The sequence below is a fragment of the Burkholderia sp. PvR073 genome (genome assembly GCF_054055695.1).
Window position 1 is genome coordinate 230,687 of the sequence record NZ_JBSRXO010000006.1, and the last position, 56,513, is coordinate 287,199.

The 56,513-nt window shown below is 67.4% G+C and carries 53 protein-coding genes and 1 other RNA gene (2 of these 54 running past the window's edge); 32 read left to right on the top strand and 22 right to left on the bottom strand.

The window, feature by feature from the left end; all coding sequences use genetic code 11:
• Positions 1–271, bottom strand: partial view of an ATP-dependent DNA helicase RecG gene (gene recG / locus ACVK00_RS19940; protein WP_284894848.1) — the 5' end (the start) only. Its footprint begins 2,084 nt before the window's first position; 271 of the gene's 2,355 nt are visible here — the first part of the coding sequence; its start codon is at positions 269–271; the stop codon falls past the left edge of the window.
• Positions 272–437: 166 nt separating this feature from the next.
• Here recG and queA point away from each other — a divergent pair, with 166 nt between their 5' ends.
• The 6 genes from queA (at position 438) to ACVK00_RS19970 (ending at position 8,231) form a co-directional block, all read left to right on the top strand.
• Entirely contained in the window at positions 438–1,505 is a 1,068-nt protein-coding gene (queA, locus tag ACVK00_RS19945; RefSeq protein WP_284894849.1) for a tRNA preQ1(34) S-adenosylmethionine ribosyltransferase-isomerase QueA, read from the top strand.
• A 168-nt stretch (positions 1,506–1,673) separates the two neighbouring features.
• On the top strand, positions 1,674–2,861 hold the full coding sequence (gene tgt / locus ACVK00_RS19950) for a tRNA guanosine(34) transglycosylase Tgt (RefSeq protein ID WP_284894850.1): 1,188 nt from the start codon (positions 1,674–1,676) through the stop codon (positions 2,859–2,861).
• A 245-nt stretch (positions 2,862–3,106) separates the two neighbouring features.
• Positions 3,107–3,430, top strand: a complete 324-nt coding sequence (gene yajC, locus ACVK00_RS19955; RefSeq protein WP_006476868.1) for a preprotein translocase subunit YajC — start codon at positions 3,107–3,109, stop codon at positions 3,428–3,430.
• 106 nt (positions 3,431–3,536) lie between these two features.
• Positions 3,537–5,558 (top strand): protein translocase subunit SecD, encoded by a 2,022-nt coding sequence (secD, locus tag ACVK00_RS19960; protein ID WP_284894851.1) that lies wholly within the window; start codon positions 3,537–3,539, stop codon positions 5,556–5,558.
• Between the two features lie 18 nt (positions 5,559–5,576).
• On the top strand, positions 5,577–6,527 hold the full coding sequence (secF, locus tag ACVK00_RS19965) for a protein translocase subunit SecF (protein WP_011656006.1): 951 nt from the start codon (positions 5,577–5,579) through the stop codon (positions 6,525–6,527).
• A gap of 156 nt (positions 6,528–6,683) precedes the next feature.
• Positions 6,684–8,231, top strand: coding sequence for a S41 family peptidase (locus ACVK00_RS19970; RefSeq protein WP_284894852.1), 1,548 nt, complete (start codon positions 6,684–6,686; stop codon positions 8,229–8,231).
• A 19-nt stretch (positions 8,232–8,250) separates the two neighbouring features.
• Here the strand turns inward: ACVK00_RS19970 and ACVK00_RS19975 are convergent, their stop codons facing one another.
• The 6 genes from ACVK00_RS19975 to ACVK00_RS20000 form a co-directional block, all read right to left on the bottom strand.
• Positions 8,251–8,670: a hypothetical protein gene (locus ACVK00_RS19975; RefSeq protein ID WP_284894853.1), complete on the bottom strand. Its 420-nt coding sequence runs from the start codon at positions 8,668–8,670 to the stop codon at positions 8,251–8,253.
• Entirely contained in the window at positions 8,658–9,443 is a 786-nt protein-coding gene (locus ACVK00_RS19980) for a LysM peptidoglycan-binding domain-containing protein (RefSeq protein ID WP_350227441.1), read from the bottom strand. The genes ACVK00_RS19975 and ACVK00_RS19980 overlap by 13 nt, the downstream gene beginning before the upstream one ends.
• Before the next feature lie 197 nt (positions 9,444–9,640).
• Positions 9,641–10,918 carry an MFS transporter gene (locus tag ACVK00_RS19985; RefSeq protein ID WP_228906893.1) on the bottom strand — a complete coding sequence of 426 codons (1,278 nt, stop codon included), beginning with the start codon at positions 10,916–10,918 and terminating at the stop codon, positions 9,641–9,643.
• Between the two features lie 153 nt (positions 10,919–11,071).
• A complete protein-coding gene (locus ACVK00_RS19990) occupies positions 11,072–11,653 on the bottom strand; it encodes a YceI family protein (protein WP_006755693.1) in 582 nt (193 codons plus the stop codon).
• Positions 11,654–11,718: 65 nt separating this feature from the next.
• Entirely contained in the window at positions 11,719–12,279 is a 561-nt protein-coding gene (locus ACVK00_RS19995) for a YceI family protein (protein ID WP_284894854.1), read from the bottom strand.
• Between the two features lie 8 nt (positions 12,280–12,287).
• Entirely contained in the window at positions 12,288–12,848 is a 561-nt protein-coding gene (locus ACVK00_RS20000) for a cytochrome b (RefSeq protein WP_228906891.1), read from the bottom strand.
• Positions 12,849–13,106: 258 nt separating this feature from the next.
• Between ACVK00_RS20000 and ACVK00_RS20005 the strand changes: the two genes are divergently transcribed.
• The 8 genes from ACVK00_RS20005 to ACVK00_RS20040 all read left to right on the top strand — a co-directional run bounded on the left by ACVK00_RS20005 (position 13,107) and on the right by ACVK00_RS20040 (position 22,287).
• On the top strand, positions 13,107–13,772 hold the full coding sequence (locus ACVK00_RS20005) for a paraquat-inducible protein A (protein WP_284894855.1): 666 nt from the start codon (positions 13,107–13,109) through the stop codon (positions 13,770–13,772).
• Positions 13,769–14,398: a paraquat-inducible protein A gene (locus ACVK00_RS20010; RefSeq protein WP_166724016.1), complete on the top strand. Its 630-nt coding sequence runs from the start codon at positions 13,769–13,771 to the stop codon at positions 14,396–14,398. The genes ACVK00_RS20005 and ACVK00_RS20010 overlap by 4 nt, the downstream gene beginning before the upstream one ends.
• Positions 14,391–16,010 (top strand): PqiB family protein, encoded by a 1,620-nt coding sequence (locus ACVK00_RS20015; RefSeq protein WP_228906888.1) that lies wholly within the window; start codon positions 14,391–14,393, stop codon positions 16,008–16,010. The genes ACVK00_RS20010 and ACVK00_RS20015 overlap by 8 nt, the downstream gene beginning before the upstream one ends.
• Positions 16,007–16,729, top strand: coding sequence for a PqiC family protein (locus tag ACVK00_RS20020; RefSeq protein WP_284894856.1), 723 nt, complete (start codon positions 16,007–16,009; stop codon positions 16,727–16,729). Before ACVK00_RS20015 ends, ACVK00_RS20020 begins: the two co-directional genes overlap by 4 nt.
• Before the next feature lie 510 nt (positions 16,730–17,239).
• Positions 17,240–19,363 carry a site-specific recombinase gene (locus tag ACVK00_RS20025; RefSeq protein ID WP_284894857.1) on the top strand — a complete coding sequence of 708 codons (2,124 nt, stop codon included), beginning with the start codon at positions 17,240–17,242 and terminating at the stop codon, positions 19,361–19,363.
• 165 nt (positions 19,364–19,528) lie between these two features.
• The gene (locus tag ACVK00_RS20030; protein ID WP_166724775.1) at positions 19,529–20,827 is read left to right on the top strand and encodes a THUMP domain-containing class I SAM-dependent RNA methyltransferase; all 1,299 of its coding nucleotides are present in this window, start codon (positions 19,529–19,531) and stop codon (positions 20,825–20,827) included.
• A 295-nt stretch (positions 20,828–21,122) separates the two neighbouring features.
• Complete coding sequence (locus ACVK00_RS20035) at positions 21,123–21,527, top strand: VOC family protein (protein ID WP_284894858.1); 405 nt, start codon at positions 21,123–21,125, stop codon at positions 21,525–21,527.
• A 73-nt stretch (positions 21,528–21,600) separates the two neighbouring features.
• A complete protein-coding gene (locus ACVK00_RS20040) occupies positions 21,601–22,287 on the top strand; it encodes a helix-turn-helix transcriptional regulator (RefSeq protein ID WP_166724773.1) in 687 nt (228 codons plus the stop codon).
• Positions 22,288–22,372: 85 nt separating this feature from the next.
• On the opposite strand, the gene ACVK00_RS20045 is transcribed toward ACVK00_RS20040, so the two are convergent.
• Positions 22,373–23,296, bottom strand: coding sequence for a carbon-nitrogen hydrolase family protein (locus tag ACVK00_RS20045; protein ID WP_228906884.1), 924 nt, complete (start codon positions 23,294–23,296; stop codon positions 22,373–22,375).
• An 81-nt stretch (positions 23,297–23,377) separates the two neighbouring features.
• Between ACVK00_RS20045 and ACVK00_RS20050 the strand changes: the two genes are divergently transcribed.
• From ACVK00_RS20050 to ACVK00_RS20065, 4 genes are all read left to right on the top strand, one after another.
• Positions 23,378–24,298, top strand: a complete 921-nt coding sequence (locus ACVK00_RS20050; protein WP_284894859.1) for a LysR family transcriptional regulator — start codon at positions 23,378–23,380, stop codon at positions 24,296–24,298.
• Positions 24,299–24,490: 192 nt separating this feature from the next.
• Entirely contained in the window at positions 24,491–25,000 is a 510-nt protein-coding gene (locus ACVK00_RS20055) for an NUDIX hydrolase (RefSeq protein WP_175668759.1), read from the top strand.
• Complete coding sequence (gene mnmA, locus ACVK00_RS20060) at positions 24,997–26,151, top strand: tRNA 2-thiouridine(34) synthase MnmA (RefSeq protein WP_175726779.1); 1,155 nt, start codon at positions 24,997–24,999, stop codon at positions 26,149–26,151. Before ACVK00_RS20055 ends, mnmA begins: the two co-directional genes overlap by 4 nt.
• Before the next feature lie 118 nt (positions 26,152–26,269).
• Positions 26,270–27,889: an FMN-binding glutamate synthase family protein gene (locus ACVK00_RS20065; RefSeq protein ID WP_284894860.1), complete on the top strand. Its 1,620-nt coding sequence runs from the start codon at positions 26,270–26,272 to the stop codon at positions 27,887–27,889.
• Positions 27,890–27,993: 104 nt separating this feature from the next.
• Here ACVK00_RS20065 and ACVK00_RS20070 read toward each other — a convergent pair whose 3' ends face one another.
• On the bottom strand, positions 27,994–28,608 hold the full coding sequence (locus ACVK00_RS20070; protein WP_284894861.1) for a glutathione S-transferase family protein: 615 nt from the start codon (positions 28,606–28,608) through the stop codon (positions 27,994–27,996).
• A 185-nt stretch (positions 28,609–28,793) separates the two neighbouring features.
• Between ACVK00_RS20070 and ACVK00_RS20075 the strand changes: the two genes are divergently transcribed.
• The 9 genes from ACVK00_RS20075 to ACVK00_RS20115 all read left to right on the top strand — a co-directional run bounded on the left by ACVK00_RS20075 (position 28,794) and on the right by ACVK00_RS20115 (position 38,068).
• Positions 28,794–30,188 (top strand): aminopeptidase P N-terminal domain-containing protein, encoded by a 1,395-nt coding sequence (locus tag ACVK00_RS20075; protein ID WP_284894862.1) that lies wholly within the window; start codon positions 28,794–28,796, stop codon positions 30,186–30,188.
• A 68-nt stretch (positions 30,189–30,256) separates the two neighbouring features.
• Positions 30,257–31,435, top strand: a complete 1,179-nt coding sequence (locus tag ACVK00_RS20080; RefSeq protein WP_284894863.1) for a UbiH/UbiF/VisC/COQ6 family ubiquinone biosynthesis hydroxylase — start codon at positions 30,257–30,259, stop codon at positions 31,433–31,435.
• A 146-nt stretch (positions 31,436–31,581) separates the two neighbouring features.
• Positions 31,582–32,649: a tRNA dihydrouridine synthase DusB gene (gene dusB / locus ACVK00_RS20085; RefSeq protein ID WP_006751898.1), complete on the top strand. Its 1,068-nt coding sequence runs from the start codon at positions 31,582–31,584 to the stop codon at positions 32,647–32,649.
• Entirely contained in the window at positions 32,646–32,879 is a 234-nt protein-coding gene (locus ACVK00_RS20090; RefSeq protein ID WP_006476892.1) for a Fis family transcriptional regulator, read from the top strand. The genes dusB and ACVK00_RS20090 overlap by 4 nt, the downstream gene beginning before the upstream one ends.
• 45 nt (positions 32,880–32,924) lie before the next feature.
• Positions 32,925–34,490 (top strand): bifunctional phosphoribosylaminoimidazolecarboxamide formyltransferase/IMP cyclohydrolase, encoded by a 1,566-nt coding sequence (purH, locus tag ACVK00_RS20095; protein WP_228906878.1) that lies wholly within the window; start codon positions 32,925–32,927, stop codon positions 34,488–34,490.
• 151 nt (positions 34,491–34,641) lie between these two features.
• The gene (gene ruvC / locus ACVK00_RS20100) at positions 34,642–35,184 is read left to right on the top strand and encodes a crossover junction endodeoxyribonuclease RuvC (protein ID WP_165750882.1); all 543 of its coding nucleotides are present in this window, start codon (positions 34,642–34,644) and stop codon (positions 35,182–35,184) included.
• A gap of 145 nt (positions 35,185–35,329) precedes the next feature.
• Complete coding sequence (gene ruvA / locus ACVK00_RS20105; RefSeq protein WP_011655984.1) at positions 35,330–35,911, top strand: Holliday junction branch migration protein RuvA; 582 nt, start codon at positions 35,330–35,332, stop codon at positions 35,909–35,911.
• Between the two features lie 120 nt (positions 35,912–36,031).
• The gene (ruvB, locus tag ACVK00_RS20110) at positions 36,032–37,099 is read left to right on the top strand and encodes a Holliday junction branch migration DNA helicase RuvB (RefSeq protein WP_166724764.1); all 1,068 of its coding nucleotides are present in this window, start codon (positions 36,032–36,034) and stop codon (positions 37,097–37,099) included.
• 24 nt (positions 37,100–37,123) lie between these two features.
• Entirely contained in the window at positions 37,124–38,068 is a 945-nt protein-coding gene (locus ACVK00_RS20115) for an oxygenase MpaB family protein (RefSeq protein WP_228906877.1), read from the top strand.
• Positions 38,069–38,191: 123 nt separating this feature from the next.
• On the opposite strand, the gene ACVK00_RS20120 is transcribed toward ACVK00_RS20115, so the two are convergent.
• From ACVK00_RS20120 to tyrS, 3 genes are read right to left on the bottom strand one after another with little or no spacing between them, the layout of a single operon-like run.
• Positions 38,192–38,854: a histidine phosphatase family protein gene (locus ACVK00_RS20120; RefSeq protein ID WP_284894864.1), complete on the bottom strand. Its 663-nt coding sequence runs from the start codon at positions 38,852–38,854 to the stop codon at positions 38,192–38,194.
• A gap of 23 nt (positions 38,855–38,877) precedes the next feature.
• Positions 38,878–39,336, bottom strand: a complete 459-nt coding sequence (gene dtd, locus ACVK00_RS20125; RefSeq protein WP_006751891.1) for a D-aminoacyl-tRNA deacylase — start codon at positions 39,334–39,336, stop codon at positions 38,878–38,880.
• Positions 39,333–40,574, bottom strand: coding sequence for a tyrosine--tRNA ligase (gene tyrS / locus ACVK00_RS20130; RefSeq protein ID WP_006759920.1), 1,242 nt, complete (start codon positions 40,572–40,574; stop codon positions 39,333–39,335). The genes dtd and tyrS overlap by 4 nt, the downstream gene beginning before the upstream one ends.
• 142 nt (positions 40,575–40,716) lie before the next feature.
• Between tyrS and ACVK00_RS20135 the strand changes: the two genes are divergently transcribed.
• Complete coding sequence (locus tag ACVK00_RS20135) at positions 40,717–41,865, top strand: anhydro-N-acetylmuramic acid kinase (RefSeq protein ID WP_354122916.1); 1,149 nt, start codon at positions 40,717–40,719, stop codon at positions 41,863–41,865.
• Positions 41,866–41,972: 107 nt separating this feature from the next.
• On the opposite strand, the gene erpA is transcribed toward ACVK00_RS20135, so the two are convergent.
• Genes erpA through rplM form a run of 4 tightly spaced genes read right to left on the bottom strand, consistent with a single transcriptional unit; the run spans position 41,973 to position 43,382 of the window.
• Positions 41,973–42,344 (bottom strand): iron-sulfur cluster insertion protein ErpA, encoded by a 372-nt coding sequence (erpA, locus tag ACVK00_RS20140; RefSeq protein ID WP_006751888.1) that lies wholly within the window; start codon positions 42,342–42,344, stop codon positions 41,973–41,975.
• 19 nt (positions 42,345–42,363) lie between these two features.
• Positions 42,364–42,540 carry a hypothetical protein gene (locus ACVK00_RS20145; protein WP_284894866.1) on the bottom strand — a complete coding sequence of 59 codons (177 nt, stop codon included), beginning with the start codon at positions 42,538–42,540 and terminating at the stop codon, positions 42,364–42,366.
• A 9-nt stretch (positions 42,541–42,549) separates the two neighbouring features.
• On the bottom strand, positions 42,550–42,942 hold the full coding sequence (gene rpsI / locus ACVK00_RS20150) for a 30S ribosomal protein S9 (protein WP_006751887.1): 393 nt from the start codon (positions 42,940–42,942) through the stop codon (positions 42,550–42,552).
• An 11-nt stretch (positions 42,943–42,953) separates the two neighbouring features.
• Positions 42,954–43,382, bottom strand: a complete 429-nt coding sequence (gene rplM, locus ACVK00_RS20155) for a 50S ribosomal protein L13 (protein WP_009687896.1) — start codon at positions 43,380–43,382, stop codon at positions 42,954–42,956.
• A 313-nt stretch (positions 43,383–43,695) separates the two neighbouring features.
• Between rplM and ACVK00_RS20160 the strand changes: the two genes are divergently transcribed.
• Positions 43,696–44,001 carry a DUF1090 family protein gene (locus ACVK00_RS20160; RefSeq protein WP_228906873.1) on the top strand — a complete coding sequence of 102 codons (306 nt, stop codon included), beginning with the start codon at positions 43,696–43,698 and terminating at the stop codon, positions 43,999–44,001.
• A gap of 436 nt (positions 44,002–44,437) precedes the next feature.
• A complete protein-coding gene (locus ACVK00_RS20165) occupies positions 44,438–44,902 on the top strand; it encodes an OsmC family protein (RefSeq protein WP_072465471.1) in 465 nt (154 codons plus the stop codon).
• Positions 44,903–44,972: 70 nt separating this feature from the next.
• Here the strand turns inward: ACVK00_RS20165 and rnpB are convergent.
• Together rnpB and pyrC are read right to left on the bottom strand one after the other, a co-directional pair.
• Positions 44,973–45,384, bottom strand: an RNA gene (gene rnpB / locus ACVK00_RS20170) — RNase P RNA component class A.
• Between the two features lie 65 nt (positions 45,385–45,449).
• Entirely contained in the window at positions 45,450–46,514 is a 1,065-nt protein-coding gene (pyrC, locus tag ACVK00_RS20175; protein ID WP_284894867.1) for a dihydroorotase, read from the bottom strand.
• Between the two features lie 205 nt (positions 46,515–46,719).
• Between pyrC and ACVK00_RS20180 the strand changes: the two genes are divergently transcribed.
• Positions 46,720–47,637 carry a class II glutamine amidotransferase gene (locus ACVK00_RS20180; RefSeq protein WP_043173545.1) on the top strand — a complete coding sequence of 306 codons (918 nt, stop codon included), beginning with the start codon at positions 46,720–46,722 and terminating at the stop codon, positions 47,635–47,637.
• A 654-nt stretch (positions 47,638–48,291) separates the two neighbouring features.
• The gene (locus ACVK00_RS20185; RefSeq protein ID WP_284894869.1) at positions 48,292–53,550 is read left to right on the top strand and encodes an autotransporter outer membrane beta-barrel domain-containing protein; all 5,259 of its coding nucleotides are present in this window, start codon (positions 48,292–48,294) and stop codon (positions 53,548–53,550) included.
• Positions 53,551–53,681: 131 nt separating this feature from the next.
• Here ACVK00_RS20185 and ACVK00_RS20190 read toward each other — a convergent pair whose 3' ends face one another.
• The 4 genes from ACVK00_RS20190 to ACVK00_RS20205 all read right to left on the bottom strand — a co-directional run.
• Positions 53,682–54,407 (bottom strand): amino acid ABC transporter ATP-binding protein, encoded by a 726-nt coding sequence (locus tag ACVK00_RS20190; RefSeq protein WP_006761144.1) that lies wholly within the window; start codon positions 54,405–54,407, stop codon positions 53,682–53,684.
• On the bottom strand, positions 54,404–55,081 hold the full coding sequence (gltK, locus tag ACVK00_RS20195) for a glutamate/aspartate ABC transporter permease GltK (protein ID WP_006755149.1): 678 nt from the start codon (positions 55,079–55,081) through the stop codon (positions 54,404–54,406). The genes ACVK00_RS20190 and gltK overlap by 4 nt, the downstream gene beginning before the upstream one ends.
• Positions 55,081–55,821: an amino acid ABC transporter permease gene (locus ACVK00_RS20200; protein WP_228906869.1), complete on the bottom strand. Its 741-nt coding sequence runs from the start codon at positions 55,819–55,821 to the stop codon at positions 55,081–55,083. The genes gltK and ACVK00_RS20200 overlap by 1 nt, the downstream gene beginning before the upstream one ends.
• Positions 55,822–55,905: 84 nt before the next feature.
• A protein-coding gene (locus ACVK00_RS20205) for a glutamate/aspartate ABC transporter substrate-binding protein (RefSeq protein WP_228906868.1) crosses the window boundary here: on the bottom strand, positions 55,906–56,513 show its 3' portion. Its footprint extends 286 nt past the window's final position; 608 of the gene's 894 nt are visible here — the last part of the coding sequence; its start codon lies off the right edge, out of view; its stop codon occupies positions 55,906–55,908.

Sequence of the window (56,513 nt, forward strand, 5' to 3'; positions counted from 1 at the left end):
TCTTGCGCTTCGCGCCGGGTGCATCGGATGCGCCCGATGCCGCCGCACCCGCTTCGTCGCTACCGGCGCCCGGTTCGACGTCGGGCGCGGCAGCGGCGGGCTGCGCGAGACGCCCGTCGGCGCCGCGCTTCGGCCCCGCGCGCTTCGGCGCCGCGCGCGCGTCGGAACCGCGCTCCCCCGCGCTTCGCGCGGGTAACGCGGCATCGTCCGCGTCGAACGGATCGGCGGAATCGGCAACGGCAGCGGAGGAACGGCGTGGTGACACAGGCATCGGATCGTCTGGGTGCTTCGCAAGGCAAGTACAATAGCGGCTTTCACGTCGCCGAACGAACGACGCCGGCCAGGCCGCGCATCCCGCCATCATAGCGGCTCGCGCGCCCCATTTATGCGTTTCCGCCCTGTCGGCGGCGCCCGCCGGCCGTTTCGAACCAGCCCGCATGTTCACGCTTTCCGATTTCGATTTCAATCTGCCGCCCGAGCTGATTGCTCAAACCGCGCTGCCCGAGCGCACCGCGAGCCGCCTGCTCGAGGTCGACCACACCGTCGAGCCCGCGCGCCTCGTCCACCGCAACTTCGCCGAGCTGCCGTCGTGCATCGCGCCCGGCGACCTGCTCGTGTTCAACGATACCAGGGTGCTGAAGGCGCGTTTCTTCGGCCAGAAGGCCAGCGGCGGCAAGATCGAGGTGCTGATCGAGCGCGTGACCGGCACGCATACGGCGCTCGCGCAGATCCGCGCGAGCAAGTCGCCGGGCGCCGGCACGACGCTGCGCCTCGCCGACGCGTTCGACGTGACGGTCGGCGAACGCGTCGAACCGTTCTTCACGCTGCACTTCCCGCAGCCGTGCCTCACGCTGATCGAGCAGCACGGTCGCCTGCCGCTGCCGCCGTACATCGAGCACGACGCCGACGCGAACGACGAGACGCGCTACCAGACCGTCTACGCGAGCAACCCGGGCGCGGTCGCCGCGCCGACGGCCGGGCTCCATTTCGACCTGCCGCTGCTCGAGAAGCTCGACGCGATGGGCGTCGAGCGCGCCACGCTGACGCTGCACGTGGGCGCCGGCACGTTCCAGCCGGTGCGCGTCGAGAACATCGCCGAGCACCGGATGCACAGCGAGTGGTACGACCTGCCGCAGTCGCTCGTCGACAAGATCGCCGCGACCCGCGCGCGCGGCGGCAACGTGATCGCGGTCGGCACGACGTCGATGCGCGCGCTCGAAGCCGCGGCGCGCAGCGCCGACGAAGCGGGCCGCCCGCTCGCGGCGACGCAGGCCGAGACCGACATCTTCATCACGCCCGGCTACCGCTTCCGGGTCGTCGATCGGCTCGTCACGAACTTCCACCTGCCGAAGTCGACGCTGCTGATGCTGGTGTCCGCGTTCGCGGGCGTCGAGACGATCCGCGCCGCCTACCGGCACGCGATCGACGAACGCTACCGCTTCTTCAGCTACGGCGACGCGATGCTGCTCACGCGGCGCGACACGCCGGAGGCACCGCGCGCGTAAGCGCGGCAGGTGCGAAGACGCACCTGCCCGCGACCGCGCAGCCGCCGTTGCACCCGTTTTCCCGCTGCGCGCGCCGATGACGCGCGCCCGCTTTTCCCCGCCGCCGGCTCGCCGGCAGCGTTTCCAACATGCGCCGGACTGTTTTCCGGTGGCAAGGAGAATGACGCGATGACCGAAGGTTCATCCCACGATACGCACGCGCCCGTGCAGGCGCGCCCGGCCAACGGGCTCGAATTCGAACTGCTGACGACCGACGGCCATGCACGCCGCGGCCGCGTGAAGCTCAACCACGGCGTGGTCGAGACGCCGATCTTCATGCCGGTCGGCACGTACGGCACCGTGAAGGCGATCCAGCCGCGCGAGCTGCACGAGATCAAGGCCCAGATCATCCTCGGCAACACGTTCCACCTGTGGCTGCGCCCGGGCCTCGACACGATCGATGCGCACGGCGGCCTGCACGGCTTCATGGGCTGGAACAAGCCGATCCTGACCGACTCGGGCGGCTTCCAGGTGTTCTCGCTCGGCGACCTGCGCAAGATCACCGAGGACGGCGTCACGTTCGCGTCGCCGATCAACGGCGACAAGCTGTTCCTGTCGCCAGAAGTGTCGATGCAGATCCAGAAGGTGCTGAACTCCGACATCGTGATGCAGTTCGACGAATGCACGCCGTACGCGACCAACGGCGTGCCGACGACGCACAAGGAAGCGGCCGACTCGATGCGCATGTCGCTGCGCTGGGCGAAGCGCTCGCTCGACGAGTTCGACCGGCTCGGCAACCCGAACGCCCTCTTCGGGATCGTCCAGGGCGGGATGTTCGAAGACCTGCGCGACGAATCGCTCGCGGGGCTGTCCGAGCTCGGCTTCCACGGCCTCGCGATCGGCGGGCTGTCGGTCGGCGAGCCGAAGGAAGACATGATGCGCGTGCTGCGGCACGTCGGCCCGAAGCTGCCGGCCCACAAGCCGCACTACCTGATGGGCGTCGGCACGCCGGAAGACCTGGTCGAGGGTGTCGCGAACGGCATCGACATGTTCGACTGCGTGATGCCGACCCGCAACGCGCGCAATGGCTGGCTCTTTACGCGCTTCGGCGACGTGAAGATCCGCAACGCGACGCACAAGAACTCGCTGAAGCCGCTCGATGCGAGCTGCGCCTGCTACACGTGCCAGAACTTCTCGCGCGGCTACCTGCATCACCTGCACCGTGTCGGCGAAATCCTCGGCGCGCAGCTCAACACGATCCACAACCTGCACTACTACCTGCAGCTGATGGGCGAGATCCGCGACGCGATCGAAACCCATACGTTCGACGCGTTCCGCCAGCGCTTCGCGGAGGATCGTGCGAGAGGGGTCGACTGACGGGCCGGCTGCCCGCGCCGCTGCCCGCACCACGGCCTGCCACATCAGACGCGTACTAAATATCGCGTTCCAAGTGCCGGTCGTGACCGCCAAACATTACAATTGCCTTTCCAAACAAGTCGCAACGGTGCCGGTTCATGCTTTAACAGCTTGATCCGACAGCGCATTTGCTGCGCCGTTTGCGCATGGGGCCGGTGGTAGAATAACCGGCTTATTTTTCGATCTTCCCCTACGGAGAGACCAACGTGCCGTTCATTTCCAATGCCTTCGCGCAAGGCGCCGGTGGCGCCGAATCGAGCCTGATGAGCTTCCTGCCGCTCATCCTGATGTTCGCGGTGCTGTACTTCATCATGATCCGTCCGCAGATGAAGCGTCAGAAGGAACACCGCAACATGCTCGCGGCCATGGCGAAGGGCGACGAAGTCGTCACGAGCGGCGGCCTCGTCGGCAAGGTGACGAAGGTCACCGAAGGCTACATCGGCGTCGAAATCGCCGAAGGCACCGAAATCACCGTGCAGAAGGCCGCCGTCACGACCATTCTGCCGAAGGGCACGATCAAGTCGCTGTAAGGCTTTTACCGAGCGTCCGGCTCCCCGCGCCGTGCCCGCCTGAGAGAGCGGGCCGCCGCGGCGCCGGACGCGACGCTTTCACGCCAACCACCCGTTCGGCCCCCTCATGAATCGTTATCCACTCTGGAAATATGTCGTGATGGTCGTGGCGCTCGCCATCGGCTTTCTGTACACATTGCCCAACTTCTTCGGCGAAGCGCCGGCGGTGCAGGTGTCGAGCGGCAAGGCCACGGTCAAGCTCGACTCGAACACGCTGACCCAGGTCGAATCCGCGCTCGCGTCCGCGCAGATCAAGCCGGACGACATCACCTTCGAGAACACGGCGTCCAACGCGAACATCCGCGTGCGCCTGAAGGACACCGATACGCAGCTGCGCGTCAAGGACCTGCTGCAGAAATCGCTGAACGCCGACCCGAACGATCCGCAGTACGTCGTCGCACTGAACCTGCAGAGCGCGTCGCCGCGCTGGCTGACCGCATTGCACGCACTGCCGATGTATCTCGGCCTCGACCTGCGCGGCGGTGTCCACTTCCTGCTCCAGGTCGACATGACGGGCGCGCTGACGAAGAAGCTCGACTCCGACGCATCCGACGCGCGCGCGCTGCTGCGCGACAGGAACATCCGCGACGGCGGCGTGAGCCGCGTCGACCAGTCCGTCGTCGTCAACTTCAGCGATGCGCAAACGGCCGAAGACGCCCGCAAGGTGCTCGCCGCGTCGGTCACCGAACTGCAATGGGCGACCCAGCCCGGCGGCGGCGGCACGCAGGTCGTCGGCACGTTCACGCCGGCCGTGCAGAAGTCCGTCGAGGACGCCGCGCTCAAGCAGAACCTGACGACGCTCCACAACCGCGTGAACGAACTCGGCGTGTCCGAGCCGATCCTGCAGCAGCAGGGCAGCGACCGTATCGTCGTCGAACTGCCGGGCGTGCAGGACACCGCGAAGGCGAAGGACATCATCGGCCGCACCGCGACGCTCGAGGCGCGCCTCGCCGATCCGATCAACACGCACCCGAACCCGAACGACCCCGTGCCGCCGGGCGAGGAGCTGTTCACGCAGGGCAACCAGGCGCCCGTGCTGCTGAAGAAGGAAGTGATCTTCACCGGCGACCGCATCATCGATGCGTCGGCCGGCTTCGACGAACACCAGCGTCCGTCGGTCAACATCCGCCTCGACTCCGCGGGCGGCCGCTCGGTGCGCGCGGTGTCGCGCGACAACATCGGCAAGCCGATGGCGATGGTGCTGTTCGAGAAGGGCAAGGGCGAGGTGCTGACGGTCGCGACGATCCAGTCCGAACTCGGCGACCGCTTCCAGATCACGGGCCAGCCGACGCCGCAGGCAGCGGCCGACCTCGCGCTGCTGCTGCGCGCCGGTTCGCTCGCCGCACCGATGGACATCATCGAGGAACGCACGATCGGCCCGAGCCTCGGCGCGGACAACATCAAGATGGGCGTCCACTCGGTGATCTGGGGCTTCTGCGCGATCGCCGTGTTCATGGTCGCGTACTACATGCTGTTCGGCGTGATCTCGGTGATCGGCCTGTCGGTGAACCTGCTGCTGCTCGTCGCGGTGCTGTCGCTGATGCAGGCGACGCTGACGCTGCCCGGTATCGCGGCAATCGCGCTCGCGCTCGGCATGGCGATCGACTCGAACGTGCTGATCAACGAGCGCGTGCGTGAAGAACTGCGCGCCGGCCAGCCGCCGCAGCTCGCGATCCAGTCCGGCTACGCGCATGCGTGGGCGACGATTCTCGACTCGAACGTCACGACGCTGATCGCCGGCCTCGCGCTGCTCGCGTTCGGCTCGGGCCCGGTTCGCGCGTTCGCGATCGTGCACTGCCTCGGCATCCTGACGTCGATGTTCTCCGCGGTGTTCTTCTCGCGCGGGCTCGTCAACCTCTGGTACGGCGGCCGCAAGAAACTGAAGTCGCTCGCGATCGGCCAGGTGTGGAGGCCGGAAGGCGCCACGGCCGGCGCATCGTTCACCGCGGCCGACGAATCGACCGACACCGCGCGCGCCGCGAAGCTCGCCGCCCCCGCGAAGGGCAACGCCCCGCGCGCCGGCAAGCCGCAGCTGCGCAACCGCGCGCAGCAAGGCGTGTCGCCGAAGAAACCGGGCTCGACCCAATAAGGCCCCGGAGACGAAGCCATGGAATTTTTCCGCATCCGTAAAGACATTCCGTTCATGCGGCACGCGCTGGTGTTCAACGTGATCTCGCTGGTCACGTTCCTCGCCGCCGTGTTCTTCCTGTTCCACCGCGGGCTGCACCTGTCCGTCGAATTCACCGGCGGTACGGTGATCGAGGTCCAGTACCAGCAGGCCGCGCAGCTCGAGCCCGTGCGCGCCACGCTCGGCAAGCTCGGCTACGCCGATGCACAGGTGCAGAACTTCGGCACGTCGCGCAACGTGCTGATCCGCCTGCAGCTGAAGGAAGGCCTCACGTCGGCGCAGCAGAGCGATCAGGTGATGACCGCACTGAAGGCGCAGAGCCCCGACGTGTCGCTGCAGCGCGTCGAGTTCGTCGGCCCGCAGGTCGGCCGCGAGCTCGCGACCGACGGTCTCCTCGCGCTCGCGTGCGTCGTGATCGGCATCGTGATCTACCTGTCGATCCGCTTCGAATGGAAGTACGCGGTCGCCGGCATCATCGCGAACCTGCACGACGTCGTGATCATTCTCGGCTTCTTCGCGTTCTTCCAGTGGGAGTTCTCGCTGGCGGTGCTCGCGGCGATCCTCGCGGTGCTCGGCTACTCGGTCAACGAGTCGGTCGTCATCTTCGACCGGATCCGCGAAACGTTCCGCCGCGAACGCAGGATGAGCGTGTCGGAAGTGATCAACCACGCGATCACGACGACGATGTCGCGCACGATCATCACGCACACGTCGACGGAAATGATGGTGCTGTCGATGTTCTTCTTCGGCGGCCCGACGCTGCACTACTTCGCGCTCGCGCTGACGGTCGGCATCATGTTCGGCATCTACTCGTCGGTGTTCGTCGCGGGCTCGCTCGCGATGTGGCTCGGCATCAAGCGCGAAGACCTGATCAAGGAAAAGAAGGGCGCACACGATCCGGACGATCCGAACGCAGGCGCGCAGGTTTGAGCCCGCGCCGTTTCGGCTGAAACCAGAAGGCCGGTCCCTCGTGGACCGGCCTTTTTTCATGCGCGCCGCCGCCCTCTTGCGCCGACGCGACGGCACGGGGCGTCGGCTACAATCGCGTCACCATCCCGCCCCGCCCCCGTCGAAGCCGCGGTCCTCATGATGCCTGCCACGCGTGTCGTTCGTCGCCTCGTCGCCTGGAGTACCGGTGCAGCCGCCGCGGCCGCGTTGGTTGCATGCGCATCGGCCGCCCGCGCGCAATCCGTGTCCGCGTCCGCGCCGACCGCGTCCGCCACCGCGCCTGCCGCCGCGTCGCAACCGTCACCCTGCCCGCCCGACTGGGAACCGCAACTGTGCGAACTGAAGGCCGCCGTCGACGTGCTGAAGAAACAGCACCTGACCGACGTCGACATCGGCGCGCTGCTCGACGCCACCGTGCACGACGGGATCAAGACGCTGCCGTACGCGCGCTTCTTCAACGCGAAGGAGCGCCAGCAGCAGCTCGACGACGAGCGCCGCGCGCGGGACGGCACGCCGGGCATCGGCATCGTGTTCGAGACGCGGCCCGACGGGCTGCACATCATCGACGTGATTCCCGACGCACCCGCCGAGCAGGCCGGCGTGCGGCCCGACGATCTCGTCGTCGCGATGAACGACACGAGCGTCGTTGGCCTCGACAGCAGCGAGGTCGTGAAACTCGCGAAAGGCGACACGGGCGTGCCGCTGAAACTCACGGTCCGGCGCGGTCCGAATCATGCGACGCTGACCTTCGCGCCCGTGCGCGCGATCGTCCGGCCGCATCCGGCGACCGCGAAGCGGCTCCCCGGCGACATCCTGTACACGCGCCTGTCGAGCTTCCCGGAGCCCGCGGTCGGCAACTACATCGACGCGGTGCAGGCCGCGCGCCGCGCGGGGCCGCCCGTGCAAGGCGTGATCCTCGACCTGCGCATCAACGGCGGCGGCGCGCTCAATGCGGCGATCGGGATCGTCGCGCTGTTCGCCGGGCGCGACCGCACCGCGATGGTCACGCTCGAGCGCGACGGCACGAAGCGCCGCCGCTTCACGACCAACTGGCCCGACTACGAACTGCCGGTCATGCACGGCCAGGATCCGCTCGCGCCGCTGCAGGCCGACGACTGGTGGCGCACCGTGCCGCTCGTCGTGCTCGTCGACGGACAGAGCGCGTCGGCCGCCGAAGCGAGCGCGGCAGCACTCAAGGATCTCGGCCGCGCGCGGCTGCTCGGGATGCCGACCTACGGGAAAGGGCTCGCGCAGACCGGCGTCGACCTGATCGACGGCACGCGGCTCAACTTCACGTTCGCGCGCAATCTGCGGCCGAACGGCTGCCCGATGGACGGCTACGGCGTGGTGCCGGACTGGCTCGTGGCGCCGCGCCGCGACTCGGACGTCGACGGCGTGCTGCTGTGGTATCGCGAAGTCGATCTCCCCCGCGCGCCCTATGCGGACCGGCTGGCGCCCGATCCGTTCGCGCAGGTGCGCAAGGCGCGGCAGACACTGCGCGAGCAGCGCGTGCGCGCGAAGGTCGATATGTCGAAGAGCGCGGCGCTGCCGCAGCGCGAATTCGACACGGCTGCCGACTGGCAGCTCCGGCAGGCGCTCAATGCGCTCGCCGAGCGCGCGATTGCGACGGTTGAGGCGAAACCATGGTTGATGCCCGCGAAGCCGGTGTGCAAACCCGAAGACTAACTGTCAGTACGACTCCAACTCAATCCGTCTTGGTCATCAAGCACGACAATACTTGCCTTTCTGGTAATGGCGAATTGTCCCATTCCGGCAAATCCCTTTTCTGAAATCCCTCCAAAGATTGGTAGCCGGTCACATTCCAGCTGTAGCCACTTGCGTGCTCAACTTCGACAACGGAATAACGACATCGATTGCCGCGTTTTTCCAAAAAAAAGACAATTCGTTCTCGGTCAAGCTTTTTTTCCAGGATTTCGTAGTGCGTCGCCTTGCAGACACTGTAGGCCGAATCCCATTCGATTGTCTTGGCACGTACATGGAGTGCGCCGGAACAGGCCCGGCCTGTTCCCTGGAATGTGCCTGTGAAAGCCTGATCAGAAGCGAGCGCCACACTCGACATGCTTCCGACAGACATGGACAACACCCAGGCCATCAGTACGCGCATATCGCCCGTTCTCCTTTCCGGATCAATGCCAGAGCATGGTCGAGCTTCCTAGCATACATTGGATCACCAACGTTATAGCACGCTGCAATGTTCGATGTCGTGATCAACTTCCAGCCAACGATGACCTTCCTCAACGATGCCTTCCGATACTTCAATACCTGGCCTGGCCTCAATATATGTCCCGTCGGGTTGAGTTTTTGAATGGTTTCCACAGTGCTGCCTTTGGTTCTGGCAATTTTGGCGATGCTGTCCCCGGCCTGCACGTTCACTTCATAGACCGTGTCATCGGAATCCGGAACGCTCTTGATCGCATAATTCGCCATACGCATCAACAGGTAGCCGATTCCGGCACGGATGTTATATGCGGGAATGGTCGTTGCAGCACCTATGGTCAATCGCTCCTTCCATGCGACAGGAATAATCAAATCCCCTCCCTCGTTCCCCGCTAGCAAAGACCTCAATCCGGGATCTCCCGGGTTTCCTATCTGGATCGGATTCGATCTCCACTTCTTGCTTTCTGCCCCGGTCTCCACCCATATCATCGCCTTGATAAGCAGCCAATCCAATGGCCGGTACCCGGACGTGCCCGAGAGATGACGGTTGTACTCATCCACTGCCATTCGGATTTCACAATCCCAGGCATTCCATTTGGTATCGCCAACGGCTCTATTGATGCCGTCCTGCCATTTCTCGAAACCTGTGTTCGGTTGTGCGAGGCGCACCATATCAGTCCTTTCCAGCCCAATCGCCGGGGTATTTTGGGAAATACCCACGAGACTCTACAAAGCGAGGGACGAAATCGCCATAAGACGTGACTGAATTTGGCGAGGCTCATATAGAGCCAGAGCCGGAGGCAATCGCTGATATATCCCGAACCGCGAGCGAGCAGCTACATGACAGCATGCTTGCCACCACGAGAATCGCCGCGCCCCCACGCGGCGGTCCACGCTCCGCCCGCGGCACCGCGACTTCACCGGAACCCGAACCGCCGCCGTAGCACGAACAGCGCCACGAGGCTCAGCACGGCCGCGAACATCAGGTAGAAGCTCGGCGCGGTCTTCATCCCGGTCGCGCGGATCAGCCACGCGATGATGAACGGCCCGAAGCCGCCGAAGATCGTCACCGCGACGTTATACGCGAGCGACATCCCGGTCGTGCGCGTCTGCACCGGAAACACTTCCGACAGCAGGCCCGGCAGCGCCGCGAAATAGCCGGTCATCAGGAACGCGAGCAGCACCTGCAGCGCGATCAGCGTGCCGAAGCCCGGATGCGCGACCAGGTACGCGAACGCCGGATAGATCAGCACGAGAATGCCGAGCGCCGGCGCGATCATCACGCGCACGCGGCCGTAGCGATCCGACCAGTGGCCGACGAGCGGCGCGAACGCCATCTGGATCACGCCGACGACGAGGATCGCCGCGAACGCGGCCGACGGCGCGAGGCCGAGCTGCTTCACGCCGTAGGTCGGCATGAACAGCACGAGATAGGTCGCGACGGTGCCGAGCACGACCACGCCCATCGCGGCGACGAGCCGCGCCTTGTGCGACGCGAACGTGTCGCGCAACGGGCTCGCGGTGCTTTCGGCCGCGAGGAATTCGGGCGTCTCGTCGACCTTGGAGCGGATGTAGTACGCGACGGGCCCGAGCAGCAGCCCGAAGAAGAATGGAATGCGCCAGCCCCACGCGGCCATCTGGTCGGCCGTGAGCTGCGCGTTCAGCACGGTGCCGAAACCGGCGGCAAGCAGGGTCGTGAGGCCCTGGCTCGCGACCTGCCAGCTCGCGAAGAAGCCGCGCCGGCCCGGCACGTGCTCGGCCAGGAACGCGGTCGCGCTGCCGAATTCGCCGCCCGCCGAGAAACCCTGCATCAGCCGTGCGGCGACGAGGATCAGCGGCGCCGCGACGCCGATCGTCCGGTAGGTCGGCAGCACCGCGATGACGAGCGTGCCGGCCATCATCAGCAGGATCGACAGCGTGAGTGCGGCCTTGCGGCCCGCGCGGTCGGCGTACGCGCCGAGCACGATCGCGCCGAGCGGACGCATGAAGAACGACACGCCGAACGTGCCGAGCGTGAGCAGCAGCGACACGGTGTCGTTGCCGGCCGGAAAGAACAGCTTCGAGATCGTCACCGCGAAGAAGCCGTAGACGACGAGGTCGAACCACTCGAGCGCGTTGCCGATCGACGCGGCGACCACCGCGCGCCACACGCGCGGCGACGAGGCAATGGAGCGGGACTGCGTGACGGCGTGCATCGGCGATCTCCTTGTCGTTGTACGTTCTGTCGGACGCGTCCGTTCTCGCGCCGCGAGCTGTGCCGACGATTATAGGCGCGCAAAAAAAACCGCCGCGACCCCGGAAGCGGGGGCGCGGCGGCGGGCACGCGGCGGCCAGTGCGGCCGGGCGCGTTACTGCTGCTTGACGGCTTCGGCCGTGATCAGCAGCTTCGTCTTCATCTTGAAGCCGTATTGCTTGCCGTAGTCGAGGCCGAAATCGTCGCGGCTGAATTCGCCGACCGCGTCGACACCGCACACTTCACGCTTGAGCATCGGGTGCGGCATGCACTTGAACGAGTCGATCTTCAGCGTGACCGGCTTCGTGACGCCATGCAGCGTCAGGTTGCCGACCACCGACACGGGCTTGTCGCCGTCGAACTTGATCGTGCCCTTGTAGTTCGCCTGCGGGAACTTGGAAGCGTCGAAGAATTCGCCCGTCTGCAGGTGCTCGTCGAGCTTCGTGCTGCCCGTGTGGATCGACGCGATGTCGGTCGTCACGTCGACCGTACCCGTCTTCGCCGCGCGGTCGAGCGTCACGGTGCCGCTCGACTTGTCGAACTTGCCGCGCCAGACCGACAGGCCGCCGAAGTGGTCGGCCTCGAAGCTCGGGTACGTGTGGCTCGGGTCGAACTGGTACGTCGCGGTGTCGGCGAATGCCGAGAACGACAGCGAAGCGGCCAGCGCGCCGGCGGCGATGATCAGATGCTTTTTCAAACTCATTCTCCTTTGAACAGCGCCGCGCCCTCGCGCGGCATTCGGGTAATGCAACAGCGCGCCGCTTACTTCGTGGCGACGAGATGGAACTTGATCTGCACTTCGTCGGCGACGATCGACGTGTCCTTCCACTCGCCGGTGCCGACGTTGAACGCCGAACGCTTGATCGGCAGCACGCCGTCGAAGGTCTGCGTCGCGCCGCTCTGCGTGACCGTGACGGGCACCGTGACGGTCTCGGACTTGCCCTTGATCGTCAGCTTGCCGGTCACGTTGTACTTGTTGCCGCCCGCCGGCGCGATCGCCGACGACGCGAAGGTCGCCTGCGGATACGTCTTCGCGTCGAACCAGTCCTTGCCCGCGACCTGGTCGTTGTACATCTTGTCGCCCAGGTCGAAGCTCGCGATGTCGATCGACATCTGCGCGCTGCCCTGCGCGGCCTTCGCCGGGTCGAACTTCACCTGCGCGGAAAACTTCTTGAATGCGCCTTCGGTCGGCACGTTCATCTGCTTGGACACGGCGGACACCTTGCTCTTCGCGAGATCGACGTCGGCGTGCGCCGCGGCCGACGCGACAAGTGCCACCGCGGCGAACGCGGTCAGCATGGAGCGGGAGAAAGACACTTTCATGGGATCCTTCATTTGGCAAAGGGAAGCATCCGCGACAGCAGGCCGTCGCGGTCCAACAGCTGGTGCTTGAGCGCCGCGAGCACGTGCAGCGAAACGAGCGCAAGCAAAATGTAATTCAAAGACACGTGAAGCGTCTTGAACGTTTCCTTCAGCACCGGATCGGGATCGATCAGGCGCGGCAACGGCACGATGCCGAGGTAGACGACCGGGATGTTCGACGCCGAGCTGTACAGGTAGCCGGTTACCGGGATCACCAGCATCAGCACGTACAGCAGGATGTGCACGCCGTGCGACGCCGCCCGCTGCCATGCCGGCGTATTGCCCGGCAATGCCGGCGACGCGTGGGTCGCACGCCACAGCACGCGCACGACGGCCAGCGCGAACGCCGTCACGCCGATCCACTTGTGCCACGAGAAGTACTTCAGCTTGGTCGGCGTGAAACCGGGGATGTCCGTCATCACCCAGCCGAGCGCGAAGCCGCAGATGATCAGCAGCGCGATCAACCAGTGCAGCGCGATCGCGGTCTGCGTGTAACGTACCGGCCGGGCCGGCAGCGATTTCGATGCCATCTTGGTTTCCTCAGTTGAGCGAACGGCCGCGCCGGTAAATCCGTCCGACGCTTGCCACGGGCGCCATGCTACCGCAACCTTTTGTCCTGCGCGGACTCTGAGGACAGGCGCGCCAGCCGGCCGCCATGTCTACGCCATGTTACCGATCGGTCACCAGAAAGCGGAACGTTGACGCGCCGAAAAGGCCGTTTTGGTAAGATTGGCGCGGGTTCCGGCCCCGTCGGCGCACGTCTCTGCCGTCACGCAACCGCCTCCTCCATGCAACGATACGACCTGATTGCCTGCCACGAATGCGACGCACTGTTGCATAAACCGCGCCTGAGCGGTCGCGAAATCGCGCGCTGCCCGCGCTGCGACGCGCTGCTCTACCGCAACAGCACCAAGCAGATCGAGCGCATCAGCGCGCTCGCGGTCGCGGCGCTGGTGACGTTCGTCATCGCGCAGACCTTCCCGATCCTGGAAATGGACCTGAACGGCACCCGAGTGCAGACGACGTTGATCGGCGCGATCGATTCGCTGTGGCACCAGGGCATGGAAGTCGTGGGTGTCATGGTGTTCTGCTCGACCGTGCTGTTCCCGCTCGTCGAGATGGCCGCGCTGCTTTACGTGCTGCTGCCGATCCGCCGCGGCGTCGTGCCGCCGGGCCTCAACCTGGTGCTGCGCACGATCCAGCTCGTGCGGCCGTGGGGAATGATCGAGGTGTTCATGCTCGGCATCGTCGTGACGATCGTGAAGATGGTGAGCCTCGCGCGCGTCGTGCCCGACGCCGCGCTGTTCGCGTTCGGCGCGCTCACGCTGATGACTGCCGTCGTGTTGATGTTCGATCCGCGCACGCTGTGGGACATCGCCGACGACCTGCGCGCCGGCCGTCCGCCCGGTCGGCCCGACGGCGCCGCACCGCTGCCGCAAGGCCCCCGCCGATGACGACGCCGACCGCGGCCCGCGAGGGCTACGCCAGCTGCCACGCATGCGGGCTGGTGCAGACGATCGATCATCCGCATGCGCGTTGCGCGCGCTGCGGCAGCACGCTCCATTTCCGTACGCCGAACAGCATCATGCGCACCTGGGCGCTGCTGCTCGCCGCCGCGATCCTCTATATCCCGGCGAACCTGCTGCCGATCATGCGCACCTCGTCGATCGTCGGCTCGCAGGAAGACACGATCATGAGCGGCGTCATCTATTTCTGGACGTCGGGCGACTGGCCGCTCGCCCTCGTCGTGTTCGTCGCCAGTATCCTCGTGCCGATGCTCAAGCTCGGCGTGCTGCTGATCCTCGTGATCAGTTCGCAGCGCCGCACCACGTGGCGGCCGCTTCAGCGCACGCGGCTGTACCGGATCGTCGAGCGCATCGGCCGCTGGTCGATGCTCGACATCTTCGTCGTGACGCTCACTGTCGCGCTCGTCCATTTCCGTTCGCTCGCCGTCATCACGGCCGGCCCCGGCGCACTCGCGTTCGGCTCGGTCGTGATCCTGACGATGCTCGCGTCGATGCAGTTCGATCCCCGCCTGATCTGGGATCCAGTCGAAACCTCAGGGAAACACCATGAATAGTCCGCAAGGCCCGCAGCACGACGCGTCCCGGCCGCCCGACCCGTCGATCTCGACGAAAAGCGGCTGGCTGCCGTCGCTCGTCTGGCTCGTGCCGCTGATCGCCGCGCTGATCGGCATCGGCCTCGTGATCAAGTCCGTGCGCGAGCGCGGCCCGGAAATCTCGATCAGCTTCCACAGCGCGGAAGGCCTCGAGCCGGGCAAGACGCAGGTCAAGTACAAGGACGTCGAGATCGGCATGGTCAAGACGATCAAGCTGTCGAAAGACCTGTCGCGCGTGCTCGTCCAGGTGCAATTGAAGAAGGAAGCCGAGGACTTCGCGGTCAAGGGCTCGCGCTTCTGGATCGTGCGTCCGCGCGTCGGCGCGACCGGCGTGTCGGGGCTCGGCACGCTGCTGTCGGGCGCGTATATCGGCGTCGACGGCGGCCACGGGCAGGACACGCAGACCGACTTCACCGGGCTCGAATCCCCGCCGGCCGTGACCGGCGACCAGAAGGGCACGCAGTACGTGCTGCGCGGCGATTCGCTCGGCTCCGTCGACATCGGCTCGCCCGTCTACTACCGCCGCGTGCAGGTCGGGCAAGTGGTCGGCTTCTCCCTCGACAAGGACGGCACGGGCGTCACCTTCAACGTGTTCGTCAATGCACCGTACGACCAGTACGTCGGCGTGAACTCGCGCTGGTGGCAGGCGAGCGGCGTCGACTTGCGGCTCGATTCGAGCGGCCTGAAGCTGAACACGCAGTCGCTCGCGACGGTGATCCTCGGCGGCATTGCGTTCCAGACGCCGCCGAACCAGGGCACCGGTGCGAGCGCGCCGAACAACACGACCTTCCGCTTGGGCTCCGACGAGGCCGACGCGATGCGCGATCCGGACGGCCAGCCGCTGCAGGTCGTGATGAACTTCAACCAGTCGCTGCGCGGGCTCGGCGTGGGCGCGCCGGTCGACTTCCGCGGCATCGTGCTCGGCGAAGTGACGAACATCGGCATCGACTACGATCCGAAGACCAAGAACTTCCTGATGCCGGTCACGATGAACGTGTATCCGGAGCGGCTCGGCCGGCGGTTCCGCGAAACGATCGAGAGCCAGGGCGAACCGGCCCGCCGCGACATCGTCGAGCGCCTCGTCAAGCACGGGCTGCGCGGCCAGCTGCGCACCGGCAACCTGCTGACGAGCCAGCTGTACGTCGCGCTCGACTTCTTCCCGAAGGCGCCGCCCGCGAAGATCGACACCACCCGCCAGCCGCTCGAGCTGCCGACGGTGCCGAACACGCTCGACGAGCTGCAGCTGCAGGTCGCCGACATCGCGAAGAAGCTCGACAAGGTGCCGTTCGACCAGATCGGCGCGAACCTGAACAGCGCGCTGTCGAACGCCGACAAGCTGTTCAAGCAGCTCGACACGCAGATCGCGCCGCAAGCGCGCGACACGCTGTCGGCCGCGCAGCAGACCTTCTCCACCGCCGAGGCGACGCTGCAGCAGGATTCGCCGCTGCAGTCCGACGTGCGCGGCGCGCTGAAGGAGCTCACGCGCACGCTGCAATCCCTGAACGCGCTCGCCGACTATCTGGAGCGCCACCCCGAATCGCTGCTCAAGGGCAAGCCAGGAGATCAACAATGACGACACGCGTGAACGGTTTCGCGAGCGGCGCGGCGGCGGCTTTCGCCGTGCTCGCGCTCGCCGCGTGCAGCTCGCCGCCCGCGCGGTTCTACACGCTCAGCCCGGCCGGCGCCACGGCAACCATGCGCACCGCGCCGGCCAACCCGCCATTCCTGATCGAGGTGCCGTCCGTCGGCGTGCCCGAACAGGTCGCGAAGAACCAGCTCGTCGTGCAGAAGAACGCCGCGCAGGTCGACGTGCTCGAACAGGAGCGCTGGGCCGCGCCGCCCGCCGACGAGATTCGCCGCGCGCTGTCCGACGATCTCGCCGCGCAGCTCGATACGATCGACGTCGCGAATTCCGCGTACCCGGTCGGCGTGCCCGTCTATCGGATCAGCGTGAACCTGCAGCGCTTCGATTCGTGGCCCGGCAAGCGTGCGGCGATCGATGCGGTGTGGAGCGTGCGCGCGCTCGGCACGCAGGCGGTGATGACGTGCCGCACGAGCGTCGCGGAACCGGTCGGGGATGGCTACGACGCGCTCGTCGCCGGCCACCGGCGCGCGCTCGACGTGATTGCGTCGCAGGCGGCGTCCGGCGTGCGCGCGATGGCCGCGCAGCGCAATGCGACGGCGACGCGGACCACGTCCGGCAAGGCAACGGCCACCGCGCCCGTGCTGCCCTGCCCGGCCAATCCGACGCCCGGCGACGACGCGGGCGCGAGCGGCAAGTCCGGCGCGTAAGCGTGCGGCGCGCGGGCCGGCGTCCGGTGTATTCGCACCTGCCACCGCATTCGGCACGCGCCGCCCGATAGCGATCATCGGCGGCGATCCGCGTGCGCGCCGCCGCGCACGCGGACCCGCAGCCATCGCCGCCATCGCCGATGCAGCCGACACCGCGCGCCATCCATCGGCCGGACGGCCGCTTTGCACTGTTTGTCAAAATCCGCCGGAACCGGCGCCACGCAACACGGTCCGCTTGCGTTTTCGCGCCCGATTGACGATCCTACGCACTTTCCGGCTCGCGCCGCCTGTCGTGCGCGCCAGCCGGCGGCGATCCGTCCGTGTCCGGTCCGATCGCCGCGTCTCCCTAGCGCCCGCACGCGATCCGCGTGCACCGCATCGGGACAGCCGCATCGCGGGTCGCCGCGTATTTTCCGGCCACCTGACCAGCCTTACCGTTCCCCCGGCGCCGTGCCGTGTTCCCGACCGGCACCCCGAACCCGCCCGTCCAGGGCTTTCGCTATTCCGTTTATGTTTCGTTCCCTGACGACCCTGATCAAGAAGTGGCGCGCGTCGCGCAGTACGGGCCACCAGCTCGACGCGCTGCTCGCGCACGCCGACGCGGACGCGTCGTACGCCGAGCGCAGCGAATGGCTGATCGAGCTCGCGCACTGGCTGCGCCGCAGCGGCACGGTGCAGCCCGCGCCGGACGCGACGGCCGCGCACGACGCCGGCACGCGCACGTATCCGGCACACGCGCGGCTGCGCTACCTGTTCCACGTGCTCGACCGCAATCCCGTGTGGAAATCGCACGCGGCGCGCATCCTGCGCGGGATCCTGCGCGAATGCGACGGCATCTCGCTGCTGTGCGACGCGGGGATGCCGGTGCATTCCGGCTTCTTCGGCGCGCTGTTCGAGCGGATCGACTCGTCGCTGATCCCGCCCGCGCCGAACCGCCGCGAGCTGACCGCACTGTTCACGCTGATGTTCCCGGCGCCGGAAGACGCGCAATGGATCGACGCGCTGCCCGACGACCTGCTCGCCCGCCTCGCCGACCTGAATGCGTACGACGTCACCGACGAAGAACGCCACGAGCCCGGCTCGTTCTCGCGCGACCTGCTGGCCGCGCTGCACAACCTGACCTGCCAGATCAGCTCGACCGGCCTGTCGCAGACGGTGCGCAGCCGCCTGTCCGACGACGACGCGCGCAAGCCGCTCGAAACGCAGCCGTTCTACCGCCTCACGCGCGCGATGCTCGCGGTCGAGACGGCGCACGCGGCCGTCGAGGACGGCGGCGATCCGAGCAAGCTGCTGCACGAAGTGAACTACCTGCGCGTGCTGCTCGACGAATGCCGGACCGCGGTCGACGACGTGTTCACGCACCTGTACCGCAACGGCGTGTCGGTCGACATCGTGTTCCAGGTCGAACGGATGCGCATGCGCATACTGCGCGCCGAAACGCTGCTCAACGCCTGGATGGCGCGCGACGACCTGCGCGGCATGGCGCGCCTGACGGCCGAGCTCGTCGACGCGAACCAGAACAGCCAGAGCGTGTCGCACCTCGTGCGCAGCAACTTCTCGCTGTTCGCGCGCAAGCTGGTCGAGACCAACGCGGACACCGGCGAGCACTACATCTCGCGCGGCCGCGCCGAATACCTGAAGATGCTGCGGATGGCCGCGGGCGGCGGCCTCGTCACCGTCGCGACCGTATGCGTGAAGTTCGCGATCACCGGCGCGCACCTGCAGTCGATGCTCGAAGGGCTGCTCGCGGGCATCAACTACGCGGCGAGCTTCATGCTGATGCACTTCCTGCACTTCACGCTCGCGACCAAGCAGCCCGCGATGACCGCGCCGACGCTCGCGCGCGAGCTCGACGAAACCGGTCACGACGAAGGCGTGAAGGCGTTCGTCGCGTCGGTGATCGCGCTGATCCGCACGCAGGCGGCGGCGATCTCCGGCAACGTGCTCGTCGTGCTGCCCGTGTGCCTGCTCGTGCAGCTGTTCGCGAGCCACCTGCTGCACGGGAACCTGATCTCACCGGAAAAAGCGCACGCCACGCTGCATTCGTTCTCGCTGCTGGGCCCGACGCCGTTCTATGCCGCGCTCACGGGCGTGCTGCTGTGGTCGTCGAGCCTGCTCGCGGGCTGGGCCGACAACTGGTTCGTGCTGCACCGGGTCGGCGACGCGCTCACGTACAACCGCCGGCTGCGACTCACGCTCGGCGCATCGGGCGCCGCGAAGCTCGCGCATTTCTGCCGCTCGAACGTCGCGGGCGTGGTCGCGAACGTCGGCCTCGGCCTGATGCTCGGCCTGGTCCCGGCGATCGTCACCGTGTTCCTGTTCCCGTTCGAGGTGCGGCACGTGACGCTGTCGGCCGGCTCGATCGGGATCGCGCTCGGCGTGCTCGGCAAGGACGCGCTGAGTACGCCGGAGCTGTGGTGGGCCTGCGCCGGCGTGCTGAGCATGGCGATCCTCAACGTGCTCGTGAGCTTCGCGCTCGCGTTCACGATGGCCGTGCGCTCGCGCAGCCTGCGCCGCGCCAAGGTGCGCGCGCTGGTCGGCGCGATCGTCCGCACGGTGCTGTCGAAGCCGTCCGCGCTGTTCTGGCCTGCCGGCGCGCCGGCCGCGCGGGCCGGCCAGCCGGACTCGCACTGACCGCGCGACGGTAGCGCGGCGGCCGCCAGGGCGCCGCCGCGCGGACTGCCCGGCCCGCGGGCGCGGCTGGCGCACGCGCGCCGGTGCCCCGAATCGGACGCAACACCGGCCGCGGCCGCCCGCGCCGCGTACAATGGTGGACTTTTGCACGCCCTCACCCGCCTTATGTCCTCGCCCACCCTGTACGAATTCTTCGCTCCCTGCCCGCGCGGCCTCGAAGCGGTGCTTGCCGCCGAGCTGGCCGAAATCGCCGGCCGCCATCTGGACGGCGCGCCGTTCACCGCGGGCGCGCAGGTGCCGGGCGGCGTTCATTTCCGCGGCGGCTGGGCCGCCGGCATGGCCGCGAACCTCCATTCGCGAATTGCGAGCCGGATCCTGCTGAAGATCGCGCACCGCCCGTACCGCAACGAACAGGACGTCTACGCACTCGCGCTCGAGCAGCCGTGGGAACGCTGGTTCGCAGCGACGCAGACGCTGCGCGTCGACATCACCGCGATCAAGTCGCCGCTGAAGAGCCTCGAATTCGCGACGCTGCGCGTGAAGGACGCGATCTGCGACCGGATGCGCGAGAAGACCGGCGCGCGGCCGAGCATCGACACCGGCGCGCCGGACGTGCGCGTGTTCGCGTTCCTGACGGCCACCGAGTGCACGCTGTACCTCGATACGTCGGGCGAGCCGCTGTTCAAGCGCGGCTGGCGCCTCGACAAGGGCGCGGCGCCGCTGCGCGAGAACCTCGCGGCCGGCATCCTGCGCCTGACGGGCTGGACGCCCGGCACCGCGCTGTACGACCCGATGTGCGGCAGCGGCACGTTCCTGGCGGAAGCCGCGCAGATCGCGCTCGGCGTCGCGCCGGGCGTCGAGCGCCGCTTCGGCTTCGAAAAGCTCAAGCAGTACGACATCACCGCATGGCAGGGCCTGAAGGTCCCGGCGCTCGACGCAAAGCGCGCGGCGCGCGGCAAGCGCGATGCGCTCGGCGTGTACGGCAGCGACATCTCCGGCGACATGCTCGAGAAGGCGCGCGCGAACCTCGAGCGCGCGGGCGTACCGTCGGTGTGGCTCAAGCAGGTCGACGCGCGCGGCATGACGCCGCCGTGCGACGGCCCGGGCATCATCCTCGCGAACCCGCCGTACGGCGAGCGGATCGAGGTGCGCGGCCGCAGTGCGCGCGGCGAGGTACGCGAGACGGGCCGCAACCGCGACAACGACGATGCGTTCCGCCGCACCCACACCGACGCGCCGGACAGCGAGTTCTTCAACGCGCTCGGCGATGCGCTCAAGCAGCGCTTCACGGGCTGGCAGGCGTTCCTGCTGACGTCGGACCGGTCGCTGCCGGGCATGCTGCGGCTGCGCGAATCGGCGAAGACGCCGCTGTTCAATGGCGCGCTCGAATGCCGGCTGTTCCGCTTCGACCTGATCGCCGGCAGCGTGAAGGCACGCCCGGCCGCGCCGGAAGGCGACGCCTGACACGCGAAGCGGCCGCTGCGGCCGCCTGCTGACACCCTGACGACGCCCGGCATCCGCCGGGCGTTTTTCGTTGCGGGGCGCCGAGGCATGCGGGGCCGCGGCCGCCGCGCCCACCGCGCTTCGATCCGCCCGTCCCATACGGTGCCGCCCGGCCGGGACGCCGGCGAAGCGACCTTTCGTCAGCCCCGCCATGACTACTGACAGCACGCTGTCAGCAGCCCCCGCTCACACTGCAATCCCGGCGCAATGCAAGGCTGGTTTCCATCAACAACCCGAACAAGACAAGGAACTCGTCATGACGTCCGCAACTGCAACCGCAACCCTCGAACGTGCGATCGCGTGGTTCGACATCCCGTCCCTCGATTTCGACCGGGCGATCCGTTTCTACGAAACCGTGCTGCAAACGACGCTGCAGCGCGAAGTCATCGGCGGCGTGCCGATGGCCATATTCGATCATGAAGCGTCGAGCACGGGCGGCAGCATCGTGTTCGATCCGCAGCAGATGAAGCCGAGCGCGAACGGCGTGCTCGTGTATCTGAACGCCGGAGAGTCGGTCGTCGCGGCGCTCGAACGCGCGAAACGCGCGGGCGGCGTCGTGCAGGGCTCGGTCATCGAGCTGCCGAACAACTACGGCTACATCGGCTACCTGATCGATACCGAAGGCAACCGCGTCGGCCTGCACGCCCCGAAATGCCACTGAGCGCGTCCACGATCCTGTCGGCGCGGCGCTATCATCGCGAAGTTCCCGTTGCCGTTGGAGTCGAGGTGCAGCCATGACGCGCCGTGCCGACCGCCTGTTCCAGATCGCCGAGCTGCTGCGCGGGCGGCGTCTCACGACCGCGCAGCAGCTCGCCGACTGGCTGTCGGTGTCGCCGCGCACGGTCTATCGCGACGTGCGCGACCTGCAACTGTCAGGGGTACCGATCGAAGGCGAAGCCGGCATCGGCTACCGGCTGAACCGCAACGCGAGCCTGCCGCCGCTCACGTTCACGGCCGAGGAACTCGCGGCGCTCGCGGTCGGCGCGCGGATGCTCGAGACCTGGGGCGGCGCCCGCTTCGCGGGTGGCGCACGCTCGGCGCTCGCGAAGATCGCGTCGGCGATGCCGGCCGACAAGCGCACGGCGCTCGACCGCCTGCCGGTGTTCGCGCCGTCGTTCCACATCGACGAGACGTTCTGCGCGAAGGTCGACGCGATCCACCAGGCGGTCGACACGCACCACATCGTCAGCTTCGACTACCGCGACCGGCTCGGCGCGCACACGCAGCGCCGCGTGTGGCCGCTCGGGCTCGTCTACTGGGGCGGACGCTGGACGATCGGCGCGTGGTGCGAACTGCGCGGCGACTTCCGCACCTTCGACATCGCGCGGATGGGCGACATCACCGTGCACGAGCAGTTTCCGGACATGGAAGGCAGGCGGATCGCCGACTACATGCGGATCGCGGAAGCGCCGATGCGCTGACGCGCGCGGCAGCAGCAGGCCGGAGCCGCCCCGCCGGCCCCGCCGCCCTTCGAGCGCCGGGACGTCGGCGCCCCGGCAACGCCTGTCAGCCCTCGAACACCACCGGCCGCTTCGACCGCTCGTCGACGTGCAGCGAAAACACGTCGGCGCGCGCATAGTGCCCGACCACGTCGAAGTCGTAACGCGCACGCACGAGCTCGTCGGTATCGATGCGCGCGGTCACGAGCCCGGCCTCGCCGATCAGCGGCTCCGTCAGCAGGTCGCCGAGCGGCCCGACGATCACGCTGCCGCCGCGGATCAGCGGCCGCTCGGGATCCCAGCCCGGCACGTCGATGCCGAGCGCGCGCGGCGACGGCTGCACCTGGCAGGCGCTCACGACGAAGCAGCGCCCCTCGTGCGCGATGTGCCGCATCGAGCTTTGCCACAGGTCGCGCTCGTCGACGGTCGGCGCACACCAGATCTGCACGCCTTTCGCATACATCGCGCAGCGCAGCAGCGGCATGTGGTTCTCCCAGCAGATCGCGGCCCCCGCGCGGCCCGCGGCCGTGTCGACCACCGGGAGCGTCGAGCCGTCGCCCTGCCCCCAGATCAGCCGCTCGGTGCCGGTCGGCATCAGCTTGCGGTGCTTCGCGACGAGCCCGTCGCGCGGGTCGAAGAACAGCGCCGTGCAGTACAGCGTGCTGCCGCCGCGCTCGATCACGCCGACCACGAGGCTCGCCCCCGTGCGCTGCGACAGTGCGGCCAGTTCGTCGGTTTCGGGCCCGGGCACGTCGATCGCCTGCGCGGCGTAGCGCGCATACGCGTCCCGGCCCTCGGGCAACCGGTAGCCGAGCCGCGTGCCGAAGCTCTCGCCTTTCGGATAGCCGCCGAGCACGGCCTCGGGCAGCACGACGAGCGACGCGCCGCTGTCGCGGATCGCGGTTTCGTAGCCGAGGATCGTGTCGAGCGTGGCGCGCGTGCCGGCGGGCGATGCGCCGATCTGCAGCGCGGCGATGACTGAGGTGGACATGAAGGCGTCTCCGGGTGAGTGGGGTGACGCCATCTTTATCGATATCATTTCATCGATCAAATCGATACAACGATAACTGACATGAATGCCGATGATATCGCCGGACTCGACCTGAACCTGTTGAAGGTGTTCGAGGCGCTGTACGAGGAAGGTGGCGCGAGCCGCGCGGCACTGCGGCTCGGCCTCACGCAGTCGGCGGTCAGCGCGGCGCTTGCGCGGCTGCGCGTGATCTACGCCGATCCGCTGTTCGTGCGCACCGGCCGCGGGCTCGCGCCGACGCCGCGCGCGGACGAACTCAAGCCGATCCTGTCCGATGCGCTCGACCGCTGCCGCGAAAGCCTCGCGATCGCGGCCGACGGCGGCGAGCGGGTCGGCCGCACGATCTCGATCGGCTTGTCGGACGACTTCGAGATCGCGCTCGGCCGCGCGCTGATCGACGCGGTCGCGCGGGAAGCCGCGGGCATCCGGCTGATCTTCCGGCAGACGCACAGTGGCATCGCGGGCGACGCGCTGCTGCGGCATGGCGTCGATCTCGCGATCGCGTCGGGCGGGTTCTCGGCCAACGGCCTCAGCCGGCGCGCGGTCGCGACGGGCGGCTACGCGTGCCTGATCGATCCGGCCGGCCGCGCGCGAGCGCCGCGCACGCTCGCGCTCGCCGAGTTCCTGCAGCGCGATCACCTGCTCGTGTCGTCGGGCGGCGTGATCGGGATCGTCGACGAGGCGCTGGCCGCGCTCGGCCACAAGCGGCGCGTCGTGGCCTCGACCACGCACTTCGCGGCGCTGCCGTACCTGCTCGCCGGTTCCGCCGCGGTGGCGACGATTCCCGCGCATGCGGCACGCGCGATCGCGCAGTCGACGTCGCTGCGCGCCCTCGCGTGCCCGGTCGAGCTGCCGCGCTACCCGGTGGAGATCGGCTGGCGCACCAGCACGCAGCGCGACCCGGCGATCGTGCGCGTGCGGGACACGATCGCCGCCTGCGTCGCGACGATCGTCGCGCCGTGAAAAATGGGGGCGCGATTCAGCGTCTCCGGTCCGCTCTGCCGCCCGGGCCGTTCGCCGATCGCGGCCGCGCCGCGCCACCGATACGCGCCACGGCAAATCGGGCGCGCGGCGCCGCGGTGCGGATGACCAGGGTCGGATTCGTCTAACGAAGGGGCCGGCAGCGTCCGGGCGCAACCGGTAAAATGCCGAACCATGAAACCCGAAATCTGGACCCCGCATGTGACCGTTGCAGCGCTCGTCGAGCGCGCCGGTCGCTTTCTCGTGATCGAGGAAGAAACCTCCACGGGCCTGCGCATCAACCAGCCGGCCGGCCATCTCGAAGCCGGCGAGACGCTCGCCGACGCCGTGATCCGCGAGACGCTCGAGGAAACCGCGCATCCGTTCGTCCCCGACGCGCTCGTCGGCGTCTATCTCGCGCACTACGACCGCCCCGGCACCGCCGGCGCGACCTACCTGCGCTTCACATTCTGCGGCACGGCCGGCGAGCCGCTGCCGGGCCACGTGCTCGACGACGGCATCGTCCGCACGCTGTGGATGAGCGCCGACGAACTGCGCGCGTGCAGCGAGCGCCACCGCTCGCCCGCGGTGATGCGCTGTGTCGACGACTATCTCGCCGGGCGGCGCATTCCGCTCGATTTCGTGCATACGCATTCGGTCGCGCCGCGCCCGGACGCATTCGACCGCCAGGCGGTAAGCAAATGACCAAGCGCCGTGTAGTAGTGGGCATGTCGGGCGGCGTCGATTCGTCGGTGACCGCATGGCTGCTGAAGGAACAAGGGTACGACGTGGTCGGCCTGTTCATGAAGAACTGGGAAGACGACGACGACGGCGAATACTGCTCGACGCGCCAGGACTGGATCGACGTCGTGTCGGTCGCCGACCTGATCGGCATCGACGTGGAAGCGGTGAACTTCGCGGCCGAGTACAAGGACCGCGTGTTCGCCGAATTCCTGCGCGAATACTCGGCCGGCCGCACGCCGAACCCGGACGTGCTGTGCAACGCCGAGATCAAGTTCAAGGCGTTCCTCGATCACGCGATGTCGCTCGACGCGGAAATGATCGCGACCGGCCACTACGCGCGCGTGCGCGAACGCGACGGTCGCTTCGAACTGCTGAAGGCGTTCGATCATACGAAAGACCAGTCGTACTTCCTGCATCGGCTGAACCAGGCGCAACTGTCGAAGACGATGTTCCCGCTCGGCGAGATCCCGAAGACGAAGGTGCGCGAGATCGCCGCGCAGATCGGCCTGCCGAACGCGAAGAAGAAGGACTCGACGGGCATCTGCTTCATCGGCGAACGGCCGTTCCGCGACTTCCTGAACCGCTATCTTCCGACGAAACCGGGCCCGATGAAGACGCCGGACGGCAAGGTGATCGGCGAGCACATCGGGCTCGCGTTCTACACGTTCGGCCAGCGCAAGGGCATCGGCCTCGGCGGCAGCAAGGACGGCAGCGGCGAACCGTGGTTCGTCGCCGCGAAGGACATCGCGTCGAACACGCTGTACGTCGTGCAGGGCCACGACCATCCGTGGCTGCTGTCGCGCCAGCTCGTCGCCGGCAACGTGAGTTGGGTCGCGGGCGAGCCGCCGGCCGAAGGCTTCTCGTGCGGCGCGAAGACGCGCTACCGGCAGGCCGACGCCGCATGCTCGTTCGGGCGGGCCGACGGCGAGCGCTTCTCGCTCGCATTCGACGACGCGCAATGGGCGGTGACGCCCGGCCAGTCGGCCGTGCTGTACGACGGCGAGATCTGCCTGGGCGGCGGCATCATCGAGTTCGCGGCCACCGGCCAGCCCGGCCAGACGGCGCCGGCACCGGCGGCAGGCCACGCCGGCGCGCTGGCCGAAGCACGCTGACATCCATTCGGTTTAGACTTGCGGCACGCCGCGCCCGGCGGAACACGATTCCGCCGCGGCCGGTGCGCCGCCGCGCAGCGTACGCATGGCGGCATTTCAAGATTCTTACGGAGTCCCCATGCTTTCCAGACGCTACCTCGCGATGTGGTGCGCCGTCCTGCTGCTCGTTGCCGCGGCCGCACTCGCGTCGATCCACGTGCTTTCCTGGCTGTGGATCATCATCCCCGTCGCCCTCGTCGCACTCGGCCTGTACGACCTGAAACAGGACCGTCACGCGATCCTGCGGAATTACCCGCTCTGGGGTCATTTCCGCTTCCTGTTCGAATTCATCCGCCCCGAGATCCGCCAGTATTTCGTCGAGGACGACACCGACGAGAAACCGTTCTCGCGCGCGCAGCGCAGCCTCGTCTACCAGCGCGCGAAGAACGTCGCCGACAACCGCCCGTACGGCACCGAACTGAACGTGAAGGCCGTCGCGCACGAATGGATCAGCCACTCGCTCGCGCCGACGAAGCTGCCGAACCACGACTTCCGCATCCGGGTCGGCGCAAACCGCGCGCAGCCCTACGACATCTCGATCTTCAACATCTCGGCGATGAGCTTCGGCTCGCTGTCCGCGAACGCGATCCGCTCGCTGAACCTCGGCGCGAAGAAAGGCGGTTTCGCGCACGACACCGGTGAAGGCTCGCTGTCGAAGTACCACCGCGAGAACGGCGGCGACATCATCTGGGAAATCGCGTCCGGCTACTTCGGCTGCCGCAGCGAAGACGGCACGTTCAACCCGGACAAGTTCGCGAAGCAGGCCGCCGATCCACAGGTCAAGATGATCGAGATCAAGTTGTCGCAAGGCGCGAAGCCCGGCCACGGCGGTGTGCTGCCGGCCGCGAAGATCACGCCCGAGATCGCCGAGACGCGCGGCGTGCCGATGGGCAAGGACTGCATCTCGCCCGCGACGCACTCGGAATTCTCGACGCCGCGCGGGCTGCTCGAATTCGTCGAGCGGCTGCGCACGCTGTCGGGCGGCAAGCCGACCGGCTTCAAGCTGTGCATCGGCCATCCGTGGGAGTTCTTCGGGATCGCGAAGGCGATGATCGAGACGGGCATCGTGCCCGACTTCATCGTCGTCGACGGCGCGGAAGGCGGCACCGGCGCCGCGCCGCTCGAATTCACCGACCATGTCGGCGTGCCGCTGCAGGAAGGGCTGCTGCTGGTGCACAACACGCTCGTCGGGATCGGCGTGCGCGACCGCGTGAAGATCGGCGCGAGCGGCAAGATCATCACCGCGTTCGACATCGCGCGCACGCTCGCGATCGGCGCGGACTGGGTGAACTCGGCACGCGGCTTCATGTTCGCGGTCGGCTGCATCCAGGCGCAGCATTGCCACACCGACCGCTGCCCGACCGGCGTCGCCACGCAGGACCCGGTGCGCCAGCGCGCCCTTGTCGTGCCGGACAAGGCCGAGCGCGTGTACAACTTCCACCGCAATACGCTGCATGCGCTGCAGGAGCTCGTGCAGGCGGCCGGCCTCGGCCATCCGTCCGAGCTGCGCGCGCATCACATCGTGCAGCGCGTCGCGCCGCACGAGGTCCGGCTGATGTCGCAGTTGCTGAAGTACCTGAAGCCCGGCGCGCTGCTCGACGGCCAGACCTGCGGCTATACGCTGTACGACAAGTGGTGGCCGATCGCGCGCAGCGATTCGTTCGTGCTCGGCGAGACCGTTTACGCGTCGATCGAGTAACGCGTCGGACGTGCGATCGCCCGTCGTCCGGGCGATCCGCCAAAAAGAAAAGCGCCCCGCGGGGCGCTTTTCTTTTGTCTGCTCAATCCGCCGCCGGCAGCGGGTCAGGCTGGCGGCAGCGTGTCGGCGAACGTCTGCCGCTGCGACAGCTTCGCGAAATACTTGTCGAGGTTCGGATGGCGCTCGCGCCAGTTGAGCTCGGGCATCCGGAAGTCGAGGTAGCCAAGCGCGCAGCCGAGTGCGATGTCGGCGAGCGTGTAATGATTACCGACGCACCACGTCTTGCCGCCGAGGCCCTGCGACATCGCGACGAGGCCGTCGTCGATCTTGCGCTGCTGGCGCGCGATCCAGCTCGCGCTGCGCTGTGCTTCGTCACGCAGCGTGTGCTCGAGACGGATGGCAACGGCCGCGTCGAGCACGCCGTCACCCAGCGCTTCCCAGCAACGCACTTCGACACGCTCGCGCCCCGACGGCGGAATCAGCTTGCCGACCGGCGACAGCGTATCGACGTATTCGCAGATCACGCGGGAATCGAACACCGCGGCACCATCTTCCATCACGAGACACGGGACCTTGCCGAGCGGATTCGATGCATGAATGTTCGTCTCCGGCGCCCACACGTTCTCGAGCTCCAGCTTGTAGTCGATCTTCTTTTCAGCAAGCACGATCCGCGCCTTGCGGACGTACGGGCTGCTGAGCGAACCGATTAATTTCATCATCTGCCTTTTTAAGGGAACCGCCGAGAGTATACGTTGTCGTCGATCATAACCGGGCGGCGTGGCCGGGTAGAAAATCGCCCGACCGGCCTGTGGATGGTTTGCAACAGCCGTCGCCGAGCCCCGTCCGGCGTGGCTTGCGGCCACCGCTCTCACGCGCCGCGTCCGGCGGCGCTACAATCGCACGAATGAATGCGCCCCTCGATACCGCCATCGCCGTCGACGTCTACCGCCAACGCCGTGAACGCGTGCTTGCCGCACTGCGCGCCGCGGGCGGCGGCGTCGCCATCGTCCCCACCGCGCCGGAAATGCTGCGCAACCGCGATACGGCCTTTCCGTACCGGCATGACAGCTACTTCCATTACCTGACAGGCTTCACCGAGCCGGACGCCGTGCTCGTGCTGAACGCGGCCGGGCACGGCACGCCGGAATCGATCCTGTTCTGCCGCGCGAAGAACGCCGACCGCGAGATCTGGGAAGGTTTCCATTACGGGCCCGAGGCCGCGCGCGATGTATTCGGTTTCGACACGGCCTACGCGGTCGACGTGATCGACACCGAAATGCCGCGGCTGCTCGCTGATGCGGGCACCGTGCACTACCGGTTCGGCGCATCGGCCGAGTTCGACCGCCAGCTCGCCGGCTGGATCGACGCGGTGCGCGCGCAGGCGCGCGCGGGTGTCGCCGCGCCGGACGCGATGCTCGACCTCACGCCGCTGCTCGACGACATGCGGCTCGTGAAGGACGAACACGAGCTCGCAATCATGATGCGCGCCGCGCACATCTCCGCGCTCGCGCATCGCCGCGCGATGCAGGCGTGCCGCCCGGGGATCCGCGAATACGAACTCGAGGCCGAACTGCTCTATACGTTCCGCAAGCACGGCGCGCAGGCGCCCGCGTACGGCTCGATCGTCGCGGCCGGCGCGAATGCGTGCGTGCTGCACTACCCGGCCGGCAACGCGGCCGCGCAGGACGGCGACCTGATCCTGATCGATGCCGCGTGCGAACTCGACGGCTACGCGTCGGACATCACGCGCACGTTCCCGGCCAACGGGCGCTTCTCGCCCGCGCAGCGCACGCTGTACGACATCGTGCTCGCCGCGCAGCAGGCCGCGATCGACGCGACGCGCGCGGGCGTGCCGTTCGAGGCGCCGCACGACGCAGCCGTGCGCGTGCTCGCGCAGGGGCTGCTCGATACCGGCATCATCCCGAAGACACGCTTCTCGAGCGTCGACGACGTGATCGCCGAGCGCGCGTACGCACGCTTCTACATGCACCGCACCGGCCACTGGCTCGGCATGGACGTGCACGATTGCGGCGACTACCGCGAGCGGCTCGCCGAGCGCGACGCCAACGGCGCGCTGCCGTGGCGCACGTTGAAACCCGGCATGACGCTCACCGTCGAGCCGGGCCTGTACGTGCGGGCAGCCGACGACGTGCCGTCCGAATACTGGAACATCGGCATCCGCATCGAAGACGACGCGATCGTGCGCGAGCACGGTTGCGAGCTGATCACGCGCGGCGTGCCGGTGGCGGCCGCCGAGATCGAGGCGCTGATGCGCGCGGGCGCGGCGCACGCCGCCTGAGCGCGCCGCAGGCTGCCATCGATCTCTGCCGATCCGCCGTTGACCGTTACCCCGTTTCACGAACACTGATGACGACCGCTTCCCCCCCGGCCACGCCGGACTACGACCTTGCCATCGTCGGCGCGGGCCCCGTCGGGCTCGCGCTCGCCGGCTGGCTCGCACGACGCAGCGCGACGCAGCACGCGTCGATCGCGCTGATCGACGCGCGCGAGCCGGCCGCGAGCGCGAACGATCCGCGCGCGATCGCCGTGTCGCACGGCAGCCGCGTGCTGCTCGACACGCTCGCGTGGCCGGGCGACGCGACGCCGATCGAACACATCCACGTGTCGCAGCGCGGCCATTTCGGCCGCACGCTGATCGACCGGGACGAGCACGACCTCGCCGCGCTCGGCTACGTGGTGCGCTACGGCTCGATCGTGCAGGCGCTCGCGCAGGCGGTGCGCGGCACGCGCGTCGACTGGCTCACGTCGACCACCGCCCGCGCGCCGCAACAGGACGCCGACGGCGTCACGCTGACGCTCGACGGCCCGCAAGGCGAGCGCACGCTGCGCGCGCGCCTCGTCATCAACGCGGAAGGCGGGCTGTTCCACGAACAGCAGGCCGAGACCGGCAAGCATCGCCGGGACTACGGTCAGACCGCGATCGTCGGCACGGTCACGGTCTCGGCGCCGCGCCCGAACGTCGCGTGGGAACGCTTCACGCACGAAGGCCCGCTCGCGCTGCTGCCGCTTGGCGGCGCCGACTATTCGCTCGTGTGGTGCTGCATGCCCGACGAAGCAGCCCGCCGCGCCGCCCTCCCCGACGCCGAGTTCCTGCGCGAACTCGGCGCCGCGTTCGGCGAACGCATGGGTCAGTTCGTCGCGATCGCCGGGCGCGCATCGTTCCCGCTCGGGCTGAACGCGGCGCAGACGCTCGTCAACGGACGCATCGCGATCGTCGGCAATGCCGCGCAAACGCTGCATCCGGTCGCCGGCCAGGGCCTCAACCTCGGGCTGCGCGATGCGCACACGCTCGTCGACTCGCTGTCCACGCAAGGCTTCGACGCAACCGCGCTCGCGACCTTCAACGCGCGGCGCGCGCTCGACCGGCGCTTCACGATCGGCGCGACCGACACGCTCGCGCGCCTGTTCACGGTCGATGCCGGCCCCCTTCCGCTGCTGCGCGGCGCGGCGCTCACCGCGCTCGAATTCGTGCCGCCGCTCAAGAAGGCGATCGCGCGCCAGATGATGTTCGGCCAGCGCAACTGACGCGCGGCGCATCGCGCGTCAGTCGCGCGCAGCCGGATCACGCAAACCGGGTCAAATCGGCGGGCCATGGGAATACGGTAAAATGCGCGTTTTCCCTCCGCCTTTTTTGCCCGCGACGCCCGGCGCTCGCGGGCGGTGCTATTGCGATGCCCGTTATCGGCTCTCACGTTTTGCGTAACAACCTGTTCGTCGCGCCGATGGCCGGCGTGACGGATCGTCCGTTCCGCCAGCTGTGCAAGCGGCTGGGGGCCGGATACGCCGTGTCCGAGATGGTCGCGTCCAATGCGCAGCTGTGGAAAAGCGCGAAGACGATGCGGCGGGCGAACCACGAAGGCGAAGTCGAGCCGATCGCGGTGCAGATCGCCGGCGCCGATCCCGCGATGATGGCCGAGGCGGCCCGCTACAACGTCGACAACGGCGCGCAGATCATCGACATCAACATGGGCTGCCCGGCGAAGAAGGTCTGCAACGTCGCGGCCGGCTCCGCGCTGCTGCAAAACGAGCCGCTCGTGCAGCGGATCGTCGAGGCCGTGGTCGCGGCGGTCGGCACGGGGCCGGATGCGGTGCCCGTCACGCTGAAGATCCGCACCGGCTGGGATCGCGAGCACAAGAACGCGATCACGGTCGCGCGCCTCGCCGAAGCGGCCGGCATCTCGATGCTGACCGTGCACGGCCGCACGCGCGCCGACCTCTACCGCGGCGACGCGGAATACGACACCATCGCGGCCGTGAAGGCGGCCGTGCGCATCCCGGTCGTCGCGAACGGCGACATCACGTCGCCGGCGAAAGCGAAGGCCGTGCTCGACGCAACCGGCGCCGACGCACTGATGATCGGTCGCGCCGCGCAAGGCCGGCCGTGGCTGTTCCGTGAAATCGATCATTTCCTGCAAACCGGCGAGCTGCTGCCCCCGCCGCGGATCGACGAGATCCAGCACGTGATGAACGAACACCTGGAAGACCACTACGCGTTCTACGGTGAATTCACGGGAGTCCGTACTGCGCGCAAGCACATCGGCTGGTACACTCGCGGCCTTTCCGGTGCCAACGGGTTCCGGCACAGGATGAACACGCTCGATTCCACCCGCGAGCAGCTCGCCGCCGTCAATGCATTCTTCGAGGCGCAAAAAGCGCTGTCGGACCACCTCGTCTACGTCGATGACGAAGAGGAAAACGGCCAGGGCGAGTCGGACGACCATAACCAGTTAGCAGCATGAGCAAGCACAACATCGAACAATGTGTCCGCGAGAGCCTGGACGTGTATTTCCGGGATCTAGACGGCTCCAATCCGCACGACGTCTATGAAATGGTGATGTCCTGCGTCGAAAAGCCGATGCTCGAGGTCGTGCTCGTACAGGCCGGCGGCAACCAGTCGCTCGCCGCGGAGTACCTCGGCATCAATCGCAATACGCTGCGCAAGAAGCTGCAGCAGCACGGCCTGCTGTAGGCCGGCCGTCCCGTCCCCGTTTCCCTGGCTATTGGTGGTTCCATCATGATCAAGCAAGCGCTCATTTCCGTTTCCGACAAGACCGGCATCGTCGACTTCGCGAAGTCGCTGTCCGACCTCGGCGTCAAGCTGCTGTCGACCGGCGGCACCGCGAAACTCCTCGCCGACGCGGGCCTGCCCGTTACCGAAGTGGCTGATTACACGGGCTTTCCGGAAATGCTCGATGGGCGCGTGAAAACGCTCCACCCGAAGGTGCACGGCGGCATCCTCGCCCGCCGCGACCTGCCCGAGCACATGCAGGCGCTGGAGCAGCACGGCATCCCGACGATCGACCTGCTGGTCGTGAACCTGTATCCGTTCGTCGCGACGATCGCGAAGGACGACTGCACGCTCGCCGACGCGATCGAGAACATCGACATCGGCGGCCCGACGATGCTGCGCTCGGCCGCGAAGAACCACCGCGACGTGACGGTCGTCGTCGATCCGGCCGACTATGCGGTCGTGCTCGACGAAATGAAGGCGAACGGCAACGCGATCGGCTACGCGACCAACTTCCGCCTCGCGACGAAGGTGTTCGCGCACACCGCGCAGTACGACGGCGCGATCACGAACTACCTGACGAGCCTGACCGACGAGCTGCAGCACGCGTCGCGCAGCGCGTACCCGGCGACGCTGAACATGGCGTTCGACAAGGTGCAGGACCTGCGCTACGGCGAGAACCCGCACCAGAGCGCCGCGTTCTACCGCGACCTCGCGGCGCCGGCCGGCGCACTGGCGAACTACCGCCAACTGCAGGGCAAGGAGCTGTCGTACAACAACATCGCGGATTCGGACGCGGCGTGGGAATGCGTGAAGACGTTCGACGTGCCGGCCTGCGTGATCATCAAGCATGCGAACCCGTGCGGCGTCGCGGTCGGCAACGACTCGGCCGACGCGTACGCGAAGGCATTCCAGACCGACCCGACGTCGGCGTTCGGCGGCATCATCGCGTTCAACCGCGAAGTCGACGAGGCGGCCGCGCAGGCGGTGGCGAAGCAGTTCGTCGAAGTGCTGATCGCGCCGTCGTTCTCGGACGCCGCGAAGCAGGTGTTCGCCGCGAAGCAGAACGTGCGTCTGCTCGAGATCGCGTTGGGCGACGGTCATAACGCATTCGACCTGAAGCGCGTGGGCGGCGGGCTGCTCGTGCAGTCGCTCGATTCGAAGAACGTGCAGCCGAGCGAGTTGCGCGTCGTCACGAAGCGCCAGCCGAGCGCGAAGGAAATGAACGACCTGCTGTTCGCATGGCGCGTCGCGAAATACGTGAAGTCGAACGCGATCGTGTTCTGCGGCAACGGCATGACGCTCGGCGTCGGCGCAGGCCAGATGAGCCGCGTCGATTCCGCGCGCATCGCGAGCATCAAGGCGCAGAACGCAGGCCTGACGCTGGCCGGCTCGGCCGTCGCGTCGGATGCGTTCTTCCCGTTCCGCGACGGTCTCGACGTCGTCGTGGCGGCAGGCGCGACCTGCGTGATCCAGCCGGGCGGCTCGATGCGCGACGACGAAGTGATCGCGGCAGCCGACGAGCACGGCATCGCGATGATCCTGACGGGCGTGCGTCACTTCCGTCACTGATCGCACGCGGCCCGCGCGGCCGCCGCACGCAAACCCGGCGGCATCGCACCCGCCGGGTTTTTTATTGCGCGCCGCCGGCGCACGCGACAGTACGGCCGGCGCCGTGCACCATTCGTTGTAGTATCGCTGCATCAGGTTTTTCTCCTCACTCATGCGAATTCTCGGCATCGACCCCGGCCTGCGCGTCACCGGCTTCGGCGTCATCGACGTCAGCGGCCACCGGCTCGCCTATGTCGCAAGCGGCGTGATCCGCACGCCGACGGCCGACCTGGCCACGCGGCTCGGCACGATCTTCCAGGGCGTATCGACGCTCGTGCGCGAACACGCGCCCGACCAGGCCGCGATCGAACAGGTGTTCGTCAACGTGAACCCGCAATCGACGCTGCTGCTCGGCCAGGCGCGCGGCGCCGCGATCTGCGGACTCGTCTCCGGCGGCCTGCCGGTCGCCGAATACACCGCGCTGCAACTGAAGCAGGCCGTCGTCGGCTACGGGCGCGCGACCAAGTCGCAGATGCAGGAGATGGTCACGCGGCTGCTCAACCTCACCGGCCAGCCCGGCAGCGACGCGGCCGACGCGCTCGGGATGGCGATCTGCCATGCGCACAGCGGCAGCACGCTCGGCGCGATCGGCGGCCTCGCGCCGGCGCTCGCGAAAAAGGGGCTGCGCGTGCGGCGCGGACGGCTCGTCGGCTGACGCGACGGCACGCAATCGCCCGATGCGGCGCGCGGCCACGCGCGTCGCGCACGCGCGGTGCATCGCCCCGACCTGACGGCCAACCCATCGGCATCGCGCCGCACCTGCGCTACACTCGCGCTTTCCTCCTCGCATCCCGCCATCCATGATCGGTCGCATCGCCGGCATCCTGCTCGAAAAGAACCCGCCTCACCTGCTCGTCGACTGCAACGGCGTCGGCTATGAAATCGACGTGCCGATGAGCACCTTCTACAACCTGCCGCAAACGGGCGAGCGCGTCGTGCTGCTCACGCAGCAGATCGTGCGCGAGGACGCGCACCTGCTGTACGGCTTCCTGACGCCGCAGGAGCGCACGACCTTCCGCGAATTGCTGAAGATCACGGGCATCGGCGCGCGCATGGCGCTCGCCGTGCTCTCGGGCATGAGCGTGCAGGAGCTCGCGCAGGCGGTGACGATGCAGGACGCCGCGCGCCTCACGCGCCTGCCCGGCATCGGCAAGAAGACCGCCGAGCGCCTGCTGCTCGAGCTGAAGGGCAAGCTCGGCGCGGACCTCGGGGCGCTCGCCGGCGCCGCATCGCAGTCCGATCACGCGGCCGACATCCTCAACGCGCTCGTCGCGCTCGGCTATTCCGAAAAGGAAGGCCTCGCCGCGATCAAGAACGTGCCGGCCGGCACCGGCGTGTCCGAGGGCATCAAGCTCGCGCTCAAGGCCCTGTCGAAGGTGTAACGGCGGCCCGGGCAGGCGCCCGACCCGGCTGTCGGAGCCAGTGTCGCGCCGCCGTGCGGCGCGCGCCAGTCGGCCGTTCGGCCAGTTCGGCCGCGTGACGGTGCGCGGTACAATGGCCGCATGATTGAAACCGACAAACTCGCCGCCGAGCGGATCATCGCCGCCACGCCATCCTCGTCGCACGAGGAGGTGTTCGAACGCGCGCTGCGGCCGCGCCAGCTCGACGACTACGTCGGCCAGGAAAAGGTGCGCGGCCAACTCGAGATCTTCATCGAGGCCGCGAAGCGCCGCTCCGAGCCGCTCGACCACGTGCTGCTGTTCGGGCCGCCGGGCCTCGGCAAGACCACCCTCGCGCACATCATCGCGCGCGAGATGGGCGTGAACCTGCGCCAGACGTCGGGCCCCGTGCTCGAACGCGCGGGCGACCTCGCCGCGCTGCTGACCAACCTTGAAGCGAACGACGTGCTGTTCATCGACGAAATCCACCGGCTGTCGCCGGTCGTCGAGGAAATCCTGTATCCGGCGCTGGAGGACTACCAGATCGACATCATGATCGGCGAAGGGCCGGCCGCGCGCAGCGTGAAGCTCGACCTGCAGCCGTTCACGCTGGTCGGCGCGACCACGCGCGCGGGGATGCTGACCAACCCGTTGCGCGATCGCTTCGGGATCGTCGCGCGCCTCGAGTTCTACGATGCCGACCAACTGGCGCGCATCGTGCGGCGCTCGGCGTCGCTGCTGAACGCGCACATCGATCCGAACGGCGCGCTGGAGATCGCGAAGCGCTCGCGCGGCACGCCGCGGATCGCGAACCGGCTGCTGCGCCGCGTGCGCGACTTTGCGGAAGTGAAAGCTGACGGCCAGATCACCGCGGCCGTCGCCGACGCCGCGCTCGCGATGCTCGACGTCGACCCGGTCGGCTTCGACCTGATGGACCGCAAGCTGCTCGAGGCGATCCTGTACAAGTTCGACGGCGGCCCGGTCGGCATCGACAACCTCGCGGCGGCGATCGGCGAGGAACGCGACACGATCGAGGACGTGCTCGAGCCGTACCTGATCCAGCAGGGCTTCCTGCAGCGCACGCCGCGCGGGCGCGTCGCGACGCTGCTCACGTATCGCCATTTCGGACTCTCCGCGCCCGATGCCGGCAACGCCGAACGCGGGATGTGGGACACCCCCGCCGGAAAGTAGCCCGCCGCCAGCGCCAAGCCAGCCATGACCACGCCGCCCAGCCCTCACCCCGCACCCAGCCCGCGCTGGGCCGAGCCGATCCGCAAGCGGCTCGTGGCCGGCGTCACCCACCTGACGGCAGGCGGCGGCGGTCCGTCGCTCGATCTCTCGTCGCCGCCCGGGGACCCTGGGCTGTTCGGCCCCGACGCCATCTGCTGGCGCGTGCATGCCGATTTCACGTCGATGATGACGGGCGGCATCGCCGCGCTGCTGCTGCAGGCGCTTCACCCGCTCGCGCTTGCGGGCGTCTGGGATCACTCGTCGTTTCGCACCGACATCCTCGGCCGCTTGCGGCGCACCGCCACGTTCATCACGGGCACGACGTTCGGCAGCCGCGCGGACGCACTCGCGCTGATCGAGCGCGTGAAAGCGATCCACGCGCGCATATCGGGCAGCGCGCCCGACGGCCGGCCGTACCGGGCCGACGATCCGGCGTTGCTGACCTGGGTGCATGTCGCGGAAGTATCGAGCTTCCTCGCCGCGCATCTGCGCTATGTGAATCCGTCTCTGCCGGGCGAGTTGCAGGACGGCTACTACGCTGAAACGGCATTGATCGCCGAGCTGCTCGGCGCCCGCGACGTTCCCCGTTCACGGGTCGAGGTGGCGGCCTATCTCGCGCGCATGCAGCCCGAACTCGCGGCCGGGCCGCGCACCTTCGAAGTGATGGACATCCTGCTGAATGTGCCGGTCGCGACGCCCGCGCTGCGGCCGGCCGCGTCGCTGATCATGCATGCGGGAATCGACCTGCTGCCGCCGTGGGCGCAGCGCATGCTCGGTGTCTCGACGTTCGCACCGCTACGACGTGCGGTGGTCCGGCCCGGGGTCCGGGCGGTCGCCCCCGTGCTGCGCTGGGCGCTCGTCAACGGCGCATCGAAACGCGCACGCCGCCGCGCTGCCGCGCCTCCGCCCGACGGCAACCCGCCCGCCTGACGATCCTTCCGATCATTTCAATTTGCTGTCAAATACGGGTGACAAGCCGACGAGCTTGCCGCCGCGCACGCTCGTACGAAGCGACCCCGACCCATCGCGCCCGGCCGAGCCGATACGATCGGATCAGAGTACCTTGCGATACCCGTCGTCGTCGCTCGCGGCGTCCAGATGCGACACGTCGGCCCATTGCACGACCTGCGCGCGGCCATCGACGTAATCGACGACGTTGATGCTCGTGTTGAGCAATTGATAGCTGCGTGGTGCCGACAGGTCGAGACCGTTTGCAAAGCGGTACACGCAGTCGAGTACGCCGCCGTGCGCGACGCAGGCGATCCGGCCGCCCGGATGCGCCGCGACGATCGGCTCGAGCGCATGCAGCACACGGTGATAGAACTCCCGCTGCGACTCGCCGCCATCGGGCGCGAAGCCCGGGTCGCGGGTCTGCCATGCGGCGTAGGCGTCCGGAAACAGCATCTCGATCTCGGTGCTGTCATGCCCCTGGAACACGCCGTACGCGCGTTCGCGCAGCCCTTCGCGCAACTGCAGCGGCAGCCCGAGCGCATCGGCAAAGGGTTGCGCGGTCTGCTGCGCGCGCATCAGGTCGCTCGAATAGATCGCGTCGATCCGCTGCCCTTCGCGCGCTTCCCGCGCGAGCCGGACGCCCAACCGCTGCGCCTGCGCGAGCCCCGTTTCGGCCAGCGGAATGTCGATATGGCCCTGGATGCGCTTGATGCGGTTCCAGGCCGTTTCGCCATGGCGAATGAACAGAATCTGCGTGGTGGCCATCGCGGCGCGTCTCCGGGAAAGTGTCAGGGCCGCACTTGCAGCCAGAACGTCACGGGGCCGTCGTTGACGAGCGACACCTGCATGTCGGCGCCGAACTCACCCGTCTCGACGACCGGATGGCGCTCGCGCGCGGCCGCGACGAAATAGTCGAACAGGCGCGCGCCTTCGTCGGGCGGCGCGGCCGGCGTGAAGCTCGGCCGCAGCCCGCTGTTGGTATCGGCCGCGAGCGTGAACTGCGACACGAGCAGCAGGCCGCCTGCGCCGCCCGCGCCGTCGATGTTCGACACCGGCAGGTTCATCTTGCCGGCCGCGTCGCTGAACACGCGATAGCCGAGCAGCTTCGCGAGGAGCTTGTCGGCCGCGGCCTCGGTGTCGCCGCGCTCCGCGCAGACGAGCGCGAGCAGGCCCGCGCCGATCTCGCCCGTCGTGCGGTCGCCGACGCGCACGTCGGCACGCTTCACGCGCTGGATCAGCGCGATCATGCGCTCAGCGTGACGCGCGCGAAGCGGCGCTTGCCGACCTGGACGACGAACTCGCCGGCCTCGACCTTCAGGCCCTTGTCGGACACGGTCGCACCGTCGATCTTCACGCCGCCCTGCTCGATGTTGCGCAGCGCTTCGCTCGTCGACGGCACGAGGCCGGCCTGCTTCAGCAACTGGCCGATCGCGAGCGGTGCGCCCGCGAGCGTGACCGACGGGATGTCGTCCGGCACGCCGCCCTTCGCACGGTGATTGAAGTCCTCGAGCGCACGCTCGGCGTCGGCCTGCGAGTGGAAGCGCGCGACGATTTCCTGCGCGAGCAGCACCTTGAAGTCGCGCGGGTTGCGGCCGCCTTCGGCGTCGCGCTTGAAGCCGGCGATCTCGTCGAGGCTGCGGAACGACAGCAGTTCGAAGTAACGCCACATCAGCGTGTCCGAGATGCTCATCAGCTTGCCGAACATGTCGGTCGGCTTCTCGCTGATACCAACGTAGTTGCCCTTCGACTTCGACATCTTCTCGACGCCGTCGAGGCCTTCGAGCAGCGGCATCGTCAGGATGCACTGCTGTTCCTGGCCGTACTGCTTCTGCAGTTCGCGGCCGACCAGCAGGTTGAACTTCTGGTCGGTGCCGCCGAGCTCGAGATCGGCGTTCAGCGCGACCGAGTCATAGCCCTGCATCAGCGGGTACAGGAATTCGTGGATCGAGATCGGCACGCCGCCCTGGAAGCGCTTCGTGAAGTCCTCGCGCTCGAGGATCCGCGCGACCGTGTAGCGCGACGCGAGCTTGATCATCCCGTCCGCGCCGAGCGGCATCGACCATTCGCTGTTGTAGCGGATCTCGGTTTTTTCGCGGTCGAGTACGAGCGCGGCCTGTTCGAAGTAGGTCTTCGCGTTCGATTCGATCTGTTCGCGCGTGAGCGGCGGACGCGTCGCGTTGCGGCCCGACGGATCGCCGATCAGCGACGTGAAATCGCCGATCAGGAAGATCACGGTATGACCGAGATCCTGCAGCTGACGCATCTTGTTCAGCACGACCGTATGGCCGATGTGGATGTCGGGCGCGGTCGGGTCGAGGCCGAGCTTGATGCGCAGCGGTGTGCCGGTGGCCGCGCTGCGCGCGAGCTTCTGCGCGAACTCTTCCTCGATCAGCAGTTCGTCGACGCCGCGCTTCGTGACGGCGAGCGCATGGCGGACTTCGTCGGTGATCGGGAAAACAGGCTTGGAACTGGGTTCGGTGCTCATCGGTGCCGGGAAGAATGTCGCAAAGACAGGGATTTTCCCATAACTTGCGCGTGCATCGCTTAACGATGCGCCAGGTTGCGCGGATAATCGGGCGCAAGGCGCGTGGCACCGGCCCGCGCCGCTCGATCCAGGAGAACCCAACGTGCCGCAACGACATCCGCAACCCGCCCATCCGGCCGACGGCATCTACTTCGGGCTGATGTCGGGAACCAGCATGGACGGCGTCGACGGCGTCGCCGTGCGTTTCGAGACCGGCAAGGCGCCGGTCGTGCTCGCGGAAGCGTTCGTCGGCTTCGCGCAATCGCTGCGCGACGCGCTATTCGCGCTGCAGCAGCCGGGTGACGACGAAATCGACCGGGAATCGCTCGCGGCGAATGCGCTCGTCGCGCGCTACGCGGTGTGCTGCCATGAATTGCAGCGCACCGCCGGGCTGTCGCGCGACGAGATTCACGCGATCGGCGTGCACGGCCAGACGGTGCGTCATCGCCCCGAGCGCGGTTATACGCGGCAGCTCAACAACCCGGCGCTGCTCGCCGAGTTGACCCAGGTGGACGTGATCGCCGATTTCCGCAGCCGCGATGTGGCCGCCGGCGGCCACGGCGCGCCGCTCGCGCCGGCGTTCCATGCGACGGTGTTCGGCGCACCCGGCGAGACGCGTGTCGTCTGCAATCTCGGCGGGATCAGCAACATCACGATCCTGCCCGGCGAAGGCGGCGACGTGCGCGGCTTCGACTGTGGCCCCGCGAATGCGCTGCTCGACGAATGGGCGACCCGCCATCTCGGCAAGCCGTACGACGACGGCGGCAAGTTCGCCGCGCGCGGCACCGTGCACGCGCCGCTGCTCGATGCACTGCTCGACGAGCCGTATTTCGCCGCGCCGCCGCCGAAAAGCACCGGCCGCGACCTGTTCAATCCCGCTTGGCTCGACGCGAAGCTCGCCGCGTTCGCGCAGGTTGCGCCGCAGGACGTGCAGGCGACCCTCACGGCGCTCACTGCCGTGTCGGTCGCACGCGAGATCGCAAGACACGCATCGGGCTGCAAGGCCCTCTTCGTATGCGGCGGCGGCGCACGCAACCCGGTGCTGCTCGACGCGCTCAGACACGCGCTGCGCGAGGCCGGCGTGCCGGCCTCGGTCGATACGACCGCGGCGCTCGGCGTGCCGCCGCAACAGGTCGAGGCGCTCGCCTTCGCGTGGCTCGCGTACCGCTTCACCGCGCGCCAGCCCGGCAATCTTGCAACGGTTACCGGCGCGGCCGGCAACCGTGTGCTCGGCGCACTTTATCCGCGCTGACGCGATGCCCGCCGCGCGGCGGGCGCTGCATGGCAGACGGGAATGAAAAAACGGGGCATGAAGCCCCGTTTTTCATATCGGCGAACCGGCGCGGATCTGCCGGATGCTCAGACCGAGAACGACGAGCCGCACCCGCAGGTGGTCGTTGCGTTCGGGTTCTTGATCACGAACTGGGCGCCGTTGAGGTCGTCCTTGTAGTCGATCTCGGCGCCGACCAGGTACTGGTAGCTCATCGAGTCGATCAGGAGCTGGACGCCGTTCTTGTTCATCACGGTGTCGTCCTCGTTGACTTCCTCGTCGAACGTGAAGCCATACTGGAAGCCCGAGCAGCCGCCGCCCTGCACGAACACGCGCAGCTTCAGGTCGGGATTGCCCTCTTCGTCGATCAGTTGCTTGACCTTGTCGGCCGCGGCGTCGGTGAAGACGAACGGTACCGGCATTTCGGCCGTCGTTGCTGCGGATTCGGTAACAGCGTTCATGCGAACTCTCCAAAAAGCTTTAGCCGCTATTGTAGGGCCGATCAGAAGATCGTGCTGATGTCCATGAAATCAATAGGTTCTTGTTGATTTCAATGCGCCCGGCCACGCGGGTGGCCGTCGCGCGGGCATAAAAAAACCGCCAGCGCGAAAGCTGGCGGTTTTTTTGGCGGACGCCGCCCGAAAGCGGCGCGGCCATGAAGCAGAATTAACGCTTCGAGAACTGCTTTGCGCGACGTGCCTTGCGCAGACCAACCTTCTTACGCTCGACTTCACGTGCATCGCGCGTGACGAAGCCTGCGGTCGACAGCGACGGCTTCAGCGTTGCATCGTAGTCGATCAGTGCACGGGTGATGCCGTGGCGCACTGCGCCTGCCTGACCCGTTTCACCGCCGCCCGTCACGTTCACCTTGATGTCGAACGTCTGGCCGTGGTTCGTGAGTTCCAGCGGTTGACGCACGATCATCAGCGACGTTTCGCGCGAGAAGTAGTCAGCGATGGGCTTGCCATTGACGATGATATCGCCCTTGCCAGCCTTGATGAAGACACGTGCGACTGCGCTCTTGCGGCGGCCCGTACCGTAGTTCCAGTTACCGATCATGTGGGCTCCCCTTAGATCTCGAGCGCCTTCGGCTGTTGCGCCGAATGCGGATGCGTGGCTTCAGCGTAGACCTTCAGCTTCTTGATCATTGCGTAGCCGAGCGGGCCCTTCGGCAGCATGCCCTTGACCGCTTTCTCGAGCGCGCGGCCCGGGAAGCGTTCTTGCATCTTGCCGAACGTCGTTTCATAGATACCGCCCGGGTAGCCCGAGTGACGGTAGTACTTCTTGTCCAGAGTCTTGTTGCCCGTGACCTTCAACTTGCTAGCGTTGATGATGATGATGAAATCACCAGTGTCGACGTGCGGGGTGAACTCAGGCTTGTGCTTGCCGCGCAGACGGCGTGCCACTTCGCTGGCAACACGGCCGAGAACCTTATCCGTCGCGTCAATCACGTACCATTCGCGCGTCACCTCATGGGCTTTTGCGGAAAACGTCTTCATGATCGATCCAAAAAAAATGCTTTGCCCGATGTGTTCTTCCTGCTTGTCTGTGTGCGCTTCGAGGCGCGGTGCAGGCTCTCCCTGTTTCTTTTTCCGTGGGCATGAATGCGGAAAAGCCCTGAATTATAAAGGAAATACGGCAACGCGGTCAAAGGGAATCCACGTCCCGCGCCGGCGGCGCCCGAAATGGGCCAGAATCCGGTCGTGCCCCAACACACCAGGCGAACCGAGCGCCTGGGGAGGCACCCATCGAAGCGCGGCACCAGACCTTGCCGCGCCAGACCGGCCGACAACGGAAAAACAACAAACAAGCATGATGAAACAACGACTTACGCCCTTTCTCGCGGCCGCATTGCTGGCCGCCGCCGCGCCCGCCGTCGCCGACCGGGCCGACTGCGAGGCCAAGCTCGACGCACTCGACACCCGCATCGCGGAGGCCCGCGGCGCCCATGCCGAAGATCGCATCGCCCGCCTGCGCGCGGTACGCGCACGCGTGCGCCACTTCTGCGCGCGCGGTCACGGCCACGCCTCGGCCACACCCGCGCCGGCGCCTGCCGCCCGTTCCGCGGATACGGCGCCCGGCGCGGCGTCGCGCCCGGCCGCACGGCAGCCCGCGTAATCACCACCAGTAACGGGAGCCGGAGCGCGCAAACTGCGCGCCGCTGATTGCATGGGACGAAAAAAAGCCCGAACGGTTGGTTCGGGCTTAATCCACCTCAGGAGGAGTGTGGAGGAGACATGCGGAGATTGTCGCACCGCGACAACCAATGAGGCTCATTATACGAATGCGGCGTCGACTTCACAAGAAAATTCGCATTAAGAAATCTAAAACCACAATGTGGGATATGCACTATCTTGCGATGCCAACCGAGTTTTTCTCTTTAAAATCAATGGATTGTTTGGCGAGCACAGGATCGGAAGCCCGCCGCACCTAGAGTAAAACCCCTAAAGACCTCAGGGAAATCGGCGTGCGGCGCCTCGCCGGGCATCGCACGCGCTGGCGCGCCGGTTCGCGTCGTGCAGCGCATCAGCCGAGCGTTGCCCAGCGGGCTACAATGCCGGATCGAATCCGAATCAGGCAACGCTGGAGTGCAAGCATGGAATGCAAAGTAAGCTGGATGGGTCAGGACGGCATGGCGTTTTCCGCCCAGACCGGAAGCGGGCATCTCGTCGCGATGGACGGCGCGCCGGAAGGCGGCGGCCATAACCTCGCGCCGCGCCCGATGGAAATGGTGCTGGTCGGCACCGGCGGCTGCACCGCGTACGACGTCGTGCTGATCCTGAAGAAGAGCCGCCAGGAAGTCACCGGCTGCTCGGTCACGCTGAAGGCCGAGCGCGCGAGCGAAGATCCGAAGGTGTTCACGAAGGTCCACTTCCACTTCACCGTCACGGGCCGCAACCTGAACCCGGCCACGGTCGAGCGCGCGATCAACCTGTCGCATGACAAGTACTGCTCCGCGTCGATCATGATCGCGAAGACGGCCGAACTCACGCATTCGTTCGACATCGTCGCGGACTGAACGCACGGCAGCCACGCATGAAAAAAAGGGCCGGCGCTCCTGGTGGAGCGCCGGCCCTTTCGCATTCGAACGGCAAAGCAGGCCGATAAGCCGGATTCTGTGCACGCTGCACGCCGAAGCGCACAGCGCGTGGCAGCCATTCCTCTAGGCGCGCCATTGCTGACGCGCTCAAGCTTCCTACCCGCAGACGAGACGGGGGCCCCATCCTGCATCCGAAAATGCGCGCCTGCCTACTTGGAATTGCTCCGGGTGGAGGTTACCGTGCCGGCGAACGTCGCCGTCGCCGCGGTGCGCTCTTACCGCACCGTTTCACCCTTACCTGATCCCGGCTTGCGCCGGGCCATCGGCGGTTTGCTTTCTGTTGCCCTGTTCCGCGTGTCGCCACGGATGGCCGTTAGCCATCACCCTGCCCTGTGGAGTCCGGACTTTCCTCGCCCCCGCCTGCCCGAAGGCGGCGAGGCCGCGACTGCCTAGCCTGCTTTGCGACGCGCATTCTAGCACTGCGCGCCGCCGGCCGTCTGGCCGGCGTCACGCGGCGGCGCGTCGGTCACGCGAACTTCCAGCCGATCGCTTCGCCGGCGCGCAGCGGCACGACCGGTGTATCGCCCGCGAAAACCTCGCGCGGCAATTCCCAGGTCTCGCGACGCAGCGTGATGGTTTCGGTGCTGTGCGGCAGCCCGTAGAAATCCGCGCCGAAGCGGCTCGCGAAATTTTCCAGCTTGTCGAGCGCGCCGGCCTGGTCGAACGCTTCCGCATACAGCTCGAGCGCGTGCAGCGCCGTGTAGCAGCCCGCGCAGCCGCACGCGGTTTCCTTCGCGCCGCGTGCGTGCGGCGCGCTGTCGGTACCGAGGAAGAAGCGCGGGTTGCCCGACGTCGCGGCCTCGACGAGCGCGACGCGATGGGTTTCGCGCTTCAGCACCGGCAGGCAGTAGTAATGCGGGCGAATCCCGCCGACGAACAGCGCGTTGCGGCTGTACAGCAAGTGCTGCGGGGTGATCGTCGCGCCGAGCAGGCCCGGCGCCGCGTCGGCGTCGCGCACGTAGTCGGCCGCGTCCTTCGTCGTGATGTGTTCGAACACGACCTTCAGGCCCGGGAAATCGCGGCGCAGCGGCGTCATCACGCGATCGATGAACACCTTCTCGCGATCGAACATGTCGACCGACGGATCGGTCACCTCGCCGTGCACGAGCAGCGGCATGCCGGTTTCCTGCATGACATCGAGCGCCTTCGCGCACTTCGCGAGATCGCTGACGCCGTGGTCCGAGTTCGTCGTCGCGCCGGCCGGGTACAGCTTCACGCCGTGCACGAAGCCGCTGTCGCGCGCGCGGCGGATTTCGTCGGGCGCCGTGTTGTCGGTCAGGTACAGCGTCATCAGCGGCTCGAACGTCATCCCGGCCGGCAGCGCGGCCAGGATCCGCTCGCGATAGGCCTGCGCGTGCGCGGTGGTCGTGACGGGCGGCTTCAGGTTCGGCATGACGATCGCGCGGGCGAACTGGCGCGCGGTATGCGGCAGCACCGCGGCCAGCATCTCGCCGTCGCGCAGGTGCAGGTGCAGGTCGTCGGGACGGGCGAGCGTGAGCGTCGCCGGAGAGGAAGCGTTCGAGGCAGTCATAGGAGGCGTCGTGAGGAACGGGCTGGCCATCTGCGGGGCCGGAACGCGCGTGCGCGGGCCGACTGACGGCAAACCGCAACACGAGGCCTTCGGCCGGCGGAATCCGCTTTTTACCGCTCAAGGCTCGGTGATATGCTAGAAACCACATTGTACCGGGGTTCCCCCGGTTGGTTACCCTGCTTCCGCCCCCCCGCCCCCAAGTAAAATGTGCCAACTCCTAGGAATGAACTGCGCCGCGCCGACGGACGTCACATTCTCCTTCACAGGTTTCGCGGCCCGGGGCGGCCTCACCGATCACCATGCCGACGGCTGGGGAATCGCGTTCTTCGAGGACAAGGCCTGTCGCCTCTTCATCGACCAGCAGGCCTCGGCCACGTCGCCGCTCGCCGAAATGGTGAAGCGCTACCCGATCAAGTCCAAGAACACGATCGCGCACATCCGCAAGGCCACGCAGGGTCACATCCTGCTCGAGAACAGCCACCCGTTCATGCGCGAGCTGTGGGGGCGGCACTGGATCTTCGCGCATAACGGCGATCTGCAGGACTACGAACCCGACCTCGACGGCAGCGTCTACCATCCGGTCGGCACGACCGACAGCGAGAAGGCGTTCTGCGTGCTGATGCAGGGGCTGCGCGAAGCGTTCCCTGGCGCGCAACCGCCGCTGCCGGAGCTGTTCGAGCGCGTCGGCGAGCTGACGCGCGGCATTACCGATCACGGCGTGTTCAACTTCCTGATGTCGAACGGCCAGGCGCTCTTCGCGCACTGCTCGACGCGGCTGCACTACCTCGTGCGGCGCTGGCCGTTCTCGACCGCGCACCTGGTCGACGAAGACCTGTCGATCGACTTCGCGAAATACACGACGCCCGAGGATCGCGTCGCGGTGATCGCCACGCAGCCGCTGACCGACAACGAAATCTGGACCTCGTTCGAACCGGGCGAGCTGATCATGTTCCAGTGCGGCGACGTCGCCGCGCGGATGCAGATTCCGGTGCCCGAGCGCGTGCTCGAGAAGCTGCGCAACCCGGCGCTCGACGCATCGGCGTCCGCGCCATGCGGCGGTGTGATTCGTGAGGCGCTGGCAGCCGGCGCCGCGGACGACGGCGACGACCCGATCGATTTCTGAGCCGCGCGCTCTCGCGCACCTGCTTCCATTGCCGTCGCCACGCGACGGCGTGATCGCCGGTCACGCCGGTCTGGCATGCCCGATTATCCGCGCCGGCATCCGGGCCGTCCGCCCTCACGGAAAATCGCGCCGCTTTTCACCCACGCTCTGGTTTTCGTTTCATCCGAACCACAATTCCGCGTATCGAACCGCCCTCGCGCAACATTCACTTGATTTTATTAATGTCCAAGCGAAAATAATACATGCGCAAAACAAGTAAATAGCCGGAATCACAATAACATAATCCGGAAACCACATTTTATCGCGGCAATTTTCCGCGAACAGTGCGCCAGACCACCCATACACGACTTAACAACCTACCCTATAAAAATACACGAAACCCTTTCGCCATAAGGCTTTCAGTTCGATTAACCACACAATCAAAAAATACCGACTGAAATCGGCATTATCGCCACATTCGTTATTTTTTTGACAATCGACCGCCAACTCCATTAGTAGACTCGCCTCATCCCCGGTGTAACGGATCACGATTGGCGCGACATCCGCAATGCGGCAACGGCCGCCGCACGCCCATTCGAGCCATTTTCCCGCCGTGGAATGCGCTTTCACCGCATCGCGGTGGACACCACTTCAAAAAAGAGAGAGGGGCTTGTCGTGAATCACTCATTTCGATCGATATGGAGCGAAGCCGCCGGCTGCTGGGTGGCGGTCGCGGAAACGGCCCGGGCGCGCGGCAAGCGTTCGGGCGGCGAATCGGGCGCAAGCCGCCCTGCCGGCCGCATGGCGGCCCGCTGCTCGCCGCTGCGGGTCGCCGCGCTCGGCGCCGCGCTGGCCGCGCTGTCGGCCGGCTCCGCGTACGCATCGACGTGCGGCGACGGCTCCGCGGTCGCAAGCGGCGGCGCTTGCGCGCTCGGCAGCTACAGCCCGACCGTGAACGACAACCTGGCCGGCGCCACGACCGTGTCGGGCGGCGACACGGTCGGCGTGACGGGTGCATGGACGGGCGCCGCCGCCGACCCCGGCTATACGCTCACGCCGATCGGCAATACGTCGATCGTGTCGGGCAACCCGAACCAGCCGCTGCTGTCGCTCGGCGGCAAGACGCAGAGTGTCAGCACGCCCGACACGATCACGGGCACCCATGCATCGATCGCCACGTACGACTCGTCCGCGTTTGCCGCGTCGACGGCGGGCGCGACCAACGTGCCCGTCTACCAGGACGTGAATGGCAACCAGTACGTGAACCTTCGGCTCGGCACCGTCGACAACACCGGCGGCACGCTGAACGTGTCGATCGGCAATCCGGCGAACGCGCCCGCCGCGGCCGGCAACGCGATCTCGATCGCGCCGAAGCAGACCGACCTGACCTTCGCGGACGGCACCGGCTCGGCAAAGAGCGTCGTCAACTGGAATTCGCGCAACCAGATCTGGCTCGGCACCGGCGACTATCTCGCGAGCGGCGGCGCCGTCGGCCAGGTCCAGCTCGACGTGCCGACCTATGCGGGCACCTTCACCGCGTTCGACGGCAGCACGTGGACCGTGAGTGACGCCGCATCGCTCGCCGCGTACAACGACTTCCTCGCGCGCGCGGTCCGCAGCGGCGCGCTCGGCTCGCAAGCGGCGTACGACACCGCGTTCGGCCAGGCCGTCACCTTCACGCAGGAAACCTTCCAGTACGCGAACAACGTGTCGGCCGGCGACAAGAACACGCTGCCGATCGACCATCTGTCGGTGATGCACGGCACGGGCGCGAACGCGACGCTGCAGATCGGCAAGGACGGCCAGATCGACTTCCGCGGCACCAACACGATCGAATCGAGTTCGGCCGTCCTCGCGGAAAACGGCGCGCACTTCGTCAACGACGGCCGCCTGTCCGGCGACTTCACGCTGGTGCGCCTGCTCACCGGCGCGAGCGGGGTCAACAACGGCGTGATCTCGTCCGGCTACGCGTCCGGCGACAATGTCGACACGAGCAGCAGCACGCCGCCCGACAACTTCGGATTCCACGCGTACACCGAGGGCAACGGCGTGTACGCAAGCGGCACGGGCACGACGTTCGTGAACAACGGCGTGATGAACGTCGGCGCCTGGACGCTCGACGGCAACCGCCCCGACCTGCAGAACTACGCGGTGGCCGTGACGGGCGGCGCGAACGCGTCCAACGCCGGCACGATCAACGTCGGCGTCAACGCGACGACGCTCGACAGCCAGGTGATCGGCGGCTTCGCGGCCGGCGGCACCTTCACCAACGAGGCCGGCGGCACGATCCAGCTCGGCCGCGCGGCCCAGTACGCGCCCGGGGCAGCGGCGAACGACGTCGCGCTGTCCGCGCGCGCGTACGGGATCCTGCTCGGCGCCTCGGGCACGGCCAGCAACCTCGGCTCGATCGTGATCGGCTCGCAGACGCAGAACGGTGCGGGGATGGCGAGCCTCGGCTCGTCGTCCGGCACGCTGCGCAACGCGGGCTCGATCGTCGTGAACGGCGCGGCGCCCGGCACGCCGCTCGCGAACGTCGGCATGCTCGCGGCCAACACGGCCGCGACCGTCACCAACACGGGCACGATCACGCTGAACGGCGTGAACGGGATCGGCATCATGGTGGTCGGCACCGGGTCGACCGCGACGGCGGCGACGTCGACCGGCACGATCAACGTGGCCGGCGGGCTCGACCCGGCATCGGACACGCGCAACTACGGCGTGTGGGCCGAAGGGTCGCGCGCGAAGGCCACGGTCGACGGCGCGCTCAACCTGACGGGCAACGGCGCGATCGGCGTCCATGCGCGCTCGGGCGCGACCATCGACGTCGGCGCGAACGCGGTGCCCGACTTCATGTCGGGCACGAACCAGATCGGCTTCTATGCGTATGGCGCGGGCTCGAGGATCAACGTCGCCGCGCAGCACCTGAGCGTCGATACCGACGATTCGACACTGTTCCGGATCGCGGGCGGCGCGGCCTATACGGGCGCGTCGGCCGCCGGCACGCTGACGACGGACGTGACCGGCCAGGGTGCGCGCGGCGTGCTCGCGACCGGCGCCGGCACGACGCTGTCGACCGGCAACGCCACCTACAACGTCAACGGCACGAACGGCATCGCGGTGGCGGTCGAAGGTGGTGCGCAAGGCTCGATCGACGCCGGCGCGACGATCAACCTGAATGCGGCCGGCGCGATGGCGGGTGTCGTCGACGGCCAGGCGCACGACCTCGCCGGCGCGAATGCCGGCGCGCCGGTCGCGACGACGCTGGCCAACGCTGCCGCGGTCACCTCGTCGAGCGCGGGCGTGACGGGTTTCGTCGCGCGTAACCTCGGCACGCTCGAGAACCGCGGCTCGGTGCTGCTGACCGGTGCCGGCTCGACGGGCGTCGTGATCGGCCCGCTCGGCACGGTGAACAACGCGTCGGCGATCCGCGTGTCGAACGGCACCGGCGCGCTCGTGCAGGGCGCGTCGGCGACGCTCGCCAACGCGGGCACGATCGAGGCCGACGACGGCGTCGCGGGCGTGCACCTGACCGGCGCGGGCGCCTCGGTCGCGCTGTCGGGCGCGGGCACGGTCATCGCCAACGGCAGCGCCGACGGCGTGCTGGTCGATTCGAGCGTCGCGGACGGCGGGATCGCGGCCGGCGCGACGTCGATCGCGGTGGGCGGCGCCGGCAAGGGCATCGACAACCTCGGTACGAACACGACGATCGCGCTGTCGGGCACGCAGATCGGCACGACCGGCAACGGCGCCGACGGGCTGTCGTCGACAGGCGCCGGCGCCCGCATTGCGACCGATGCGGCGACCGTCGTGCACACCGCCGGCGACAACGCACGCGGCCTCGTGGTGGCGGGCGCGGATTCGACGCTCGCGGCCAACGGCACGACGGTCGCGACGACGGGCGCCGGCGCGCACGCGATCGTCGCGGGCAGCGGCGCGAGCGCGTGGCTGTCGGGCGCGAAGGTCTCCACGGCGGGTGCGGCGGCCGACGGCCTCGTCGCGCAGAACGGCGGCCGCATCGGCGACACGGGTTCGTCGATCGCGAGCGCGGCCGGCAGCGGCGCGAACGTCGACAGCGGCGGCGTGCTCGCGCTGACCGGCACGACGCTCAAGGGCGCGACCGCCGGCGTGCTGAGCACCGACACGCTCGCGACCGGCGCGACGAGCGCGGTGCTGGTCGACGGCGGCAGCGTCGCGTCCGTCGCCGGGCCGGCGTTCGCTGCACGCGGCGGTACGGTCGACATCGCGGTGCGCAACGGCACCGTCGTGACGGCCGGCAACGGCACGCTGCTGGACCTCGCGAACGGCAGCACCGCGACCTTCAACGCATCGGCGGTCAACCTGAGCGGCGACATCCTCTCCGACGCGTCGAGCACCGGCAACGTGCTCCTGGCGAACGGCACGACGCTCACCGGCAAGATCGACCCGGTCGCGCTAACCGTCGACGGCACGAGCACGTGGCGCATGACCGGCAGCTCCGCGCTGAGCAGCCTGAACAATGCGGGCCTCGTCGCATTCGCTGCACCGTCCGGCGCGCCGACGGCGGCAGGCAGCTACCGGACGCTGACGACCGGCAGCTACGTCGGCTACGGCGGCACCCTCGCGCTGAACACCTACCTCGGCGCGGATGCGTCGCCGACCGACCGGCTGATCGTGAACGGCGGCACCGCGAGCGGCACGACGGGGCTGAAGATCGCGAACACGGCCGGCACCGGCGCTCAGACGACCGGCGACGGGATTCCGGTGGTCGTCACGGCCAACGGCGGCACGACCGCCGCATCGGCGTTCCATCTCGCGGGGCCGGTGCAGGCCGGCGCATACGAATACCGGCTCTATCGCGGCGGACAGAGCGACGCGAACGGCTGGTACCTGCGCTCGCAACTCGACCCGACGGATCCTGACGATTCGATTCATCCGTCCGGCAACGCCAATGGCAACGGCAACGGCAACGGCAACGGAGGCAATCTCGCGTATCGCCCGGGCGTCGCGGGCTATGCGATGACGCCGCTGCTGAACGCCGACTACGGCTTCTCGACGCTCGGCAAGCTGCACGAACGCGTCGGCGATATCTACAACCTCGAGAAGCAGGCGCCGGGCAACCGCGACGGCGTGTGGGGCCGCATCGGCGGACAGAGCCTCGACGCGAACGCAGGCCGCTTCGCGGCCGACGAGCGCACGTTCTTCGCGCAGTTCGGCAAGGACTGGACGCTCGACCAGGCCGCGGCCGGCGGCAGCACGCACGCGGGCGTGACGGCGAGCATCGGTGTCGCGAACGCGAGCTTCGACGACATGGCGCGTGCCGATACGCCGGGCCTGTCGACGTCGACGGGCTCGGTCGAGATGCACGCGCAGAGCGTCGGCGGCTACTGGACGCGCTACCTCGCCGACGGCACCTACTTCGACAGCGTCGGTCAGATCACGCACTACGGCAACCGCTATCGCGACAGCTACGGCAACGAGGCGTCGCAGAACGGCTTCGGCATCGCGCTGTCGCAGGAAGTCGGCAAGCCGTTCGGGATCAGCGGCACGCCGATCGCGGTCGAGCCGCAGGCGCAGCTGATGTATCAGTATCTGAAACTGAACGGGTTCAACGACAACGTGTCGGCCGTATCGGGCACGACGACCCACGCGTTACGCGGGCGCGTCGGCGTGCGGATCTTCCGGCCGAACCTCGACGCGAACGCGGGCGGCGGCGCCGCGACGCCGTACTTCACGGCCGACGTGCTGCACGACTTCCTGTCGCCGGGCCAGACGGTCGTCGGCGGCACGCCGTTCGCGACGCACCTCGGCCGCACCTGGTACGAGCTGGGCCTGGGCGTGACCGCGGGCTTCGGCAAGTCGGGCGAGCTGTACGCGAACGTGAAATATGCGCGCAACCTCGGTGGCGATTACCGGCGCGGCGTCACCGGGCAGGTCGGTTACCGCTACAGCTGGTAACGCGCGACGCGAACCCGTCCGGCGGCCGCAGGCGACGGACGGGCGACGGGCGGCCGGCGAAAAAAAACCGCCCGGCGTTCGGCCGGGCGGTTTCCGCATTCGCGCACACGAAGCGCGCGATGCACGAACGCTCAGTGCAGGATTTTCGCGAGGAAGTCCTTCGCGCGATCCGACCTCGGATTCGAGAAGAAATCGTCCTTGCGGTCGTCCTCGACGATCGCGCCCTTGTCCATGAAGATCACGCGATGGGCGACCTTCTTCGCGAAGCCCATTTCGTGCGTGACGACCATCATCGTCATCCCTTCCTGCGCGAGCTCGACCATCACGTCGAGCACTTCGTTGATCATCTCCGGATCGAGCGCGGACGTCGGCTCGTCGAACAGCATCGCGATCGGGTCCATCGACAGCGCACGCGCGATCGCGACCCGCTGCTGCTGGCCGCCCGACAGTTGCCCCGGAAACTTGTGCGCATGCGCCTTCAGGCCGACGCGATCGAGCAGCTTCATGCCCTTCTCGTTCGCTTCGTCCTTGCCGCGGCCGAGCACCTTGATCTGCGCGAGCGTCAGGTTCTCGGTGATCGACAGGTGCGGGAACAGCTCGAAATGCTGGAACACCATCCCGACCTTCGAGCGCAGCTTCGACAGGTTCGTCTTCCGGTCGCCGACCGACTGGCCGTTCACGAGGATCTCGCCCTGCTGAAACGGCTCGAGGCCGTTGACGGTCTTGATCAGCGTCGACTTGCCCGAGCCCGACGGACCGCACACGACGACCACCTCGCCTTTCTTCACCTCGGTCGTGCAATCGGTGAGGACCTGAAACTGGCCGTACCACTTCGAAACGTTCTTGATGGAAATCATCTTGTGACCTTTTTCTGGAGACCTTTGACGAGGGCAGACGCCACCGAGCAAATCACGAAATAGCATGCACCCGCGAACAGGACCATCTCGACGGTCGTGCCGTCGCGATCGCCGATGTTGGCGGCCGTGCGGAAGAAGTCCGCAAGACTGATCACGTACACGAGCGACGTATCCTGGAACAGGACGATCGCCTGCGTGAGCAGCAGCGGCACCATCGCGCGGAACGCCTGCGGCAGGATCACGAGGCGCATGGCGTGCGCGTAGTTCATGCCGAGCGCGAACGCGGCGTTCATCTGCCCGCGCGGCACCGCCTGGATGCCGGCACGGATGATCTCGGAATAATACGCGGCTTCGAACAGCGAGAACGCGACCATCGCCGACGCAAGCCGGATGTCGATCGTCGGCGACAGCCCGAGCACGCCCTGCAGCACCTGCGGCACGATCAGGAAGAACCACAGCAGCACCATCACGAGCGGAATCGAGCGGAACACCGTCACGTACGCTTTCGCGAACCACGCGAGCGGCTTCACGCCTGACAGCCGCATCAGCGCCAGCAGCGTGCCCCAGACGATGCCGACGACGATCGCGATCAGCGTGATCTTGAACGTGACGATCGCGCCGGACCACAGCGTCGGCATCGCGCCGGGAATACTACTCCAGTCGAACTGATGCATCACTTGCCTCCGATGTAGCCGGGCAGCCGCGTGCGGCCTTCGATCCAGCGCATGAACGACATCACGACGAGGTTGATGACCACGTACGCGAGCGTCACCGCGATGAACGACTCGTAGGTCTGCGCGGTGTAGTCGACGAGCTGGCGCGCCTGCGCGGACAGATCGAGCAGGCCGATCGTCGACGCGACGGCGGAGTTCTTGAAGATGTTCAGGAACTCGGACGTGAGCGGCGGCACGATGATCCGGTAGGCCACCGGCAGCAGCACGTAGCGGTACGTCTGCCATTGCGTGAAGCCCATCGCGAGGCCGGCGGCGCGCTGGCCCGTCGGCAGCGCGTTGATCCCCGAGCGCACCTGTTCGCACACGCGCGCACCGGTGAACAGGCCAAGACAGACGATCGACGCGGTGAAGAACTGCGTGGTCGGCGGCAGTTGCTTGATCCAGGTGCCGACCGACGCGGGCAGCAGTTCGGGCACGACGAGGTACCAGACGAAGAACTGCACGATCAGCGGGATGTTCCGGAAGATCGACACATAGACGGTGCCGATCGCGGACAGCCATTTGTTCGGCACCGTGCGCAGCACGCCGAACATCGAACCGACGATCAGCGCGATGACCCAGGCGACGAGCGACACTTCGATCGTCACCCAGAAGCCGGACATCAGCCATCCGAAATAAGTCGTCGGCTCGCCGGTCGATACGGGGCTCAGGAAGATGCCCCAGTTCCAGTGGTAAGACATGGGCAAGACTCCAGCAAAAAGAAACGGAAGAAGCGTGGCCTCTTCCGTTTCAGTAGCGTCATTACTGCGTCAACGTCCGTGTGGTCAGTCGAGCGCCTTGTCGTTCGGGTTCGCGTACAGCTTCTTCATCGAATCGGACAGCGGGAAGTTCAGGTTCAGCCCCTTCGGCGGAATCGGGCTCTCGAACCACTTCGCGTAGATCTTCGCGGCTTCGCCCGACTTCTCGACTTGCGAGATCGCGTCGTCGACAACCTTCTTGAAGTCCGTATCGCCCTTGCGCATCATGCAGCCGTAAGCCTCTTCCGATTGCGGCGTGCCGACGATCACCCACTCGCCCGGCTGCTTCGCCTTCGCGCGCTCGCCCGCGAGCAGTGCGTCGTCCATCATGAACGCGACCGCGCGGCCCGACTCGAGCGTGTTGAACGAGTCGCCGTGGTCCTTCGCGCTGATGATGTTCATGCCCAGCTGCTTGTCGTTGTTCATCTTGCGCAGCAGGCGCTCGGACGTCGTGCCGGCGGTGGTCACGACCGTCTTGCCCTTCAGGTCGGCGAAGTCCTTGACGCCCGAATCCTTCTTCGTCATCAGGCGCGTGCCGATCACGAAGATCGTGTCGGAGAACGCGGCTTGCTGCTGACGCTCGGTGTTGTTGGTCGTCGAGCCGCACTCGATGTCGACCGTGCCGTTCTGCACGA

What these genes read in the sequence shown, in the direction of transcription:
- queA (WP_284894849.1), top strand. Translation starts at nt 438, where the DNA reads ATGTTCACGCTTTCCGATTTCGATTTCAATCTGCCGCCCGAGCTGATT.
- tgt (WP_284894850.1), top strand. Translation starts at nt 1,674, where the DNA reads ATGACCGAAGGTTCATCCCACGATACGCACGCGCCCGTGCAGGCGCGC.
- secD (WP_284894851.1), top strand. Translation starts at nt 3,537, where the DNA reads ATGAATCGTTATCCACTCTGGAAATATGTCGTGATGGTCGTGGCGCTC.
- secF (WP_011656006.1), top strand. Translation starts at nt 5,577, where the DNA reads ATGGAATTTTTCCGCATCCGTAAAGACATTCCGTTCATGCGGCACGCG.
- ACVK00_RS19970 (WP_284894852.1), top strand. Translation starts at nt 6,684, where the DNA reads ATGATGCCTGCCACGCGTGTCGTTCGTCGCCTCGTCGCCTGGAGTACC.
- ACVK00_RS19975 (WP_284894853.1), bottom strand. Translation starts at nt 8,670, where the DNA reads ATGCGCGTACTGATGGCCTGGGTGTTGTCCATGTCTGTCGGAAGCATG.
- ACVK00_RS19985 (WP_228906893.1), bottom strand. Translation starts at nt 10,918, where the DNA reads ATGCACGCCGTCACGCAGTCCCGCTCCATTGCCTCGTCGCCGCGCGTG.
- ACVK00_RS19995 (WP_284894854.1), bottom strand. Translation starts at nt 12,279, where the DNA reads ATGAAAGTGTCTTTCTCCCGCTCCATGCTGACCGCGTTCGCCGCGGTG.
- ACVK00_RS20000 (WP_228906891.1), bottom strand. Translation starts at nt 12,848, where the DNA reads ATGGCATCGAAATCGCTGCCGGCCCGGCCGGTACGTTACACGCAGACC.
- ACVK00_RS20005 (WP_284894855.1), top strand. Translation starts at nt 13,107, where the DNA reads ATGCAACGATACGACCTGATTGCCTGCCACGAATGCGACGCACTGTTG.
- ACVK00_RS20010 (WP_166724016.1), top strand. Translation starts at nt 13,769, where the DNA reads ATGACGACGCCGACCGCGGCCCGCGAGGGCTACGCCAGCTGCCACGCA.
- ACVK00_RS20015 (WP_228906888.1), top strand. Translation starts at nt 14,391, where the DNA reads ATGAATAGTCCGCAAGGCCCGCAGCACGACGCGTCCCGGCCGCCCGAC.
- ACVK00_RS20020 (WP_284894856.1), top strand. Translation starts at nt 16,007, where the DNA reads ATGACGACACGCGTGAACGGTTTCGCGAGCGGCGCGGCGGCGGCTTTC.
- ACVK00_RS20025 (WP_284894857.1), top strand. Translation starts at nt 17,240, where the DNA reads ATGTTTCGTTCCCTGACGACCCTGATCAAGAAGTGGCGCGCGTCGCGC.
- ACVK00_RS20030 (WP_166724775.1), top strand. Translation starts at nt 19,529, where the DNA reads ATGTCCTCGCCCACCCTGTACGAATTCTTCGCTCCCTGCCCGCGCGGC.
- ACVK00_RS20035 (WP_284894858.1), top strand. Translation starts at nt 21,123, where the DNA reads ATGACGTCCGCAACTGCAACCGCAACCCTCGAACGTGCGATCGCGTGG.
- ACVK00_RS20040 (WP_166724773.1), top strand. Translation starts at nt 21,601, where the DNA reads ATGACGCGCCGTGCCGACCGCCTGTTCCAGATCGCCGAGCTGCTGCGC.
- ACVK00_RS20045 (WP_228906884.1), bottom strand. Translation starts at nt 23,296, where the DNA reads ATGTCCACCTCAGTCATCGCCGCGCTGCAGATCGGCGCATCGCCCGCC.
- ACVK00_RS20050 (WP_284894859.1), top strand. Translation starts at nt 23,378, where the DNA reads ATGAATGCCGATGATATCGCCGGACTCGACCTGAACCTGTTGAAGGTG.
- ACVK00_RS20055 (WP_175668759.1), top strand. Translation starts at nt 24,491, where the DNA reads ATGAAACCCGAAATCTGGACCCCGCATGTGACCGTTGCAGCGCTCGTC.
- mnmA (WP_175726779.1), top strand. Translation starts at nt 24,997, where the DNA reads ATGACCAAGCGCCGTGTAGTAGTGGGCATGTCGGGCGGCGTCGATTCG.
- ACVK00_RS20065 (WP_284894860.1), top strand. Translation starts at nt 26,270, where the DNA reads ATGCTTTCCAGACGCTACCTCGCGATGTGGTGCGCCGTCCTGCTGCTC.
- ACVK00_RS20070 (WP_284894861.1), bottom strand. Translation starts at nt 28,608, where the DNA reads ATGATGAAATTAATCGGTTCGCTCAGCAGCCCGTACGTCCGCAAGGCG.
- ACVK00_RS20075 (WP_284894862.1), top strand. Translation starts at nt 28,794, where the DNA reads ATGAATGCGCCCCTCGATACCGCCATCGCCGTCGACGTCTACCGCCAA.
- ACVK00_RS20080 (WP_284894863.1), top strand. Translation starts at nt 30,257, where the DNA reads ATGACGACCGCTTCCCCCCCGGCCACGCCGGACTACGACCTTGCCATC.
- dusB (WP_006751898.1), top strand. Translation starts at nt 31,582, where the DNA reads ATGCCCGTTATCGGCTCTCACGTTTTGCGTAACAACCTGTTCGTCGCG.
- ACVK00_RS20090 (WP_006476892.1), top strand. Translation starts at nt 32,646, where the DNA reads ATGAGCAAGCACAACATCGAACAATGTGTCCGCGAGAGCCTGGACGTG.
- purH (WP_228906878.1), top strand. Translation starts at nt 32,925, where the DNA reads ATGATCAAGCAAGCGCTCATTTCCGTTTCCGACAAGACCGGCATCGTC.
- ruvC (WP_165750882.1), top strand. Translation starts at nt 34,642, where the DNA reads ATGCGAATTCTCGGCATCGACCCCGGCCTGCGCGTCACCGGCTTCGGC.
- ruvA (WP_011655984.1), top strand. Translation starts at nt 35,330, where the DNA reads ATGATCGGTCGCATCGCCGGCATCCTGCTCGAAAAGAACCCGCCTCAC.
- ruvB (WP_166724764.1), top strand. Translation starts at nt 36,032, where the DNA reads ATGATTGAAACCGACAAACTCGCCGCCGAGCGGATCATCGCCGCCACG.
- ACVK00_RS20115 (WP_228906877.1), top strand. Translation starts at nt 37,124, where the DNA reads ATGACCACGCCGCCCAGCCCTCACCCCGCACCCAGCCCGCGCTGGGCC.
- ACVK00_RS20120 (WP_284894864.1), bottom strand. Translation starts at nt 38,854, where the DNA reads ATGGCCACCACGCAGATTCTGTTCATTCGCCATGGCGAAACGGCCTGG.
- dtd (WP_006751891.1), bottom strand. Translation starts at nt 39,336, where the DNA reads ATGATCGCGCTGATCCAGCGCGTGAAGCGTGCCGACGTGCGCGTCGGC.
- tyrS (WP_006759920.1), bottom strand. Translation starts at nt 40,574, where the DNA reads ATGAGCACCGAACCCAGTTCCAAGCCTGTTTTCCCGATCACCGACGAA.
- erpA (WP_006751888.1), bottom strand. Translation starts at nt 42,344, where the DNA reads ATGAACGCTGTTACCGAATCCGCAGCAACGACGGCCGAAATGCCGGTA.
- ACVK00_RS20145 (WP_284894866.1), bottom strand. Translation starts at nt 42,540, where the DNA reads ATGGCCGCGCCGCTTTCGGGCGGCGTCCGCCAAAAAAACCGCCAGCTT.
- rpsI (WP_006751887.1), bottom strand. Translation starts at nt 42,942, where the DNA reads ATGATCGGTAACTGGAACTACGGTACGGGCCGCCGCAAGAGCGCAGTC.
- rplM (WP_009687896.1), bottom strand. Translation starts at nt 43,382, where the DNA reads ATGAAGACGTTTTCCGCAAAAGCCCATGAGGTGACGCGCGAATGGTAC.
- ACVK00_RS20160 (WP_228906873.1), top strand. Translation starts at nt 43,696, where the DNA reads ATGATGAAACAACGACTTACGCCCTTTCTCGCGGCCGCATTGCTGGCC.
- ACVK00_RS20165 (WP_072465471.1), top strand. Translation starts at nt 44,438, where the DNA reads ATGCCGGATCGAATCCGAATCAGGCAACGCTGGAGTGCAAGCATGGAA.
- pyrC (WP_284894867.1), bottom strand. Translation starts at nt 46,514, where the DNA reads ATGACTGCCTCGAACGCTTCCTCTCCGGCGACGCTCACGCTCGCCCGT.
- ACVK00_RS20180 (WP_043173545.1), top strand. Translation starts at nt 46,720, where the DNA reads ATGTGCCAACTCCTAGGAATGAACTGCGCCGCGCCGACGGACGTCACA.
- ACVK00_RS20190 (WP_006761144.1), bottom strand. Translation starts at nt 54,407, where the DNA reads ATGATTTCCATCAAGAACGTTTCGAAGTGGTACGGCCAGTTTCAGGTC.
- gltK (WP_006755149.1), bottom strand. Translation starts at nt 55,081, where the DNA reads ATGCATCAGTTCGACTGGAGTAGTATTCCCGGCGCGATGCCGACGCTG.
- ACVK00_RS20200 (WP_228906869.1), bottom strand. Translation starts at nt 55,821, where the DNA reads ATGTCTTACCACTGGAACTGGGGCATCTTCCTGAGCCCCGTATCGACC.